Raw genomic sequence first — 57,671 nt, 5'->3', positions numbered from 1 at the left:
GGCCATGAAGCGTTCCTTTTCCTCCTGGCGCTCGGTGCCGACCTCGCCGGACGGGAGGTAGAGACTGGCGACCGTCAGGCCCGGCAGATCGATTTCGAGGTATCTGCCCGAATTGTCGAATTCGGGCGATTCGAAGCCGATGGTCGTGCGTTCAGGTTCCGACCGCGAGAGCACGGCCACCCCGGCCCGGCCCTTCGCCGCCGCAGGTGCCCAGGCCGCGTGCCAGCCGGGTAGATCCCTCAGCTCGGGCGGCAGCTGGTCGGCCTCCGCCCGCACCTCCTGAAGGCAGACGACGTCCGCCTCGGTGGCGCTCAGCCACTCGACGAAGCCCTTCTTGGCAGCGGCCCGGATCCCGTTCACATTCACACTCGTCACCACGATCACCCGGGCAGCCTACCGAGGGTCGGGGGCGCCCGGTGGTACCGGCCGGGGCGGCGGTGTCGGCCCTGTCATGCGCGTTCACTTCATGAACACGGCATGAATCCACGATTCGTCCTGTGCAAGCCCGTGCATTGGTCTTGACCATCTCCGGACAGACCCCCTAGTGTCACTTACTGCAAAGACCTTTAATAAAGAAGGACGGATAAAGCCCGCTCTCCTACCTGCCGCAACACCGGGCACGGGCTGGCCGACCTTCCTTCGGGCCGGGTGGAGGACATGGTGGCCACGACAGGACAGCTTGAGGCGGTGCCGGAGCCGAAGTACTGGCACCTGCGCACCGTGCTTCTTCGCACCATTGACGCGGAGTTCTCGACCGGTCAGGTACTCCCGAACGAGCGGGAGCTCTCGGCCCGCTTCGGGGTCGCCCGTGCCACCCTGCGCCAGGCCCTCGACCAGCTGGAGCTGGAGGGCCGCCTGGTCCGCCGCCGCGGCATCGGCACCCTGATCGCCGCCCCCCGGGTCGGCGTCCCGGTCAGCCGCCGCGAGGAGGGCTGGCCCGGCACCGCCCGCAGCCAGGCCTGGCGCACGGTCGACTGCACCAGCGCCCCGGCCGGCGCGCAGCTCGCGCAGAGCCTCGGCATCCCGGAGAGCGAGATCGTCCACACCGTCCGCCGGGTCCGGATGGTGCAGGGCCAGAACGTGGCCGGCGAGTCGCTGCACGTCCCCTCGTCCGCGCTGCCGCACCTGCCCGGCTTCCGGGCCGAGAACGACCGCGCCCGCTCGGTGCTGCGCCACCTGGAGCGGCTGGAGGTCGACGGCGAGTCCCGCTCGGTCGAGCTCGGCGTCGCGGAGGCGAAGGAGGCCGCCCTGCTGGAGCGTCCGCCGGGCACCCCGGTCCTCGTGGTCACCAGCCAGTACGCGGCCGGTGGCCGACTGGTCGCGCTGGCCGTCTCCACCTACCGGGCCGACACCTGCAAGCTCACCTTCGGCGAGACCGGCCTGGTCGAGGTCACCCCGGTCGCCGCCGGCGCCGTGGTCGCCACCGCCTCCTGAGCCCGAGGACGGCGTACGGCGGACATACCTGGCGCCGACCCGACCCGCGAAGGCCCGTTCACCGGATCCGGTGAACGGGCCCTTCGTGTTGTCAGCGGCGCTTCGCTGGGGCCGGGTTCGGGCGAAGGCGGACGGACCGGTGCGTGCTGCCGCCGCTTGCAGCTGTCGGGCCGTGGTAAGGCAGCGAGGGGTGGCGGGGAGCATCCCCGCCACCCCTCGCGGACAGATCAGGCCCGGACGCCGCCGCTGCCGTTCGTCGGCGGGTCGACTGCGAAGAGCTGCTCCTCGACGTGGTCCAGGGCCACCCGCAGCGCCCCCATCGCCACCACCTCGGAGCCCAGGGCGGCGAGCGCCACCTCCGGCGCCCGCAGGGTGTAGAGCGCCAGCTGCTTGCGCAGCGGCTCCAGCACACCGTCGAGACCGGCCGCCCAGCCGCCGACCACCACCAGCTGCGGGTCTATCGCCAGCACCAGCGCGGCGACGTCGTGCACCAGCCGGCCGAGGAAGCGGTCCATCGCGACCTGCGCGACCTCGTCGCCCTCGCGGGCCAGCCGCAGCACCCGGGCCACCGCCGCCTCGTCCAGCGGGTCCAGCGGCTTGCCGGAGGTGGAGAGCAGCCGCTCGGGGGTGGCCTCCCGACCGAGCAGGTGCAGGGCGCCGATCTCGCCGGCCGCGCCGCCGAAGCCGCGGTGCAGCTTCCCGTTGATCAGCGAGCCGGCGCCCGGGCTGAGCCCGGCCATCACGAACACCACGTCGCCCATGCCGACCGCGGAGCCCTGCCAGTGTTCGGCGATGGCGGCCAGGTTGGCGTCGTTCTCGATCAGCACCGGACAGCGGAACGAGCGGCGCAGCCGGCCGCCGAGGTCGAGCCCGGTCCAGCCGGGCATCGCGGTGCCGAGCTGCACGGTGCCGTCCCGGTCGACGATGCCGGGGCTGCCGACGCCGACCGCCCACAGGTTGTCCCGGGAGATGCCCGCCTTGCGCAGCACCTCGGCGACGGTGGTGCGGACGGCGCTGAGCCGCTCCTCGGCGTCCAACGCCTCGTCCACCGGCTTGAAGTGGCTGCCGACCACCTCGCCGGCCAGGTCGGCCAGGATCACCCGGATGTCATGGACGCCGATCTCGATCCCGAGGATGTGCCCGGCCTCGGCCCGGAACCGGAACCAGCGGGCGGGGCGACCGCGCTGGCGGCCGCCGCCGGGCTGTGCCGCGCCGGCGTCGTGCTCGACCTCGGCGACCAGGCCCGACTCCACCAGGCTCTCGATGACGCCTTCGACGGTGGGGCGGGACAGGCCGGTGTCTCCGACCAGCTGAGTGAGGGTCACCGACTGACCGGATCGCAGTGCGCGCAGCGTGACGGCGGCGTTGATCCGCCGCAGCAGCGAGGAGTCTCCTCCGGTGAGCCGATCCGACAAAGCGCTACCCTTCCGCGTTCGCGCGACAACTCTGGCGCGCGGTGCCGAGTTCGAGTGCGCGGTGGCTTCTGACGCACCGCGGGACACACCCGCCCGGAGCGCGTGCGACAGTGCGGCGGTGACCGGAGGGCGTGAGCCGGATGCTACCGGTGACCCCTGTCGGCGGGCGAGCATTTCCGCAGCTCATAACGGCTTCGGTATCTAAATGGTACGGATCTGTGGGTACCTGCCCCGGGTGTTCGGACGGCCGCCGGCCGGCCGCCGCGGTGGCGCTGGCGGCCGCCTGCCGCTCGCGGTGCCCGCCGGTGGTGCCCGCCGGTGGCGCCCACCGCCGTGCGGACGGTGGCTCCGGCGGGGGCGCGGCCCGGCGCTCCTGCGGCGGTCCGTCGTGGACGGGACGGGCGGGACAGGGCCGGGAGGGGCTGAAACGTCCGGCCGCGTCCGGCCGCGTCCGGCCCCGCGTCCGGCCCCGCGTCCGGCCTCGAGCCCGGTCGCCGGTCGCCGGTCGCCGGTCGCCGTGGCAGCGACGGGCCGGGCCCGGCGGGGTTCAGCGGGTGGTGCCGGTGAAGGCGCCGGACGGGTGCGGGTGCGGGTGCGGGTGCGGGGCCTGGTCCGGCGGGGGCCCGGCGGTCCGGCGGTCCCAGAACGGGTGGCCGGCCCAACGGTCCTCCTGCCGGTGGACGCTGCGGTGCTCGCGCAGGTAGCCCGCCCAGACGGCCCGCACCCCGTGCCCGTACTCCTCGAGGGCCGAGCGGTGGCCGCGCAGCCGGGCGTCGAGTGCCTCACCGGCATTCAGACCGGTGACCAGGGCGGTGAGGACGCCCTGGGCGGAGAGCGGGTCGAAGGCGGCGGCCGCGTCACCGGCGGCGACCCAGCCGTCGCCCCAGGGCCGGTCGAGATGTGCGCTGTGCGCCGGCGCGCGGCGCGGGGCGAGGCCCGGGTCGGCGGGGTGCGGCTCGACCCGGGCACGGATGTGACGGGTCCGCAGTATCCGCTGCCGGAACCGCCCGGCGTCCGACGGCGCCGCGGCGGGCAGGTCGGCGTCGGTGAACCAGGCGACCAGGCGGTGCCGGGAGGGCAGCAGTGCGGTGTACCACCAGCCGTCCGGGTCGGACTCGACCAGCGAGCAGCCGTCGACGGCGTCCGGGGCGGGTCCCAGGGTGAGGTGGGTGGCCGTCAGGCGGTCGAGGGTGCGGCGCCGGGCGCCGCAGCGGGTCGCGAGGGCGGCGGCGCGTCCGGTGGCGTCGACCAGCCAGTCGCACCGGACGGTCCGGCGGCCGGCGGGCCCGCGCAGCTCCACGCTCCAGCCGCCCGCCGGGGCGCGCAGCGGCGGCCGGACGGCGGTGTGTTCGGCGAGGTCCGCCCCGGCGGCTCCGGCGGCGGCGCGCAGCCGGCGGTCGAACAGGGCCCGGTCGAGGAGCCGGCCGGGGCCGTACGGGTCGCGGATCGAGTGCACCGAGCGGAGTTCGGGCGAGCCCCAGGCGGAGAGTCTGCCGTAGCAGGGCAGGTGCCCGGAGCCGAGCACCTGCTGCCCGATCCCGAGGTCGTCCAGCAGCACCGCGGCGACCGAGGCCAGCGACTCGCCGGTCTTGGCGGGGCCGGTCCCGGCGTCCGCCAGCAGGACGCTCCGGCCGGCCCGGGCCAGGGTCAGCGCGGCGGCGCAGCCGGCCGGCCCGCCGCCGGCGACCAGCACCTCGTAGCGTGCGGCGGGCCCCGAGGGCTCGGTCGGGTCCGCGGGCGGTGCGGGCATGGGGATCCTCCGTGGTCGCACTGTCCTTCGGCTGCGAAGGTAGCGGGCCCGCCGCCGGCGGTGGCGCCGACGCCCCGGCTTTTCACACGGACGGGTCGCACCGGTCGGCGGCCGGTGCCAATGGCGGTGCCGGTGCCGGTGCCGGTGGCGGTGGCGGTGGCGGTGGCGGTGGCCGCAACCGGCATCGGCGGGTACCCGGGCCGTCGGGCCGTCCGTCGGGCGGTCGCGGACGGTCGCGGACGGTCGTCGGGCGGTCATCGGGAGTGCCGGGCGGCCTCTATGCTGCGGGCATGCCGAACGAGCTCCGTACGCTTCATCCTGGCACCACCACGCTGTCGGATCCGGCCTTCGTCCGGGAGAAGACCCGGCTGACGCTCGTTCCCTTCGTTCCCGAGGTCCGCCTGCACATGGCGGACGACGCCATCACGCTCTGGGAGTCGACCGAGGAGGCCCGCGGCGAGATCGGACTGCCGCCCCCGTTCTGGGCGTTCGCCTGGGCCGGCGGCGTGGCCGTCGCCCGGTACGTGCTCGACCACCCGGACCTGGTGGCCGGGCGCACGGTGCTCGATCTCGCGGCCGGCTCGGGGCTGGTCGGGATCGCGGCCGCGCTGCGCGGCGCGGCCTCCGTCCGGGCGGCGGAGATCGACGCCTACGCCGTCGCCGCGATCGAGATCAACGCCGAGGCGAACGGAGCCCGGGTCGAGGCGGCGGTCGAGGACCTGCTCGACGGCGACGGCGCCCCGGCCGAGGTGGTGCTCGCCGGGGACGTGTTCTACGAGCGGACGATGGCCGCCCGGTTCCTGCCGTTCCTGGAGCGTGCGCAGGCCCGGGGCGCCGTGGTGCTGGTCGGCGACCCGGGCCGGGCCTACCTGCCCCGGGAGCGGTTCACCGCGCTGGCCTCCTACGAGGTGCCGGTGGTCGCCGACCTGGAGGACGCCGCCCTGAAGCGGACCACCGTCTGGCGTCTCAGCGCGGCCTCCCCACCGGCCTAGAGCGCGTCTTCAAAGGCGATGGGCTGATGAGCGATCATGTTGGTCGTGATTCGTCGTCATGAGCTGTCGGACGTGGAGTGGGAGGTGCTGTCCCGTCTCCTGCCGCGAGCGGGGACGGGACGGCCTCGGGCGGACGACCGGATGGTGCTGAACGGGATCGTGTGGAAGCTGCGGACCGGCTCGGCGTGGCGGGACGTGCCGGAGCGGTACGGCTCGTGGCAGAGCCTGTACACGCGTTTCCGCAGGTGGGCCTTGGACGGGACCTTCACCCGGATGCTGCGCTCGATCCAGGCGGAGAAGGACGCGGCCGGAGACATCGACTGGCTGGTGTCGGTCGACTCCACGATCGCCCGTGCCCACCAGCACGCGGCCGGCGGCCGCAAAGGGGGGCTCCCGACTGGGACAAAGCGGATGATCACGCCCTCGGTCGATCCCGGGGCGGACTGACCACGAAGCTCCACCTCGCCTGCGACGGGCGGGGACGCCCACTGGGCCTGGTGGTCACCGGCGGGAACGTCAACGACTGCACGCGCTTCGAACAGGTCATGGCCGACATCCGCGTGCCCCGCCTCGGGGCGGGCCGCCCGCGCACCCGCCCCGACCACGTCCTGGGCGACAAGGGCTACAGCTCCCGCGCCATCCGTACCTACCTCCGTCGGCGCGGCATCGCCCACACCATCCCGGAACGCGCTGACCAGGCAGCCGGCCGCCGCCGAAGGGGACGACACGGCGGACGGCCGCCCGGTTTCGACAGGGAGAAGTACACCCACCGGAACACAGTCGAACGCTGCTTCAACCGGCTCAAGCAGTACCGCGGCATAGCAACCCGCTACGACCAGACCCGCGAGTCCTACCAGGCCGCCGTCACTCTCGCCTCAACCCTGCTCTGGATCAACCTTTGAAGACGTGCTCTAGGCCTACCGCCGTTCCCGCTGGTCCCGTCACCTCGTGCGGCCGGTCCAACCGCACCGGAGTACAGCTCCAACTGGGTTGCGGGGATGGTTGGTTCTGCGAGAAAGGCAGAGTGCCCGAACCGCTCCCCCCGCTTCCAGGCACCTTGCTCCCACGTTCGGCACCGGCCGCGACGGGGATGTCGTCCCGTTCGATCGCCGCGCTGCTGGACCGGCTCGAGCTCGATCCGTCGTCATCACCACCCCGCACCGGGTCCGGCTGGTCGTCGACGCCGAGGCGGGGAGCGCGGCGGCGACATGGAGCACCCTGCCGCTGACCGGCCCCAGCCTGGAGCTGCCTGTGCGGTCACCGCTGATGACCCGACCCGACGCCGCCCAGCGGGGCCGTACAGCCGGGCCGTCTTCGACGCCGCGGGCCGATCCGACGCGAACGGTCGGGCCCGCCCCGGCGGCAGCGGCCTGGGGCCGCCGCCGGGGAAATCCCTTCGTGGCGCCCCGGGAGGACTGCTAGACAGTCGGCATGACCGATCTGATCATTCGTACCGCCGGTGTCCACGAGGTGCCGGACCTGCTGGAGTTCTGGACCCGGGCGGCCGAGGGCACCAGCATCACCGACGACGCCGACGGCCTGGCCCGGTTGATCGCGAGGGACCCGGAGGCCCTGATCGTCGCCGAACTCGACGGCACGGTGGCGGGCACGGTGATCGCGGGCTGGGACGGCTGGCGCTGCCACCTCTACCGGCTCGCGGTCGACCCGGAGCGCCGCCGGCGGGGGATCGGCGCGGCCCTGCTCGCCGCCGCCGAGCAGCGCTTCGAGGCGCTCGGCGGTCGCCGGGCGGACGCCATGGTGCTCAACCACAACGAGCTGGGGCAGCGCACCTGGGAGCGCGCCGGCTACGGCCCCCAGCCGCAGTGGACCCGTTGGGTCAAGCCGCTCGGCGGCTGAACGTTCCACCGCCGGCCCGGCGGCCCGGCCCCTGGGGGTGTCGGGTGCCCGCCGGCGGTCACGCCCCCGCCGGGGTCGCGAAGGCGTCGAGCAGCGCGTCGACCTCGCGGGTCACGCCGGCCAGCGCGGCCGAGGGGTCGGCGGCCCGGGCGAGCAGCATGCCCGCCTCGCAGAGGGCGCCCAGCAGCAGATGGGTGCGGATGTCGAGATCGCCCGGGCGCAGCCGTCCCTCGGCGACGGCCGCCCCGAGGCCTCGGCGCAGCAGGGCGACGCTGTGCTCCGCCTCGATCGCCCGCACCGCCTCCCAGCCGAGCACGGCCGGCCCGTCCAGCAGCAGGATCCGCCGGACCGCCGGGTCCAGGCAGCTGCGCAGGAAGGCCGCGCACCCGGCCCTCACCGCGGCCAGCGCGTCCGGCGAGCCGGCCGCGGCCTCGCCGAGCAGCCGGGCCCGGCGCTGCTCCTGGTCCAGGAAGGCGGCGCGCAGGAGGGCGGTCTTGCCGTCGAAGTGGTGGTAGACGGCGCCCTTGGTGACGCCGGCCGCCCGGGCGATCCCGTCGATCGACACGGCCGGGTAGCCGTCCCGGCCGAAGAGCGTGATCGCGGCGTCCACGATCTCACCGGTGGTGCTCTCCGAGCGGTCCGCCTGGGTCCTTCTGGCCATGACTGCCTCCTCTTGACATCACATACTAACGGTACGTAAGTTCCATACCGCAAGTACGTACTGTCGGTACGTAACATTGGCAGGCACCTGGCTTCCCTTGGGGAGAGGACAGCTCATGACGGACACCCGACCCGGCACCCGGCCGGACACCCAGGACACCCCGCACCGGGCCCACCACGCGGGCGACTTCGCCGACCGGTGGGCCGCCTTCTGGGCAGCGCCCGACCCGGCCCGCCTCGGCACCCTGAGCCACCCGGAGATCGTGCTGCACTGGCCGGGGCGCCCCGAGCCGATCGTCGGCCTGGACCGGTGGACGGCCCAGGTGGCCGGCACCCTGCAGCGGTTCCCGGACCTGCGGCTGGCCGTGCTCGCCCATGCCCTCAACGAGGACGTCGCCTTCATCGGCTGGCGGGCCACCGCCACGGTCGACGGCACCGCCGCCGCCTGGGAGGGGGCCGACCGGATGCGGCTGGTGGACGGCCTGGTGGTGGAGTCCACCGTGGTCTTCGACACCGCGGGACTGCGCGGCCGCTCCGCCTGAGCACGCCCGCCGGGCACGGCTGACCCACGGCTGACCCACGGTTGACCCACCGCTGCACCCGACCACCGCTCGGCGGCCCGACCACGGGGCGGGCCGCCGAGCCGGTGAGGCCGAGGTGGGTCCGTCGCGTCAGCAGGTCAGCAGGTCACGCAGGTCACGTAAGTCACGCAGGTCACGCAGGTCAGCAGGTGAGGCACGTCATCGGACCGTCAGGCCGTCAGGGAAGCGGCAGCGGGAGCGGCGGCACCTGGTGCGCGGCCGTGAACGCGGCCGCGTCCCAGTGCCCGCCCAGTCGGGGGGCCAGCGCCGCCAGCGCCAGCCCGGCGAAGCCGTCGGGCTCCCGCCCCGCGCCCTCGGGCAGGACACCGAGCAGCGGGGCCCCGGCCGCGACGGGCAGATCGGCCAGGTTGCAGCGCTCGGCCAGACCGGCCTGCCGCGGCCAGGCACCGACCAGCACACCCAGCGGTGCCAGGCCCCGGGCGTCCAGCGCCTCGGCCGTCAGCGTGGTGATGTTGAGCGTGCCGAGGGCCGCCGCCGCGACCACCAGCACCTCGGGGGCCAGCCCGAGATCGGCGCTCGCCCGGGCCATGTCGGCCAGGGTGCGGCCCTGTTCGTCGTAGCGCACCAGCAGCCCGCCGGCGCCCTCGACCAGGACCAGGTCGTGCCCGTCGGCGAGTTCGGCCACCGCCTCGGCCACCTGCTCCGGACCGATGGTCGGCAGCCCGCACCGCCGGGCGGCCGTGTCGGGGGCCAACGGCTCCGGGTAGCGCGCGAGTTCACGGGTGGTCAGCGGCCCGGCGAGGCGGACCACCTCGGCGGCGTCCCCGGGCTCGCCCGGCGCGACGCCGGTCTGCCCCGGCTTGAGCACGGCCACCCGGCGTCCGGCGGTCAGCGCGGCCGCGGCGATCGCCGCCGTCGCCACGGTCTTGCCGACGTCCGTGTTGGTGCCGGTGACGAAGAGGACCTCGGCGGTCATCCGGCCACCGCCGCCGCCGTGACCGCCGCGGCGATCCGGGCCAGGTCCTCGTCGTCGGTGACGTACGGCGGCATGGTGTAGATCAGGTCCCGGAACGGCCGGAGCCAGACGCCCTCGCGGGCGGCCGCGTCGGTGGCGGCGGCCATGTCCACCGGGTGGTCGAGCTGGACGACGCCGATCCCGCCGAGCACCCGGACGTCCGCGACGCCCGGCACCTCGGCGGCGGCCGCCAGGCCCGCGGTCAGGGCGGCCTCCACCCGCTTCACCCCGACCTGCCAGTCCTGGTCGAGCAGCAGCCCGATCGAGGCGTTGGCGACCGCGGCCGCGAGCGGGTTGCCCATGAAGGTCGGGCCGTGCGCCAGCACCGGCACCTCGCCCTTGCTGATCCCGTCCGCGATCTCGCTCGTGCAGAGCGTGGCGGCCATCGTCAGGTAGCCGCCGGTCAGCGCCTTGCCCAGGCACATCACGTCCGGCGAGACGCCGGCGTGGTCGGCGGCGAACAGTTCGCCGGTCCGGCCGAAGCCGGTGGCGATCTCGTCGAAGACCAGCAGGACGCCGTGCTCGTCGCAGAGTTGGTGCAGCAGCCGCAGGTAGTCGGGGGAGTGGAAGCGCATCCCGCCCGCGCCCTGGACGACCGGCTCGACGACGACCGCCGCCAGCTCGTCGGCGTGCCGCTCGATCAGGCCGGCCAGCTCGGCCGCGTACGCCTCGTCCACCGGCGCGTCGAAGCCGGCCGGAGGCTCGCCCGCGAACAGCTGGCGCGGCAGCACGCCGCCCCAGAGCTGGTGCATCCCGCCCTCGGGGTCGCAGACCGACATCGGGTGGAAGGTGTCACCGTGGTAGCCGCCGCGCCAGGTCAGCAGGCGCTGCTTGGCCGGGCGCCCCACCGACTGCCAGTACTGCAGGCACATCTTCATCGCGACCTCGACGGCCACCGAGCCGGAGTCGGCCAGGAAGACGTGCCGCAGCGGCTCCGGCGTGATCTCCACCAGCGTGGCCGCCAGCCGGACGGCGGGCTCGTGGGTGAGCCCGCCGAACATCACATGGCTCATCCGCCCGAGCTGGTCGCGCACCGCCTCGTCCAGCACCGGGTGGCGGTAGCCGTGGATCGCGGCCCACCAGGACGACATCCCGTCGACCAGTTCCCGGTGCCCGGCGACCGGCTCGGCCAGCCGGAGCCGGACCCCGGACGCGGACTCCACCACGTACGGGGTCGCGGTGCCGGGCATCGGCCCGTACGGGTGCCAGACGTGCGCCCGGTCGAGCGCCAGCAGGGACTGCGGGGACAGCTGTGCCACGGTGGTGAGTTCCTCGGTCGTCACGGTGTTCCGGCGCCGGGCCCTTGTGGGGCGGCCGGCGCCGGTTCGGTCCGGGTCGTGCGGTGGGGCCGGGTCAGGCGTTCGGGGCCAGCTCGGTCCCGGCGCCGCGCCGGCGCACCCGGACCAGGTCGCTGCGCACCTCGTCGTCGGCGGAGCCCGCGGCGGCGTCCTGGCCGGCCGCCGCGACGATGGCCGGCTCGCCGGCCGGGGCCGCCTCGCCGTGGCCGCCGCAGGGGCCGCAGCCACCGCCCGAACCGCACGCGCCGCCGGCCGGGGCGCAGGCGTGCCCGGCCGCCTCGGCGGCGTCCACGCGGTGGCGCGGGAGGGTCACCTGGCCGGCGCCCTCGACCTCGAAGCCGGCGTCCGCGATCATGTCCAGGTCGGTCTGGCCGGCCTGGCCCTCGCTGGTCAGGTAGTCGCCGAGGAAGATCGAGTTGGCGATGTGCAGGCCCAGCGGCTGCATCGAGCGCAGGTGCACCTCGCGGCCGCCGGCGATCCGTACCTCGACGTCCGGGCAGACGAACCGGACCATCGCCAGGATCCGCAGGCAGCGCTGCGGGGTGAGGTTCCACTCCTTGGCGAGCGGGGTGCCCTCGAACGGGATCAGGAAGTTGACCGGCACCGAGTCCGAGTCCAGCTCGCGCAGCGCGAAGACCACGTCGACCAGGTCCTCGTCGCTCTCGCCCATGCCCGCGATCAGGCCGGAGCAGGCGGACAGGCCCGCGCCGTGCGCCTTGTTCACGGTGTCCACCCGGTCCGCGTACGTGTGGGTGGTGGTGATGTCCCCGTAGGTGCCCTCGGAGGTGTTCAGGTTGTGGTTGTAGGCGTCGGCGCCGGCCGCCTTCAGCCGCTCGGCCTGGTTGTCGGAGAGCAGGCCGAGGCAGGCGCACACCTCGACGGCCTCGTTGGCGTCCTTGATCGCGGCGATGGTGTCCGCGACCCGGTCGATGTCACGGTCCGTCGGACCGCGCCCGCTGGCGACCAGGCAGACGCGCTTCGCACCGCCGGCGAGGCCCGCGGCGGCCGCCTCGGCGGCCTGCTCCGGCTTCAGCCAGGTGTACTTGAGGATCTCCGCCTTGGAGCCGAGCCGCTGCGAACAGTACGAGCAGTCCTCAGGGCAGAGCCCGCTCTTGAGGTTCACCAGATAGTTGAGCTTGACCCGGCGGCCGAACCACTGCCGGCGCACCCGTCCGGCGGCCGCGACCACGTCGAGGAGTTCGTCGTCGGTGGTGGCGAGGACGGCAAGGGCTTCCTCGCGGGTGGGAATTTCCCGGCGCAGGCCCTTGGCGGTGAGGGTGTCGAGCAGATCCATGCGCCTGATCCTGCCCGCTCGCCGGGCGCCCGCGCCAGAGGGAACCCGCCAGAAGATCCCCCGGCGGATGTGCGAGTTGTCACAGTGTCGCCGCTCACAGTAGTGGCGCAGGTCACCCGTGCTCCGCCGGCCACCCCTCGGACGACGGGTCGGGGTCGCGCCCGGCCCCGGGGGCCCACCCCTTGATCAGCGGCGCGGACCCACCACCTAGAATCTGCGCCATGACCACGCAGGGGCAACGCGACCCGCAACCGGCAGACCGGACACCTGAAGGGCGCGCCGCGCGGGCGCGCCACGCGACCCGCGGCCTCCCGGCCAGGGCGCTGGGGTGGTGCGTCGTCGTCGCGGTGGTCGCGAGTGGCGGATGGATAGTCAGCCGGCCGCACCCGGGGGACTGGATACCCGGGCTCGGCCCGTCCAGCGCGGACGCCGCGAAGACCCCGCCGGTGGTCGGCAACCCGCTGCCGCCGAGCGGCACGGACCCTGAAGGCCTCACCGCGGACCGGTACTTCCCCGCCCAGCGCGCCGTCGAGATGGGCGTCTACAAGGGCCGGCGCAACGGCGCCCGGCAGGGCCAGGACTGCGCCGAGACCCTGCAGACCCGCGAGCCGGACCTGCTGCAGGGCAGCGGCTGCCAGGGCTATGTGACCGTCAGCTTCAGCGCCGTCGACCAGCCCGCCCTGCTGAGCAGCGTGACGGTGCTGCGCTTCCCCGACGACGCCTCCGCGGCGAAGGCCGCACAGGCCCTGCGGTCCGGGCACGGGCCGGCCGAGACGCTGGTCTTCATCCTGCCGGACGCCTCCGCGGCGGCCGCGCCGCTCACGGCCGGGGGCAAGCCCGCCGATCCCGCGAAGCCCGCCGACCCCGGCCGGGTGGAGGCCGTCGGCCACTTCCTGACCGTCACCGTCTCGCGGTTCACGGAGCCCCGGGCCGCCTCGTCGAGCCCCACGGCGACCGGCACCGCCCCCACGCCGGAGACGCCGTCCGCCGCCGCCTCGGTGAGTGCCACGCCGCCCACCGCCCCGACCACCCCGGCCGGGCCGAGCCAGGCGCAGCTGCTGGACGCGGCGACCCGGGCGGTCTCCTACGCGGCCGGCGCGCAGTTCATCTGGACCTGAGCCGGGCCGTGCCGACCTGACGCCGCGTCGGGGGGAGAGCCCGGGCGGCACACGGTGAGCGGCCCGTCCATGCCCGCTCCCGGCCGGCAGCGGAGTCCCGCCTACTTGCTCCGCAGCTTCCCGAGCGGGTCGGGGTCGCCCTCCAGGGCGGCGACCGCCGCCGGCCAGCCGGTGTCATCGGGGCGGAGGGCGCTGTGCAGGAAGGCGGTGCTGAGCCGCTGGATCAGGGCGACGCGCGCGGGGCTCTCGTCGGTGGTCTCGGCGACCTCGTACCCGGGGATGCCGCCGAGTGAGTGCTGTGCGCCGAACAGGGTGAGCAGGCTCTTGGGTCCCGGGCTGTGGGTGTAGGGGTCGGTGAACCAGTCCGGGCCGCGGGTCGACAGGTGGGAGCGGTCGTCGTCGCCGGCGACGATCAGTGCCGGGGTGGTCATGGCGCCGAAGGAGGGCCTCAGGAAGGGCAGGTGCTCGGCGGCGAACGGGGTCAGGTCGTCGCCCAGGCCGGTCAGGGCGAGCAGTACGCCGGCCTTGACGCGCGGGTCGGACATGTCCTCGCCGGGACCTCCGTCGGCGTCCAGGACGCGCGCGCCCAGCAGCACGCTCGCGCTCTGGGCGCCCCAGGAGTGGCCGGCCACCGCGACGCGGTCGCGGTCGACGCGTCCGGCGAGGCCCGGCACGGCCTGCGCCAGGACGTCGAGGCTGTCAAGGACGAGCGTGAGGTCCTCGATCCGGTGGCGCCAGATCCGCGGCGTGCGGGGGTCCTCGGCCGGGACGGCGAGGGTGCGGGAGTCGAGGTGGGTGGGCTGCACGACCACGAAACCGTGGGCGGCCCAGTGGTCCGCCAGCGGGGCGTAGCCGTTCATCGACCAACCGAAGCCGTGGGAGAAGACGACGACGGGCAGGCCGGTGCCCCTCGCGGGGGCGGACACCCGGACCTGGAGGTCCGCAGCGCGGTCGGCCGGGGCGGGCAGGACGACGGGCTTCGCGGAGATCACCGTGCGGGGCGCGTCCGCGGGCTGGTGCGTGTCGGTGGTGTTCAAGTCAGGCATGGCAGGGCTTTCCGTTCGGTCCGCGCCACGCGCCGGGCCCGGCGGTTCGGGCGGAACCGCCTGCCGGGGCGCGTGGGGGCATGGGGAGGCGACGGCGCGCGGCTTGGTCGCGTCGTCCCCGTTCTGGCATCATGGCCAAAACGGAACCTCGTTCCGCCAACGATATGGAACCTTGTTCCGGTTTGTAAACCCGCAAGGGGAGGAGTGTCGGACGTGAGCGACAGCAGCCAGGGCGCGGAGGGCGCGGCCGGGGCCAGGCGCAAGGACGTCCGCCGTAACCAGCAGGCCCTGCTGGACGCGGCCGCCGAGGTCTTCGTCGCCGCCGGAGTGGAGGCGCCGGTGCGCGACATCGCGGCCAGAGCCGGCGTCGGGACGGGCACGGTCTACCGTCACTTCCCCACCCGGGCCGACCTCGTCGTCGCCGTCTACCGCCACCAGGTCGACGCCTGCGCCGACGCCGGCCCGGCCCTGCTGGCGAGCAGCCCCACGCCCGGCGCGGCGTTCGGGCGGTGGGTCGACCTCTTCGTGGACTTCCTGGTCACCAAGCACGGCCTGGCCGCCGCGATGCAGGCCGACAACGCCGGCTTCGAGACGCTGCACGCCTACTTCCTCGACCGCCTGCTGCCGGTCTGCTCCCAGCTCCTCGACGAAGCCGCGGCATCCGGTGAGATCCGCTCGGACATCACCGCGTACCACCTCATGCGCGGCATCGGAAACCTCTGCATCGGCGCCGAGAGCGACCCCCGCTACGACGCGCGCCGCCTGGTCGCGCTCCTCGTCGCGGGGCTGCGACGGTCGCCCTGACCGTCCCGGGCCGCTGCATCTCCACCAGGCCCGCCGCTCGACGGGCGGTCCGGCCCGGCCCTGTTCGTGCTCGGCGGCCGCGCGCCGGCCCGAGCTCGCCCGACCGCGGCCCGGCCGGGAAGCGGGAGCCGGCTCCGAGCTCGGTCGGGTAGCTGCCGTACGTCCAGCTCGGCGGGGGCGGCGGTTCGTTCGGGGCGCGCGAGCGAGCGGCGCGGTGGCGGCCGGTCCGGGGCCACCCCTGCGCAGTCGTGAGCGCCTCGCTGCGGGCGGCCGCACCGCCGGTCCCGGCGATCCCGGGCCCCGGTTCGCCCGACCACCGGGCGGAGAACCTCGCGGTGGACGAACTCGTGCTCGGCGAAAAGGATTTGTCCTACCTGCGGGGCTGACGGGCCGGCCCCGCAGGCCGGGTCGGCCGGGCCCGGCAGTGAGCGCGCCGAGCCGTCCGGCGGCCCGCCGTCGCGCCGGCAGCCCCGTAGGGCTCCCGGCGCGGCCCGCTCGGGGTCAGCCGCCCATCCGGTCGACGGCGGTGACGCGCAGCACCGCGCGGCCCTCCTCGTTCGAGCCGTGCAGGTCGACCTCGGCGCTGATGCCCCAGTCGTGGTGGCCCGCCGGGTCGTCGAAGATCTGCCGGACCTGCCAGGCGTCCTCCTCCTGCTCGATCAGCAGCATCTTCGGGCCGCGCGCGTCCGGGCCGGTGGAGAGGTCGTCGTGCTCCTCCCAGTACAGGTCCATCGCGTCCGCCCAGCGGTCGGCGTCCCAGCCGTACTCGCCGTCCAGCTCGCCGAGCGCGTGGTAGTTCTCCAGCGCGGCCAGCTCCACCCGGCGGAACATCTCGTTGCGGACCAGCACCCGGAACGCCCGCTCGTTCGCGGTGACCGGCGCGGGCCGGTCGTCCAGCGTCACCTCGGGGGCCAACGGGTCAGTGGGGTTGGCCAGTTGCTCCCACTCATCGAGCAGGCTGGAGTCGACCTGGCGGACCAGCTCGCCCAGCCAGGCGATCACGTCCTTGAGGTCGTCGGTCTTGATGTCCTCCGGGACGGTCTGCTCCAGCGCCTTGAACGCGCCCGCCAGGTAGCGCAGCACGATGCCCTCGGTACGGGCCAGGTCGTAGTGGCCGACGTAGTCGCTGAAGGTCATCGCCCGCTCGTACAGGTCACGGACGACCGACTTGGGCTGCAGCGGGTGGTCGCCGATCCACGGGTGCGCGCGCCGGTAGACGTCGTAGGCGTGGCTGAGCAGTTCCTCCAGCGGCTTCGGGTACGTGATGTCCTGGAGCCGCTCCATCCGCTCCTCGTACTCGACGCCGTCGCGCTTCATCTCGCCGATGGCCTCGCCGCGCGCCTTGTTCTGCTGCGAGGCGAGGATCTGGCGCGGGTCGTCGAGGGTCGCCTCGACCACCGAGACCACGTCCATCGCGTACGAGGGCGAGGCCGGGTCGAGCAGCTCGAAGGCGGCCAGCGCGAAGGTGGAGAGCGGCTGGTTGAGCGCGAAGTTCTCCTGGAGGTCGACGGTCAGGCGCACGATCCGGCCCTCGGCGTCCGGCTCCGGCAGCCGCTCGACCACGCCGCCGTCCAGCAGCGAGCGGTAGATGGCGATGGCGTTGCGGATGTGCCGGCGCTGGGCGGAGCGCTCCTCGTGGTTGTCGGTGAGCAGGTGCCGCATCGCCTCGAAGGCGTTGCCGGGCCGGCCGATCACCGAGAGCAGCATCGCGTGGGTGACCTTGAAGCGGGAGACCAGCGGCTCCGGGTCGGCGGCGATGAGCTTCTCGAAGCCCTCCTCCGTCCAGCCGACGAAGCCCTCGGGGGCCTTCTTGCGGACCACCTTGCGGCGCTTCTTCGGGTCGTCACCGGCCTTGGAGAGCGCCTTGTCGTTCTCCACCACGTGCTCCGGCGCCTGCGCCGCCACCTGCCCGACGGTGTCGAAGCCGGCCCGCCCGGCCCGGCCCGCGATCTGGTGGAACTCCCGGGCCCGCAGGGTGCGCACCCGGATGCCGTCGTACTTGGAGAGCGCGGTGAACAGCACCGTACGGATCGGCACGTTGACGCCGACGCCCAGCGTGTCCGTGCCGCAGATGACCTTCAACAGGCCCGCCTGGGCGAGGCGTTCGACCAGTCGGCGGTACTTGGGCAGCATGCCGGCGTGGTGCACGCCGATGCCGTGCCGGACGAACCGGGAGAGGTTGCGGCCGAACTTGGTGGTGAAGCGGAAGTTGCCGATCAGGTCGGCGATCGCGTCCTTCTCCGCCTTCGAGCACATGTTGATGCTCATCAGCGACTGCGCCCGCTCCACCGCCTCCTTCTGGGTGAAGTGCACGACGTACACCGGTGCCTGACCGGTCGTCAGCAGCTCCTCCAGGGTGTCGTGCATGGTGGTGCGGCGGTACTCGTAGAACAGCGGGACGGGCCGGGTCGCCGACCGGACCACGGTGGTCGGGCGGCCGGTGCGGCGGGCCAGGTCCTCCTCGAAGCGGCGGACGTCGCCGAGGGTGGCCGACATCAGCAGGAACTGCGCGTGCGGCAGCTCCAGGATCGGGATCTGCCAGGCCCAGCCGCGGTCCGGCTCGGCGTAGAAGTGGAACTCGTCCATCACGACCTGGCCGACGTCGGCCTGGGCCCCGTCCCGCAGTGCGATGTTCGCCAGCACCTCGGCCGTGCAGCAGATGATCGGCGCGGTCGGGTTCACGCTCGCGTCGCCGGTCATCATGCCGACCTGCTCGGTGCCGAACATCTTGCACAGGTCGAAGAACTTCTCCGACACCAGCGCCTTGATCGGCGCGGTGTAGAAGGTCCGCTTGCCCTCGGCCAGCGCCGCGAAGTGCGCACCCGCCGCGACCAGGCTCTTTCCCGAGCCGGTCGGGGTCGCCAGGATCACGTTGTTCCCGGAGACCAGCTCGATCAGCGCCTCCTCCTGGGCGGGGTACAGCGTGATGCCGCGCTCCTCCGCCCAGGCGGCGAAGGTCTCGTACAGCGCGTCGGGGGTGGCGGGGCTCGGCATCAGGTCAAGGAGGGTCACCCGGCTATCTTGCCTGCTCGCGGCGCCCGCGGGCAAAGGCCGGGACACCGGGGCCGTCCGGGGCGGCGTCCGGCTCCGCGGCGGTCGCCCCGCCGGGCCGGTCGGACGCCTCCAGGGAGAGCAGCAGCCGCAGCGCCTCCTCGCTCGGGCTGCCCGGCTCCACGGTGTACGCGACCAGCGCCTGGTCCGGGTCGTCGGGCAGCCGCAGCGTCTCGAAGGCCAGCTCCAGCGGGCCGACCACCGGGTGCCGGAACCGGTACGAGCCCCGGGTCTTGTCGCGGACCTCCTGGTCGGCCCAGAGCCGGGCGAAGTCGCGGCTGCCCATGCAGAGTTCACCGATCAGGGCGGACAGTCCCGGGTCGTGCGGGTGGCGGCCCGCACCGAGGCGCAGGTACGCGACCACGTCGGCGGCCTTCTGCTCCCAGTCGGCGTACAGCTCGCGGGAGGTATCGTCCAGGAAGATCATCCGGGCCTTCTGCCGCCGCCCGGGCTCCTGCGTCCCGAAGTCGGTGATCAGCGCCGCCGCCGGGCGGTTCCAGGCCAGCACCTCGGTGTCCGGCCCCAGCACGTACGCGGGGACGTCGGTCATCGCGTCCAGCAGCCGCCGCAGGCCCGGCAGCACCCGCTGCGCCGGCCGGGGCTCCCGGGCCTGTGGCCGGGGGCGGGCCAGATTGCCCAGGTGTCGGCGCTCGTCCGGGCCGAGTCGCAGCGCCCGCGCCACCGCGTCCAGCACCGCCTGCGAGACGTGGTCGCTCCGGCCCTGCTCCAGCCGTACGTAGTAGTCGACGCTCACCCCGGCCAGCTGGGCCAGCTCCTCGCGCCGCAACCCCGGCACCCGCCGCCGCCCGCCGTACACGGGCAGCCCGGTCTCCTCGGGCTTAAGGCGCGCACGGCGCGACCGGAGGAACTGCCCCAGCTCGCTTCGTCTGTCCATACCGCAGATCATCGCGCACCGGCCGCCGCCGAACCTGGTCCTGCCGGACCCAGGGTAGGACGGAGCCCTGCCGGGGGCAGCGCGGCCGGCGAATGATCGTGTCCGGCAGCAACCGCACCCCTTCGGAAGGCACCGACATGACCGACGTACCCACCGTGCCGCTCGGCGGCACCGACCTGATGATCAGCCGGATCGGCTTCGGCGCCTGGGCGATCGGCGGCGCCGGCTGGCGCTACAGCTGGGGCGCCCAGGACGACCGCGACTCGATCGCCGCCGTCCACCGCGCCGTCGAGCTGGGCGTCAACTGGATCGACACCGCCGCCGTCTACGGCCTCGGCCACTCCGAGGAGGTCGTCGGGCAGGCCCTGGCCCGGCTGCCGGCCTCCCGGCGCCCGTACGTCTTCACCAAGTGCGGCCTGGTCTGGGACGACCGCGACCCGCTCGGCGCACCGCGCAAGGTGATGGAGCCCGCCAGTGTCCGCCGCGAGCTGGAGGCCTCGCTGCGCCGGCTCGGGGTCGACCGGATCGACCTCTACCAGGTGCACTGGCCCGGCGACGGCCGGCCGCTGGAGTGGGGCACCGAAGAGCCGGCCGAGGCGGCCCAGGGCACCCCGCTGGAGGAGTACTGGCAGGTGATGGCCGACCTGCGGACCGAGGGCAAGGTCAGGGCGATCGGCCTCTCCAACCACGGCCCCGAGCAGCTGGCGACGGCCGCGAAGGTCGCCCGGGTGGACGCGATCCAGCCGCAGTTCTCGCTGCTCAGCAGGTCCGCCGCGGGGGAGCTGGCCTGGGCCGCGGCCAACGACGCGGCCGCCGTGGTCTACCAGCCGCTCGCCTCCGGCCTGCTCACCGGCGCCTTCACGGCCGAACGGGTGGCCGCACTGGACCCGGAGGACTGGCGGCGCGGATTCCCGGACTTCACCACCGAACTCCCGCGCAACCTCGCCCTGGTGCACGCCCTGCGCCCGGTGGCCGAACGCCACGGCAGCACCGTCGCGGCGGTGGCCGTCGCCTGGACCCTCGCCTGGCCGGGAGTGAGCGGCGCCATCGTGGGCGCCCGCCGGCCCGAACAGATCGAGGACTGGGCCGGCGCCGTCCGGCTGGAGCTCGGCGCCGCCGATCTCGGCGAGATCGCCGAGGCACTGGCCCGCACCGGGGCGGGCTCGGGACCGCTGCGCCCGTGAGCGGTCGCCGGCGCCCTCCTGACCGGGGACCCGCCACAGGGCCCCGGCCCGCCCGCCCGCCGGTCCCGCGGAGGATCCCGTCCGTCGCAATTCCCCACCGTCGACATTCCCAGCGTCGAAACATCCCACCGTCGAAGAAGGAGTGACCCCGTGATCGTGATCGCGACCTTGGTGGCCGCCGCCGGCCGGAGCGACCGGCTGCGCACCGCGCTGGAGGCGATGATCGAGCCCTCCCTGGAGGAGCCCGGCTGCCTCGCCTACCAGCTCTACGCCGACCCGAACCGGCCCGAGCAGATGGCCATCGTCGAGGAGTGGACGGACGAGGCGGCTCTCCAGTTCCACTTCGGCACCGACCACTTCAGGCAGGTGGCCGAAACCCTGGCCGAAGTGCTGGCCGAACCACTGCAGTTGCGCCGGCTGACCGACATCGCCTCCTGATCGACCGCGCTTCCTGACCGGCGTCGCTTCCTGACCGGCGTCGCTTCCTGACCGGCGTCGATGCCCGACCGACGTCGATGCCCGACCGACCGTGCCGCCTGAGTACCCGTACTCAGGCGGCATGATCGACAACGCGCTAGGGTGATCGCCGCCACGGGGCGGGAGCGCTCCGGGCACCGACTCGGGGGAGCTCATGAACCACACACCTGTGCACGTCACCGGCCCGCGGGGCGGGTGCTGAGCGGATGGACATCGCCGCCCTGCGCGACGCGAGGCCGGGCGACCTGTACGGCGCCGCCGACGCCTACGACCGGCTGCACACGGCTTTCCAGGAGCACACCTCCACCTGGAAGCGCGGCACCGCCGACCGGGTGCACCAGTCGCAGTGGACCGGGCAGGCCGCCACCGGCGCCATGGCCTCCATCGACGGCACCACCGGCAAACTGCAGGCCGCCGGCATCGAACTCGCCCTGATCGGCGCCGTGCTGCGCGACGGCGCCGAGGCCTTCGAGCTCGCCCGGGCCAAACTGCTGCAGGCCCTCGCCGACGCGCACGCCAAGGATCTCGGCGTCAGCGAGCGCGGCGACGTCAGCTGGGAGCCGCTGGACCCGCGCAGCAGGCACGACCCCGACGCCGCCGACTACGAGCGCACGCAGCAGGCGGCCGCCCGGGACATCGGCGACCGCATCGGCCTCGCCCTGCGGGAGGCCGCCGAGGCCGACCGGACGACCGCCGAGCGGCTGCGGCGCTACACCGCCAACGCGACCTCGCAGGCCGGGCTCGACCTCGCCACGGCGAGCGGCGACAGCGCGGCGGCCGCCCTCGCCGGCCCGGGCCGGCTCTACGCCAAGGGCCTGCCGCCCGAGGGCGCCACCCCGACCCAGGTGAACTCCTGGTGGCGGGGCCTGACCCCCGACGAGCAGCAGCGTCTGATCGCCGCGCACCCGGAGCAGCTCGGCAACCGCGACGGCATCCCGGCGGCCGTCCGCGACCGGGTGAACCAGCAGGCCCTGGGGAAGCTGATCGAGCAGCTGCAGGCCCAGCCGCACCCCAGTGACGAGGAGCGGGCCCGGCTGCGCCGCTACGAGTCCGTCAGGGACCGGCTGGCAGCCGACGACAAGCTGGCGGCCGACCCCGCGGCCGACCATCCCCGGGACTACCTGCTGGGGATCGGTACCGAGGGGCAGGGCCGTGCCATCATCTCCTTCGGCAATCCCGACACGGCGACGGACGTCTCGGCCTACGTACCCGGGATGACCACGACGCTGGGCTCCCTGGGCACCTTCGGCCGCAACGACGTCGGCGCCAACGAGGGCGACAACGCGCTGAACGTCTGGCGCGCCACCCGCGCCCAGCAGGGCCCCGGCGGCTCGGCCGCCTCGATCGTCTGGCTGGGCTACGACGCCCCGCCGGGCATGTCGGACGCGGCCTCCGGGGACCGCGGCAAGGCCGGCGCACCCGCGTACGCGAACTTCCTGACCGGAATCCGGGCCAGCCACGAGGGCGGCCGGCCGCCGCACATCACCTCGATCGGCCACAGCTACGGCTCCTACCTGGTGGGCCAGGCCACCATGCTCGCCACCCGGCACCGCGACACCTACCTCCCGCCGGACGACGTGATCATCGTCGGCAGTCCCGGCACCGGCGCCGCCAAGGCCGCCGACCTCGGGCTGCCCGGCCGGGTCTGGGTGGGCGCCGCGGCCTACGACGGCGTCACCAACCTGCCGTCCAAGAACGAGGTTGCGGGCGGCCTCGTCGGCAGCATCTTCGGCCCGGTCGGCACCGTGGTCGGCGCCGGCATCGGCCACGCCACCGACTCGGACGAGCTCTGGCTGGGCAGCGACCCCGCCGACGCGGACTTCGGCGGCAAGCGCTTCTCGGTCGCCGACGGCAGCGTCGCCCACCCGCAGGACACCCACCTGGAGTACCTGACGCCGCAGAACGGCGGGCCCTCCCTCGACAACATCGGTGCCGTCGTGGCCGGCCACGGCGACCGCGCCCAGCTGGTGGCGGGCCGGTGAACCGGCGTGCGCTGCGGTCCTGCGCGGCGGTGGCCGCTGGCGTCCTCGTGCTGCTCCTCGCCCTCGGCGGGTACATGTGGGCGACCGGCGGGTGGTTGCCCCGCTTCGACCGGCCGGTGATGACCGCGGAGCAGGCCCGCGACCGGATCGACCACACGCTGCACGGGAGCCTGGACGGCGTGGCCCCGGCCGTCCCGTACCTGGACGGCTGGTACGACGTCGGCCGGTACGAGGACCACTGGGACGGCGAGGCGAGCCGCTACTCGGTGGTGCGCCGCAGCTGGCGGGTGCGGGTGCGGCTGGCGCCCGGTCGGCGGGACGAGTTCCTGGCGGCGGTGACCGCCTCCTGGCGGCAGCGGGGCTACCAGGTCGGCCCGCCCTTCGGCCCGGCCGGGCAGCCCTACGACGGGAGCCAGGACTACGTCACCCGGTCGGCGACCACATCGGACGGCGTGTTCGTCACGGCCACGCTGGACGGCCGCCGCTCCGACCTCAAGGCGGGGCAGAGCGGCGCGGCCCCGTACGTCACGGTGGTCGTCGACGCGACGGTGTCCGACGTCGAGTACGGCGGGGCGTCGGTGTACGGGAAGCCCCCGGCGGCGCCCGCGGACGTACCGCGGCGGGCGGACGGCTCCCCGGACCGCACGCCGTCCGTCGACGATCCGTACTGGTCGCGCTGAGGGATCCGCTCGTGGCGAGGGAGCTGACGGGGCGACGGGCCGCCGGCCCGGGCCGTGTGCGCAGGCGCACATTGCCCGGGCCGCGTCCCTCGTGCCAGAGTGCGGCCCATGGCCCACCCCACCGCGCCCGAGCAGCAGACCCTCACCCCGGCCGCAGTCTTCGACTGGCTCGACGAGGCCGCCGAGCTGCGGGCCAGGGCCGGCCTCACCCGGACCCTGCGCAGCCGCCCCGCCGACGACCCGGTGCTGGACCTGGCGAGCAACGACTACCTCGGGCTGGTCCACCACCCCGCCGTGACCGGCGCCGCAGCCGAGGCCGCCCTGCGCTGGGGCGGCGGCTCCACCGGCTCCCGGCTGGTCACCGGCACCACCGCGCTGCACACCGAGCTGGAGGAGGAGCTGGCCGCGTTCTGCGGGGTCGAGGCGGCGCTGGTGTTCTCCTCCGGCTACACCGCCAACCTGGCCGCGCTCACCGCGCTCACCGACCCGGACACCCTGATCGTCTCGGACGCCAACAACCACGCCTCGCTGATCGACGGGTGCCGGCTGTCGCGCAGCGACGTCCACCGGGCGCCGCACAGCGATCCCGCGGCCGTCGCCGCCGCCCTGGCGGCGCGCACGCACCGGCGCGCCCTGGTGGTCACCGACTCGGTCTTCTCGGTGGACGGCAACGCCGCCCGCCTCCCGGAGCTGTCCGCCGCCGCCCGCGCCCACGGCGCCGCCCTGCTGGTGGACGACGCGCACGGGCTCGGCGTGCTGGGCCCCGGCGGCGCGGGCGCGCTGGCCGCGGCCGGCCTGGCCGGGCAGCCGGACACCGTCGCCACCGTGACGCTCTCCAAGTCGCTCGGCTCGCAGGGCGGCGCCGTCCTCGGCCCGCGCCGGGTGGTCTGGCACCTCACCGAGACCGCCCGCACCTTCATCTTCGACACCGGCCTGGCCCCGGCCGCGGCGGGCGCCGCCCTGGGCGCGCTGCGCCTGCTGCGGGCCGAGCCGCACCGCGCCGAGCGCGCCCGCGAGGTGGCCCGGACGCTGGCCGCGCAGCTCACCGCCGCGGGCCTGTCGGCGAGTGCGCCGGACGCCGCCGTGGTCTCGGTCCGCGCGCCCGGCCCCGAGGCCGCGGTGGCCTGGGCGGCGGACTGCCGGACGGCCGGCCTCGCGGTGGGCTGCTTCCGCCCGCCGTCCGTGCCGGACGGCGTCTCCCGGCTCCGGCTGACCGCCCGCGGGGACCTGACCGACCGGCAGATCGCCGACGCCGTCCGCATCATCGGCCGGACCGCGCCGGCGGGCGCCAGGGTCTGACGGCCTGAGACCTGAGGCCTGCCTGCCTGGTCCGGCCGGGCCCTGGGACGGACAGCGGGACCGACAGCGGGACGGACCGCAGGGCGGGCGTCCGGCGAGGTGCTGCCGGCCGGGCTCAGGGCCGCCCGAGCACCAGCTGCGTCTCCGCCCCCACCGGCCTACGGGCACCCCGCCGGTCCGGTCGGGTCACTCGTACGCGGTGGCGGCGTCCAGGGCCCGGGCGAAGAACGTCCAGTCGCCGTCGGCCGGGAGCGTTTCGCCGAAGCGCCGGTACCGGCCGCCGGAGTCCTCGATCCAGGAGGCCAGGGCGGTCAGGAAGTCCTCCAGGGTTGCGTTCTCCCAGGGCTGCTCCGGCCGGCCGAGGTCCTGACGAAGGGCCCGGACGAACGTGGCAAGTTCGGCGCGGGAGCGGACGTCGTCGGGGGAGCCTGGAGTCATGGGAGCAAGGTAGCGCGGGTCGCCCGGGGCCGGCGGTGCTTTTCCGGGCGCGGCCGGGACCGGGGCCCGTCAGTGCTTGCGGGCCCGGCTGGGCTGGACCCGGGTCGGCTCGCCGGCCACCTTGGGGTGGTCCGGCGGGTACGGCAGCTCGCCGAGCCCCTCGTCCTTCGCCTGCCGCTCGTACAGCTCCAGCAGCGGCTCCAGCCCGAAGGCCTGGCCGTCCATCCCGGCCTGCAGGTCGCCGACCTCGGCGAACCGGGCCGGCACCGTCCGCAGGTCGAAGTCCTCGGGCGAGGCGTCGTCCAGCTCCTCCCAGTGCAGCGGTATGGAGGCGGTGGCGCCCGGGCGGGCGCGCAGCGAGTACGCCGAGGCGATGGTGCGGTCGCGCGCCATCTGGTTGTAGTCGACGAAGATCTTCTCGCCGCGTTCCTCCTTCCACCAGGCGGTGGTGACCTGCCCGGGCATCCGCTGCTCCAGCGCCCGGCCGAGCGCGATCACGGCGTGCCGGCAGTCGGTGAAGGTCCAACGCGGCTCCACCGGGACGTAGACGTGCAGGCCGCGCCCGCCGGAGGTCTTCGGCCAGCCCTGGAGCCCGTGCTCGGCCAGCAGTCCGCGCAGCTCGTGGGCGGCCCGAACGGCGTCGTGGAAGTCGGTGCCGGGCTGCGGGTCGAGGTCGATCCGCAGCTCGTCGGGGTGCTCGGTGTCGGCCCGCCGCACCGGCCAGGGGTGGAAGGTCAGGCAGCCCAGGTTGGCGGCCCAGAGCACGGCGGCCGGCTCGGTGGGGCAGATCTCGTCCGCCGAACGGCCGCTGGGGAAGTTGATCGTCGCGGTCGGCAGCCACTCGGGCAGGCCCTTGGGCGCGCGCTTCTGGTAGAAGAACTCGCCGTCCACCCCGTCCGGGAACCGCTGCAGCGTGGTCGGCCGCTCCCGCAGGCCCCGCAGCACCCCTTCGGCGACCGCGACGTAGTACTGCGCCACGTCCAGCTTGGTGTACCCGCGCTCGGGGAAGTACACCTTGTCCGGGTTCGACAGCCGTACGGTGCGCCCGGCGACGTCCAGCTCCACAGCTCCAGCCATACCGTCCACGCTAGGCGGAGGGGCCGGGGCGCGCGCCCGGAGCGCGGCCGTCCCCGTGCGGGCCGGGCCGGGCGGCGGCACCATCGAAGACATGGACCTGCCTGTGATGCCGCCGGTCGCGCCGATGCTCGCCAAGGCGGTGCCCGAGATCCCGCCGGGGATGAGTTACGAGGCCAAGTGGGACGGCTTCCGCGCGATCGTCTTCCGGGACGGCGACGAGGTGGAGATCGGCAGCCGCACCGGCAAGCCGCTGACCCGGTACTTCCCCGAGCTGGTGGCCGCCTTCCGGGAGGCGCTGCCGCCGCGCTGCGTGGTGGACGGCGAGATCGTGATCGCGCGCGAGGGGCGGCTGCGGTTCGAGGAACTGCTGGAGCGGATCCACCCGGCGGCCTCCCGGGTACGCACCCTCGCGGAGCGCACCCCGGCCTCCTTCGTCGGCTTCGACCTGCTGGCGCTGGGGGACCGCTCGTTGCTGGACGAGCCGCTGTCGTCGCGCCGTCCGGCCCTGGAGGAGGCGCTGCGGCCGGCCGCCGACCCGGTCTTCACCGCCCCGGCCACCACCGATCGCGAGCTGGCCGGCATCTGGTTCGCGCAGTTCGAGGGCGCGGGGCTGGACGGCGTGGTGGCCAAGCCGCTGGACCAGCCCTACCGGCCCGGTGACCGGACGATGTTCAAGGTCAAGCACGGGCGGACCGCCGACTGCGTGGTGGCGGGCTACCGCGAGCACAAGAGCGGTCCGGTGGTCGGCTCGCTGCTGCTCGGCCTGCACGACGCCGACGGGCGGCTGCAGCACGTGGGTGTCTGCGCCGCCTTCACCGCGGCCCGCCGCCGCGAGCTGGTGGAGGAGCTGGCCCCGCTGCGGATGGACGCCTCGGCCGGCCACCCCTGGGGCGCCTGGGCCGACGAGGAGGCCCAGGCGAGCGGGCGGCTGCCCGGCGCGCAGAGCCGCTGGACGGGCGGCAAGGACCTCTCCTGGGTGGCGCTGCGCCCCGAGCGGGTCTGCGAGGTGGCGTACGACCACATGGAGGGCACCCGGTTCCGGCACACCGCGCAGTTCCGCCGCTGGCGCCCGGACCGGACCCCGGAGAGCTGTACGTACGAGCAGCTGGAGGAGCCGGTCTCGTACGACCTGGCGCGGGTGCTGGGGGCGTAGCCGGGATCGTCGCGGGTGGACGGGCAGTGGGCGGTCGGTGGACGCCTCGTGTGCGGTCCGTGGGTACGCCGTGGCGGGGCCGGAGCCGACCGGGGCCGGGCCCGCGCGGGGCGGTTTCCGCAACCGCGCTGCCGGCCGGTCCGACGCCGCGTCACGGTGCTTTCCGGCCAAGGGTGTTCGGGGGCGATCCATCGGTGGGTCCGGCGGCGCGGTGGCCTGGAGTCATTGTTGCTGTACAGCAAAGTGAATGACGTGTCGTCAAGAGATGGCGGACGGTCCTTGACGAGCCATTTGGTCTATGCCAATCTCTCGGAAGGTCTGGACCAGAGGTCTTCCGCAGAAGGTGCCCGGGTCCGTCGGGGGCTCAGCAGGGGGGTGCGCCGCCACGGCGCTGCCCCGGGCCGCCGGGCCAACGGCCACCCCTGTGGGCCGGGCGGACTTCGTCCGATCGCCCCCTTCAACGCCCAGGACCCCGGCCCGAACCGTCATCGGGCACGCGCTCCCGCAGCCCGACCGTCAAAGTGAGTCGCTCATGCCCGAACAGCTCCCTGACCGCAGCGCGATCCCGGCCGGCCCGGCCCAGCAGGGCGTCTGGTTGACCGAGCGGCTGCTCGTCACCCACGAGGCCTACCACCTGCCGGTGCGGATCGCCTTCGCCGCGGTCGACCCGGACGCCCTGGAGCACGCCGTCGACGCACTGGTCGCCCGGCATCCGCTGCTCGCCACGGCCCTGGTGGAGCGGGAGGGCGACGTACTGCTGGTGCCCGCCGGGCAGCGGCCGGCGCTGCAGCGGGTCGACGCCGAGCAGGACTCCGCGGCCGACTTCGAGAAGCGGGTGGGACAGGACGCCGCGCGTCCGTTCACCCTCGGCACCGGCCCGGCGGCCCGGTTCACGCTCTACCGGCGGCCCGACGGGCAGGCCGAACTCCTCGCCGTGGCCCACCACGCGGTGTTCGACGGTGCCTCGAAGGAGGTCCTGGTCAACGACCTGGCCGCCGGCTACGCCGCCGCACTGCCGGGCGCGGCCCGCGCCCAGGCCCAGGCCGAGGCCCCGGCCGTCCGGCCGGCCGCCCCGGGCCCCGACCCCGAGACGGTCCGCCGGGCGGCGCAGTGGTTCGGGCCGCGCTGGGCGGCCGCCACCGAGCCGGTGCTGCCCGGCGGCGCCCGCGCCACCACCGGTGCCGGACCGGGCGAGAGTGTCGGCTGGACGCTGGACGCGCCCGCCCGCGAGGCCCTGGCCGGCGCGGCCGCGCAGAGCGGTGTGACGGTCTTCGAGTTCCTGCTCGCCGCCCTGCACGGGCTGCTGCACCGCTACGGCGGCGAGGCCGTCCCCGTCTCCGTCCCGCTGTCGACCCGGACGGCCGGGCAGGCCGGCGAGATCGGCCTGTTCGTCAACGAGCTGCCCGTCCACGCCCCCACCATCGCCGATGTCGACGGCGTCGCCGACCCCGTCGGCAGTACCGGGTTCGACCGCTGGGCCCAGGCCGTCCGGGCCGAGCTGCGCGGCGGATACCCCTTCCGTACCGTGCCGTTCGGTGCGGCGGTGGCCGCGCTCGGCCCGCGGGTCGGGCTGGCCCCGGTCTCCTTCGGCTACCGCCTGCGCGGCCCGCAGCCCGAGTTCGCGGGGACCTCGGCCCGGGTGGACTGGGCGGTGTTCAACGGCACCGCCCGCAACACCCTGAACCTCCAGGTCGTCGACGCGCCCGACGGCACCGGCTTCGCCCTCCAGCACGACCCGGCGGTGCTCGCCCCGGACGCCGCCCGCCGGATCGCCCGCCACTACGCCACCCTGCTGGCCGGCGCCGTCGCCGCCCCGCGCACCCCGCTCGGCGACCTGCCCCTGCTGGACGCCGAGGAACACCGCCTGGTCACCGAGGCCTTCAACGCCACCGAGCGGGCCTACCCCGCCGATCGCACCGTGCTGGACCTGGTCCGCGAACAGGCCGCCGCCACCCCCGACGCCGTCGCCGTCAGCGCCGGCCCCGACCGGGTCGGCTACCGCGAACTCATCCGCCGCGCCGATCAGCTGGCCGCGGGCCTGCGCGCCGCCGGGGCCGGCCCCGGCACTCTGGTCGCGCTGCACCTGCACCGCACCGCCGACCTGCCCGCCGCTCTGCTCGCCGTGCTCGCCACCGGCGCCGCCTACCTGCCGCTCGACCCGGGCTACCCGCAGCCGCGGCTGGCCGCGATCCTGGCGGACTCCGGCGCCGCACTGCTGCTCGCCGACCGCGACCCGGCGCCCGCCCTGGTGGCCGTCGCCCCCGCCGTGCTCCGCCTGGACGCCTGCCCGGCCGCCGGCGCCGGCACGGCGACCGCCGACCCGGCCGCCCCGGCGGCGACGGACACCGCGTACGTGCTGTACACCTCCGGCTCCACCGGCCGGCCCAAGGGCGTCGCGGTCGGGCACCGGGCGCTGGCCAACCTGCTCCACTCCTTCGCGGGCCGGCTGGAATCCGGCCCGCAGGACGTCTGGCTCGGCCTGACCTCGCTCTCCTTCGACATCTCCGCGCTGGAGATCTACCTCCCGCTGATCACCGGCGGCCGGCTCGTGCTGGCCCCCGACGGCCTGGCGGTGGACGGCGCCGGGCTGCTCGACCTGATCCGGCGCGAGGGGGTCACCCACGTGCAGGCCACCCCGTCCGGCTGGCGGGTCCTGCTGTCGGCCGGCCCGGGGCGCACCCGACTGGTCGCCCTGGCGGGCGGCGAGGCGCTGCCGCTGCCGCTGGCCAGGGAGCTGCGGTCGGCGGTCGGCCGGCTGTTCAACGTCTACGGCCCGACCGAGACCACCATCTGGTCCACCTGCGCGGAGATCCCGGCCGGCCCGACCGCCGTCACCATCGGTCGTCCGATCGCCAACACCCGCGCCCAGGTGGTGGATTCCGCCCTGCGGCCGGTACCCATCGGGGTGCCCGGCGAGCTGCTGCTCGGCGGGGACGGCGTCGCCGAGGGCTACCTGGGCCGCCCGGAGCTGACCGCCGAGCGTTTCGTCGAGGACCCGTACGGCCCGCCCGGCGCCCGCCGCTACCGCACCGGCGACCTCGCGGCCTGGACGGTCGACGGCGAGCTGGACTTCCTCGGCCGCGCCGACAACCAGGTCAAGATCCGCGGTCACCGGATCGAACTCGGCGAGATCGAAGCCCGGTTGCTGGAGCACCCGGCCGTCGCCGAGGCAGCCGTCGCCGTCCACCAGGACGCGGTGGGCGAACCCCGGCTGGCCGGCTACCTGGTGACCACCGCCACCCCCGGCCCGAGCGCCGCCGAACTGCGCGAGCACCTGCTGGGCACCCTGCCGGCCGCCATGGTGCCGCAGGTGTACGTGCCGCTGCCCGCCATGCCGCTCACCCCGAACGGCAAGCTCGACCGCCGGGCGCTGCCCGAACCACCCGCCGAGGTGGCCGCCCCGCAGGGCCGGCCGGCCCCGGCGGACGAGCTCCAGGAGCAGCTGTGCGGGATCTGGGCCGAGGTCCTGGGCCTGCCCGAAGTCGGCCTGGAGGACGACCTGTTCGACCTCGGCGGGCACTCGCTGACGATCATTCAGATCAGCGCCCGGATCCGGCAGGCCCTCGGGGTCGAGGTCGACTTCGACGTCTTCTTCGACAGCCCGACGGTGGCCGGGATCGCCGACGCCGTCCGCGAGCGGCGCTGACCCACCCGCCGGCCGCAGCCGGGCCCGGCCCCTCGGCGGCCGGCCCCGGCGGCCCCGGCTCCACGTGGCCCGGGCCGCCGCCCCCCGGCCCGCGAGCGCCCGGCGACCGTCCCGCCGCCCGCACCCCGGCCTCCCCGCACCCCGGCCTCCCCGCACCCACCAGCCCCCGAGCGCCCTTCTCCGCGCACCCCGCCAGCTTCCCCCTCCGCGCGTCCCGAACAGGAAACCGATGAGTGATACGCAGGACCTTCCGGCAGACTGGTCCGCCACCAAGCGGGCCCTGCTCGCCCAGCGACTGAAGGGCGCGGCCGCCCCGGCGCGGACCGTCGGGCGCCGCCCGGTCGGCGCCACGCCGCCGCTCTCCAGCGGCCAGGAACGGCTCTGGTTCATGGAGCAGTTCGCGCCCGGCAGCACGGCGTACGCGCTGGCCCCGGCCCGCCGGCTGCGCGGTCCGCTGGACCGGGCCGCGCTGGACGCCGCGCTGGCCGACCTGGTGGCCCGGCACGAGGGTCTGCGGATGGCCTTCCCCACCGACGACGACGGCATCGCCCAGGTCACCGTCGCCGAGCCGGGGCCGTTCCCGGCCCGCTTCGTCGACGTCTCCCGGGCCGAGGCCGGCGAGCCGGAACCGGACCCGGAGCGCCGGGCCGCCGCCGCCGTCCAGCGCGCCGTCGCCGAGCCCTTCGACCTCGCCACCGGCCCGCTGCTGCGCGCCCTGCTGGTCCGGATCGCCGACGAGGACCACGTACTCGCCCTGGTGATGCACCACATCGCCTGCGACGGCTGGTCGGTGGACATCCTCAACCGCGAGCTGTCCGCGCTCTACGCCCGCCATGCGGACGGCACGGGCGAGGCCCTCGCCGAGCCCGAGGTCCAGTTCGGCGACTACGCCCGCTGGCAGCGGGCCCGGCTGGCGGACGGCTCGCTGACCGCCTCCCGCGAGTACTGGCGCGGCGAGCTGGATGCCGTCCCGGCGCTGGAGCTGCCCGCCGACCGGCCGCGCCCGCCGGTGCTGACCTTCGAGGGCGCCGTGCACCGCTTCCGCTGGAGCGCGGAACTCTCCGACCGAATAGGGGAGTTGTCGCGCGCCTATGGCGCCTCCCGGTACATGGTGGTGATGGCGGCCTTCCAGGCACTGCTGTCCCGGCACAGCGGGCAGTCGGACTTCGCGATCGGCTCGCCGGTGGCCGGCCGGCTGCACCGCGAACTCGAGGACGTGGTCGGCCCGTTCGTCAACATGCTGCCGATCCGCGCCAAGCTCGACCCGGACCTGACCTTCGGCCGGCTGGTCAGCCGGGTCCGCGAGACCACCCTGGACGCGTACTCCCACCAGGAAGTGCCGTTCGAGCAGATGGTCACCGACCTGGCCGTCGAGCGGGACGTCAGCCGCTCCGCCGTCTTCCAGACCACCTTCGCCTTCCAGAACTACGGCGACCGCGCCGCCCCCGGCAGCCCCGCCATGGCGCTCGGCAACGAGGGCTTCGGCTACGAGAGCACCACCACCCACTTCGACCTCGCGCTCTACATGAACGAGCTGGAGGACGGCCTGCTCGGCGTCCTCACCTACCGCACGGACCTCTTCGACGCGGACACCGTCGCGCGGCTCGCCGACCGCTTCGAGGTACTGCTCACGGCGGCGCTGGCCGATCCCGACCGGCCGGTCTCCCGCCTGCCGCTGCTCACCGAGGAGGAGTCGGCCGCCGTCCTGGGCACCTGGGCCACCGGCCCGGAGCTGCCCGCCGACGGCCCCGCCACCCTCACCGAACTGATCGCCCGCAGCGTGGCGGCCACCCCGGACGCCCCCGCGCTGGACTTCGACGGCCGCACCCTCTCCTACGGCGAACTCGACCTGCGCGCCAACCGGCTGGCCCGCCGGCTGCGCCGGCTCGGCGTCGGGCCGGACACCCGGGTGGCGGTCTGCCTGGAGCAGTCGCCGGAGCTGGCGGTCGCCCTGGTGGCGGCGCTCAAGGCCGGCGGGTGCTACCTGCCGCTGGACCCGGAGGCCCCGTCCGCCCGGTTGGACGCCCTGGTGGCCGACGCGGGCGCGCCGGTACTCATCACCGACAGCGGCCTGCGCGGCAGGCTGCCGCGCTTCGCGGGCGCCGCGGTGCTGGTGGACGTCGAACCCGAGGAGAGCGACGGCTCACCGCTGCCGGAGCTCTCCGGACCGGACGACCTCGCGTACGTGATCTACACCTCCGGCTCGACCGGCACCCCGAAGGGTGTCGCCGTCCAGCACCGCGAGATCCTCAACTACCTCGCGGGCGCCGGCGAGCGGCTCGGCATCGTGCCCGGCGCGAGCTACGGGCTGCTGCAGTCGCTCTCCTTCGACTTCAGCATCACCATGCTCTACCTGGCGCTGGCCTCCGGCGGACGGGTACACCTGCTGCCGCGCCGGATCGCCGGGGTCGAACTCGCCGAGCGGATCGAGACGCTCGGCATCGACTACCTCAAGATGACCCCCTCGCACCTGGCCGCGCTGACGGCCGACGTCGAGCCGAGGCAGCTGCTGCCGCGCCGCGCCCTGGTGCTGGGCGGCGAGGCCAGCGCGTACGCCTGGGCCCGCGAACTGGCCGCGCTGGGCCGCTGCGCCGTGTTCAACCACTACGGGCCCACCGAGGCCACCGTCGGGGTGACCGTGCACGAGGTGCCGCCCGCCGACGGCACCGAGGTCACCGGCAGCACCCCGATCGGGCGCCCGCTGGCCGGCGCGCGCTGCTACGTGCTGGACGACCACCGCAGACCCGTCCCGCCCGGCGTGACGGGTGAGCTGTACCTCGGCGGCGAGCGGCTGGCCCGGGGCTACCTCGGCCGGGCCGACCTCACCGCCGAGCGCTTCCTGGAGGACCCGTTCGCCGCCCCCGGCGCCCGGATGTACCGCACCGGCGACCTGGCCCGCTGGCGCGCCGACGGAACGCTGGACTTCCTCGGCCGCAGCGACCACCAGATCAAGGTCCGCGGGTACCGGGTCGAACCCGGCGAGATCGAGGCGGCGCTGACCGCGCTGCCCGGCGTCACCCAGGCCGTGGTGGTCGCCCGGGGCGAGGGCGTCAAGCAGACCCTCGTCGCCTACCTGGAGCACCCGGGGCCGAGCGGCGCGCCCAGCACCGGCGAACTGCGCTCCGGACTGCTGGACGTCCTGCCGGACTACATGATCCCGGCCCGGTTCGTCGTCCTGGAGCGCCTGCCCCTGCAGGCCCACGGCAAGGTCGACCGCAAGGCGCTGCCCGCGCCCGAGGAGGGGGCCGGCGCCTCCTCCGCCGCGTGGCAGGAGCCCGCCGGGGAGGTCGAGGAGTTCGTCGCCGCGATGTGGGCGGAGCTGCTCGAAGCCCCCCGGGTCGGCGCCCTGGACGACTTCTTCGAACTCGGCGGCCACTCGCTGCTGGCCACCCAGGTGGTCGCCCGGATGCGCCGCGCCTACCCCGAACTCCCCACCCCGATCGGGGTGATGGACCTCTTCCAGCACTCCACCGTACGGGCCCTGGCCGCCCTGGTCTCCTCCCCGCAGACCGACCGCGGCCCGCGCAGGATGCTGCACCGCCTCACCCCGCAGCGCCGCACCACCGCCAGCATCGTCTGCGCCCCCTACGGCGGCGGCAGCGCGCTGATCTACAAGCCGCTCGCCGACGCGCTGCCCGAGGACTGGGCGCTGCACTCCATCGCGGTACCCGGCCACGAACTGGGCGAGGAGGCGATGCCGATCGAGGAGGTCGCCGAGCACACCGCCCAGGAGATCCTGGACGGCGTCGAGGGCCGGATCGTGCTCTACGGGCACTGCGGCCTCGGAGTGATGCTCACCGTCGAGATCGCCCGCCGGCTGGAGGCGGCCGGCCGCGAGGTGGAGGCCGTGCACCTGGGCGGCATCTACCCGTTCGCCCGCCCCAAGGGCCGCGGCTCCGCGCTCGCCGAGCGCTTCGCCGAGGTGGCCGAGAAGCTGCGCAGCGACCAGGGCATGGTCAATGCGCTCGCCGCCGCCGGCCTCGACGTGGACGAGGTGGACCCCGAGCAGCTGCGGCTGATCGTCCGCAACCGCCGGGTCGGCACCAAGGAGGCCGAGCGGTACTTCACCCGGCTCTTCGCCGAGGAGGGCGGCGGCAGGCTGCGCGCCCCGGTGATCTCCGTGGTCGGTGAGCGGGACCCGGCCACCGAGTTCTACCAGGAGCGGTTCCGCGAGTGGCACCGGATCACCGGCACCACCGCCGTGGTGGTGCTGGACGAGGCCGGGCACTTCTACCTCAAGTACCGGGCCGAGGAGCTGGCCACCGTCCTGACCGCCGTGCACCGCTCGATCGCGGCCGGCACCGAGGACGAGCACCGCCGCGGCGAGGACGACACCTGGTGGCTGCAGGACGTCTCCCGCTCGCCGCACTCCGCCCCGCAGCAGAGCGCCGAGGTGATCCGCCCCAGCATGCGGCGCTTCCTCACGGTCGCCACCGGCCAGCAGATCTCGATGATCGGCTCGGCGCTCACCGAGTTCGCCCTGCCGGTCTGGATCTACCTGCAGACCGGCTCGCTGGTCCAGTTCGGACTCCTCGCCGCCTGCGGACTCGTCCCCGGCATCCTGGCCGCACCCGTGGCCGGCGCCGTGATCGACCGGGGCGACCGCCGCCGGATCATGATCGGCGGTGACATCGCGGCCGGCCTCACCCAGGCCCTGATGCTCGTCCTGTACCTGGCCGGGAGCCTGGAGGTCTGGCACGCCTACGTCCTGATCGGCGTACTCTCCACCGCCCTCACCTTCCAGCGCCTCGCCTGGGGCTCCGCTGTCCCGCAGCTGGTGCCCAAGCGCTTCCTCGGGCGGGCCAACGGCGTGGTCCAGATGGCCTTCGGCTTCGCGCAGTTCCTGGTACCCCTGTTCGCCGTCGGCCTGCTCGCCGGCATCGGCCTCGGCGGCATCCTCAGCATCGACGTGCTCAGCTACACCGCCGCCACCGCCGTCACCCTCGCCGTCCGCTTCCCCAAGGCGATGGCCTGGACCCGCCGCGAGTCGGTGACGGCCGAGATCCGGGCCGGCTTCCGACGCTCCCTCGGCAGCCGCCACTTCCGTTCGATGCTGCTCTACTTCGCCGTCCTCAACATCTTCCTCTCCCCGCTGTTCCTGCTCACCACTCCGCTGGTGCTCTCCTTCGGCGAACTGCACGACACCGGCTGGGTCGCCACCGGCGGCGGCCTCGGCGCCGTGCTCGGCGGCCTCACCCTGCTCGTCTGGGGCGGCCCCCGGCACCACCGGCTGCGCGGCGTGCTGCTCGCCACCCTCGGCCTGGCGGCGGCTTGCTTCGTCACCGGCCTCGGCCCGAGCCTGCCGGTGGTCGCGATCGGCGCCTTCGGCATGGCCTTCGGACTGGCCCTGGTGAACGGCGTCTACGCCACCATCATCCAGACCAAGGTGCCGCTGCGGTTCCACGGCCGGGTGATCGCCGTCAACACCATGGTCGCCTGGTCGACCCTGCCGATCGGCTTCGCCGTGGTCGCGCCCTTCGGCCCCCGGCTCGCCCAGCCGCTGATGGACGACGGCGGCGCCCTCGCCTCCACCGTCGGCCGGGTGATCGGCACCGGCGAGGGCCGTGGCATCGGCCTGATCTACCTGCTGTTCGGCCTCGCCATGGCCGTGCTCGTGCTGGTCTGCCTCTGCATCCCCGTCCTGGCGCGGTTCGACCGCGAGGTGCCCGACGCCCAGTCCGACGACCTGGTCGGCCTGGAGACCCTGCAAGCCCGCGCCAAGCGTGACGCCGCGACCGCCGCCGTGACCGCCGACACGGCCGCCACCGTGACCGCCGACGCGGTGGCCCGCGTGACCGCCGCCGTGACCGCCGACCCGAAGAACGAGGTGACCCGTGACCGGTCCTGACCCGGCCTCCGGCCCCGCCGCGATCCACCCGCTGACCGCCGAACAGCGCCGGCTCTGGTTCCTCCTGCAACTGGACCCGGACGACGCCGGCTTCAACATGTACCTGGCGCACCGCTGGAGCGGGCCGCTCGACCAGGACGCCCTGCGCGCCGCGCTGGCCCGGCTCACCGCCCGGCACGACATCCTGCGCACCCGGTTCGAACTGCGCGGTGAGGAGCCCGTCCAGGTGGTCGGCCCGCCCGCCACCGTGGACCTCGCCGTCCTCGAACTGCCCACCGTGCCGGGGGAGTCCGCCGAGGACCGCGAACGCCGCTTCACCGCGGCCGCCGCCCCGCACGTCAACACGCCCTTCGACCTGGCCGCCGCCCCGCCGCTGCGCGCCCTCCTGTTCACCGACCAGGACAGTCGCGAGCACGCCGTGGTCGTCGTCCTGCACCACATCGTCTCGGACGGCTGGTCGGCCGGCACGATGTGGCGCGAACTGCTCGCCCTCTACCGCGACCAGCTCGACGAGGCGCCGGCCGACCTGCCGGAACTCACCCTCCAGTACGGCGACTTCGCACGCGCCGAGCAGGCCAGGGCGGCCGCCGCCGACCCCGACGAGGCCTACCGCTACTGGTACGAGCGGCTGAACGGCATCTCCGCGCTCACCCTGCCCACCGACCGACCCCGGCCCGCCGACGGCACCCACGCCGCCGCCTTCCACGACGTCGACCTCGGGCCGGAACTCACCGCCGGCCTGGACCGGCTCGCCCGCGAACAGCGCTGCACCCCGTTCATGGTGCTGCTCGCCGTCCACCAGAGCGTGCTGGCCCGCTGGACCGGCCAGGAGGACTTCGCCGTCGGCACCCCGCTGGCCGGCCGCAACGAGGTCGCCCACGAGGCTTTGCTCGGCTACTTCAGCCGCACCGCCGTCGTCCGCGCCGACCTCACCGGCGAGCCCGACTTCCGGACGGTGCTGCGCCGGGTCCGCTCCGCCACCATGGCGGCCCTCAGCCACCAGGACATCCCCGAGGAGCGGCTCGCCACCGCGCTCGAACTGCCCGGTCTGCCCGGCCACTCGGCGCTCTACCAGACCATGTTCGTGCACCAGAGCCAGCACGACCTGGCCGCCGCCGGCGCCGGCCCCGAGCCCGACGGCGTCCGGCTGGCCCCGATGAACTCCGGCTTCGCCCGCGCCAAGACCGAACTCCTGCTGGACAGCTGGCGCACCGCGGGCGGCGGCCTGACCCTCTCCTTCTGCTACGACCTGGACGTCTTCGAGCACTCCACCGTCCAGGCCCTGGCCGACCGCTTCACCTCCCTGCTGGCCAAGGTCGTCGACGACCCCGAACTCCCCTTGCACAGCGACTGGTTCATCGGACCGGACGAGCGGGCGGCGCTGCTCGCCCAGGGCGCCGGCCCCGCCGCGGCCCCCGCCCGCCCGATCCTGGAACGCTTCGCCGCCCAGGTCGCCGCCCGGCCCGGCGCACCCGCCCTGGAGTACGACGGGGAGACCCTCGACTACGCCGAACTCGACCGCCGCTCCACCCTGCTGGCCCACCGGCTCGGCAATCAACAGGGGCGCGCGATCGCCGTCCGGATCGAGCCTTCCTTCGCCCTGGTGATCGCCCTGCTGGCGATCTGGAAGGCCGGCGCCGGCTACCTCCCGCTCGACCCGGCGCACCCCGAGGAGCGCCAGCGGCTGATGACCACGGAGGCCGACGCGAGCCTGCTGCTCACCGGCGGCGGTGCCCCCGACCTCGGCCTGCCCGTCCTCACCGTCCCCACCGAGTGGCCGGCGGACGGACCCACGCCCGCCGCCCACCCCGGCACCGGGCCGGACGGCGTCGCGTACATCCTCTACACCTCCGGCTCCACCGGCACCCCCAAGGGCGTCGTGGTCGAGCACGGCGCACTCGCCGAGCGGGTCGCGTGGATGGCCGGCGACGGCTACCACCTCCAACCCACCGACCGGGTCGTCCAGTTCGCCTCCATCGGCTTCGACACCCACGCCGAGGAGATCTGGCCCGCGCTGACCGCCGGCGCGTGCTGCGTCCTGCTGCCGGGCGGCGGCCGGATGCTCCCCGACCTGCTGCGCTCACCGCGCGGCAGCACCGTCACCGTGCTGGACCTGCCCACCGCCTACTGGCACGAACTGGTCTCCCTCGGTGAGCAGACGCCCTGGCCGGCCGCCCTGCGGCTGGTGATCCTCGGCGGCTCGGAGGCCTCCGCGCAGGCCGTCGCCCGCTGGCGCGAGCGGCACGGCGACCGGGTGCGTCTGGTCAACACCTACGGCCCCACCGAGGCCACCGTCATCGTCACCAGCGCCGACCTGGGCGCCGCCGACACCGTCGGCCGACCGCCGCTGGGCCGCCCGCTGCCCGGCGTCCGCTGCTACGTCCTGGACCGGCGCGGGAACCTGCTCGCCCCTGGCTCGGAGGGCGAACTCCATCTCGGCGGCAGCGGGTTGGCACGCGGCTACCTGGCCCGCCCGGAGCTGACCGCCGAGCACTTCCGGCCCGACCCGTTCGCCGGCCCCGGCGCCCGGATGTACCGCACCGGCGACCGGGCCCGCTGGCGCACCGACGGCCGCCTGGACTACCTCGGCCGCGCCGACGACCAGGTGAAGATCCGCGGCTACCGGATCGAGCCCGCCGAGATCGAGAACGCCCTGACCACCCACCCGGCGGTGGCCCGTGCGGTGGTCGTGGTCCGCGACGGGCGCCGGCTGATCGGCTACGCCGTGCCCCGGCAGGGCGCCGATCCCGCCCCGGCGGCGCTGCGCGAGCACCTGGCCGCCCGGCTGCCCGTCTTCATGGTCCCGGACTCGCTGGTCCTGGTCGACGCGCTGCCGCTGACCGCGAACGGCAAGCCCGACCTGGCCGCCCTGCCGGAGCCCGACCCGGCGGCCGGCTTCGGCGGCGAGTACCTGGCGCCGCGGACCGACGCCGAGGTCCTGGTCGCGGAGCTCTGGCAGGAGGTGCTGGGGGTCGCCAAGGTCGGCGCCCTCGACGACTTCTTCCAACTCGGCGGCGACTCCCTGCTGGTGACCAGGGTGGTGGCCCGGATCCGCGCCACCATCGGCCTGGACGTCCCGATCCGCGACGTCTTCGAGAGCGCCACCCCGGCCACCCTGGCCGCCCGGATCGAGGCGCTGCTGATCGCCGAGATCGACGCCCTGTCCGAGGACGAGGCCGCCGGTCGGCTCACCGACTGACCGGCCCTGCGCAGCCTCGACGCCGTCCGGGACCGTTCCCGGCCGGCGTCGACGCCGTCCGGCCGCCGGTCCGGGGTGCCGGACGGCGGCCCGCCGCCGAGGCGATGACGAATAAAATGAGTCGCCCCGGGCCGCGGGAGCCATGGCATCCTGTGGCCGTGCTGTTGAGTGATCACGCGAGCAGTGTCGGGCTCCGTCCGCTGCGCTAGCAGTTCTCCACGGTCAGAGGCGACTCCTACGACGACAACTGGCTGGTCATCGGTGGATCGGTGGCCACCAACCGGGGCAGTTGGTCCTTCGCCGATCCATGTCTGCTGGTCCATGAAGCCCGGCAGGTGTCCGCCTGGCTGCGGGCGGTGGCCGCCGGGAGAATGGCTGCGACCGGGCCCGATGCCGAAGGCTGGTTCTCCCCGGACACGTGGTTCGTCGAACCGGTCCTGGCCGTAAGCCTCGTTGATCGGAACGACACCGAGGCAGTGATTCGTGTCCACCTCTCGCTCGAGGCGACGCCCCCGTGGCAGAAGGGCGATGACAGGGCGGACATCTACCAGTACTTCGTGGAGCTGCGGGTGGACGCCGCAACGCCGCTTCGCGAGGCCGACCAGTGGGATCTTGCCCTGGACTCCTTCCCGGCCCGCTGATCACCCGTGGGAGGATCCCAAAGCTGCCGGTGGATCTGCCGTAGGCCTCCACCGCGGCTGCGTAGCCTGACGGTCGACGCGCAAGAATGTTTGACGCGTCGTCATACAAGCGACCTTACAAGGTCACTGTCACCGGAAGGATCCGACGCCCACCCATGTCAAGCATCCGCTCACGGGCCGCCGCGCTGGCTGTCGTCGCCGCGATCGGGCTCGGTGCCCTCAGTACCGGCACCGCGTACGCCGCCCCCGTGCCTTCGGTCGCCTCGGTCGCCGAGGCCACCCCTGCCGTGTCAGCCGCGCCGTCCGCGCCCACCCGCATCCCGATGAACAGCGTGCTCGCCAGGAACCAGGCCTGGTACTCGCCGAACGGCCACGTCCAGCTGGCCATGCAGGGCGACGGCAATGTCGTCCTGTACCGCGACACCACCCCGATCTGGGTGGCCCGCGGCGCCATGCCCAACGGCAACATCCTCGCCATGCAGGGCGACGGGAACCTCGTCGTGTACGCCGCCGACAGCACCCCGCTGTGGTGGAGCGGGACCGGCGGCCACCCCGGCGCCGAACTGACCGTCTACAACGAGGGCGCCATCGCGGTCGAGCTGAACGGCAAGATCCTCTGGACCTCCGCCCCGCCCGCCCCGAACCCGAACCCCTACCCGTGCCCGCCGTGGGGCCCGCCCTACCCCGGCCAGTACATCCCGCCGTGGTGCCCGGTCTGGCCGTTCCCCAGCTAGGGTCCGTTCAAGAAGTGGATCAAGGTCTGTCATGATCCACCTGTGGGGCGTGGAGATCTGACGAGCGAGCAATGGGCCAGGCTGGAACCGTTGTTGCCGATGGGCAAGAAGTCGGGGCGGCCTCCGGTCTGGCCCAAGCGGCAGGCGATCAACGGCATACGCCGGCGGACGCGGACCGGTGCGCCCTGGCGAGACGTGCCGCTCAGGCATGGCGAGTGGGAGAGCGTCTGAAGGCCGACTACCGCGAACGCCATGTCGTCGAGTGCGGGATCAACCGCCTCAAACGGCACCGGGCCGTTGTGACCCGCTACGACAAACTTGCTGTCCGCTACGAGGCCACCGTCACCAACGCCGTCATCAACGAGTGGCTGTGACTCCTACGACGACCCGCGAATCTCTCGGCCGGCGTGTGACCCTCCTATCCAGAAGGTCAGCGCCTTCCGTCTACCTCCCAGCGACCGCCGCATCGCGTTGACCAGGCTCATCTGTGACTGAGCCACCTCTGCGCCGACCTCCCGGAACTCCTCTTCGCTGAGTGGCGTACGGGCCGGATCGACGTTTCGGGCGACGCGGTCCAAGAAGCGGTCGACTGACTGACCGAACCGGTCGACCTCGGCCGCAACCTCGGCGGGAGCGATCAAGCTGACCCGCGTCAGAACGGCGCTCCACTCGGCCCAGTCGTAGTCCCAGCCGCAACGGTCGGCGTGTGCGCGCTTGATCACCATCGTGAACTTGGCGTAGTGACTGAGTAGTTCCTGGTAAGCAACCAGCTGTTGGTCCCGCGACCACTGATGATCTTGGCCTCGTCTGGTGACGATCCCGCCTACCAGCACTCCGACGGTCGCCGAGGCCGCTCCCGTAGCGGTCGTGATCAGCGCTTCCAGCAAAGCCACTCCAGCCCCCGTGCCCAGCAACTACCGTGCGATCCGCGATCGGAACATAGCACTGGTGCATATCGGCGCGGCAGGGCACGCGGTGGCCTCCTGGCGGACGGCAACACCGGTGACTGGCAAGCGCTTTTGAAACGCGCCCTGGTCCTACCCGATGGTGATCCGAACGCTCCGTGTCCGTGGCGCTGACACGGACACGGAACGGGAGGGCCCGCCCCTGCTGGTCCGGGTCAGCAGCGTCGGAACCGCCGAACCGTGAGCCCGGACGCCCGCCGATCGACGGAGCCTCCCTGAACCCCGGCCCGGCCGCTCGGCGTGTCCATCGCCGGGTCTGCGTCACCCCCCACTCCGACACCGCGGCCGAGCGGCGGCGCCGGCGCCCGTACGCTTCGTCAGTCCCGCCCCTGCCAGGTGGTGACGCAGGCCTCGTTGCCCTCGGCGTCGGCGAGCACCCAGAAGGCCGGGGCCCGGGTGGCGGAGAGCAGTCGGCCGCCGGCAGCCAGGGCGGCCTCGATCCGCCGGGGTGCCTCGTCGTGCGGGACGCAGATGTCGAGGTGGAGGCGGTTGCGCTGCGGGCGGGCCCGGTCCATCTGCTGGAACCAGATCGCCGGGCCCTGGCCGAGCGGGTCGACCAGCGGGGCGGCCGGACCGCTCGCCCCGGCCTCGTCGGCGTATCCCAGGACGGCCTTCCAGAACGGCCGGAGCGCCGCCGGGTCCAACGCGTCGATCGCGAGCTCCAGGAGCTGGACCGTCCGCGGAGCCTCAGGACCGCCGCCGGGTTCGGTGCGCGAGCCGGCCGCCCGGACGGCGGCGGAGATCCGGTGCGCGAGATCGACGTCCCGGGTGGTGACCGCCGCCCGGTCCGGTGACCGCAGGGTGAGCAGCACCAGCCCGCGCCGGACATCGGCCTGGAGGTGCCCGTCGGCATGCTCGCCGCAGGCCGCCACGGCGCGCGTGGCCAGCTCGATCCCCTCGGCCAGCGACCCGGCCGGGACGCTCGTCCGCAGGCTCTCCAGCAGGTAGCACCAGCCGGTGTCGTTCAGCGCGTCCGAGGCTTCCGGTCCGCTCAGCGTCCGCTTCATGGGGACATCCTGGCAGGCCCGTGGCCGCCAGGTCCGGCGCACGGCTGAGGCAGGGTGGGGGAGTTGGCCCGGCGCCGGCCCTCGCCTCAGCCGCCCGTCACGGCGGCCAGCCCGGCCTCGAAGGCCTCGCGGAGCGTGCTGACCGTCTCGGGGGCGAAGGCGTGGGTGTTGTAGCGGAGCCAGCAGCGGAGGCTGCCGTCGGGCTGTTCGGCTGCCATCAGCTCGGGCACGTGCAGGTCGCCCTCGGGCATCGGCAGCGGGACGGTGTTGCTGCGCGGCAGGTCCCAGGGGGCGCAGGGAAGGCCGGGGAGCTGGGCGGGGGCGTTCCAGCTCTCGTAGCGGACCCAGGCGGCGAACGGGGCCTGTGGGCTGAACTCGGCGAAGGGGTGCAGCTGGTGGTCGAGGGCGGCGCTGTACGTGCGACGCAGCCGGTCGATCAGTTCGGCGTGGCCGGGGGCGCCGGAGGTGTCCACCCGGAGTAGCAGGGACTGGACGAAGCAGCCGACGGTGTGTTCGGACTCGGGGGTGGTGCGGCCGGGGACGGGGGTCATCAGCACCAGGTCGGGGCGGTCGCCGTGCTCGGCGAGGACGGCGCTCCAGACGGCGGCGACGGCGAGGAAGGGGGTGGCGCCCAGCTCGGCAGCACGCTCGCGCAGCGCCTGGGCCCGGGCCGCCGGGACGGTGAACTCCTGGGCGTCGGTGAGGACGGTGCGGGCAGGAAGGCGGCCGGGGAAGGGATCCAGGGCGGCGGGTGCGCCGGCCAGCGCGCGGGCGAAGTGCGCCCGGCTCGCGGGCCAGCGGGCGTTGGCGTCCTCGACGAGTTCCCGGTAGCCCGCCCTGGGGCGGGGGGCCGATACGGGCCGTTCGCGGCGGAGGGCGGAGTAGGCGACGCCCAGGTCCTGCAGGACGACGCCGAGCGACCAGCCGTCGCTGACCATGTGGTGCACACCCAGCATGACGACGTGGTCGGATGGGCCCCGGCTGGCCACCAGCAGCCGGGTCAGCGGCTCGTGGGCGAGGTCGGTGAGCCGGTCCCGTTCGGCGATCAGCCGGGTGCTGAGCCGGGCGTCGTCCTCGCCGTCCAGGTCGACGAGGGTGATGTCCGCGCGGGGTTCCGGGTGCAGGACGGCGCGGACGATGCCGGGCCGGCCGGCCACCGGTTCGAAGGAGGTGCGCAGCGCGGGGTGGCGGCGGACCACCTCCAGGAGGGCGCGGCCGAGCAGGTCGGGCCGCAGGGCGGAGGTGACCCGGAACTGGACGGTGACGGTGCCGGCGTCCCGGCCGGGGGCCTCGGCCGACCAGCGGAGAAAGTTCTCCTGCTGGGAGGTGAGCGGCAGGTCGTGGGCCTGGGCGCGCAGTTCGGCGAGGAAGGGGGAGACCTCGGTGTCCGGGCCGGCCGCCGGCTGCCCCGCCGTCCCGCTGCTCGTCCCGCTGCTCGTCCCGGCTGCGCGGCCGGGGGCGTCGAGCCAGGCGGCCTGGGCGCGCAGCGAGGGGCGTTCGAAGACCAGCGCCGTACCGGCGGCGGCGCCGAACTCGGCGGAGATGGCGGCGGCCAGCTGGACGGCGCGGAAGGAGTCCCCGCCGGCGGCGAAGAACTCCTCCTCCACGGTGCGCACCGGACGGCCGAGCACCCGGCGCCAGAGGGCGGCCAGGGCCAGCTCGGTGGGGGTGGCGGGGGCGGGGCCGGCGGCGGCGGGAGCCTCCTGCGGGGTGTCGAACCGGGCGCGGAGCAGGTGCTTGACGACCTTGCCGCTGGGGTTGCGCGGCAGGGTGTCGGCGAGCAGGATCCGCACCGGCAGTTCGGGGCGGCTGAGCCGGGCGGCCAGGAAGAGCCGCAGGTCGTCCAGGTCGAGGCCGTCGGTGGCGGGGACGACGGCGGCGACCGGCACGCTGCCCATCACGGGGTGCGGGACGCCGAGGGCGGCAGCGTCGGCGACCTGCGGGTGTTCGTGCAGCACCTCCTCGATCCGCAGGGTGGAGACCTTGAGGGCGCCGGACTTGATGACGTCGCTCTCCCGGTCGACCAGGTACAGGTGGCCCTCCGGGTCGAGGCGCCCGAGGTCGCCCATCCGCACCCAGCCGTCCTGGAACACCGCGCCGCCGGGGGCGCCGGCGCCGATGTAGCGGCGCGGCGGGCCGGGCTGGCGCAGCCAGATGTCACCCGTCCCGCCGGGCGGCACGGGGTGGCCGTCGGGGTCGAGGATCCGCAGGTCGGCGGGGTCGGCGGGGCGGCCGACCGAGCCGGGCCTGGTGGCGTCGACGATGGTGGAGATCTGTGCGGGGGAGGCCTCGGCGGAGGTGTAGGTGTTGACCACGGTGGCCTTGGGCAGGGCGCCTGCCAGGGCGGCGGCGACCGGGGCGGGCAGGGCCGCGGCGGAGCAGCTGACCAGCAGGATCCCGGTGAGGTCGTACCGCTCGGCGACCTTGCTGTTGACCAGTTCGACGGCCATCGAGGGCACCAGGAAGACGGTGCCGACGGCGAGTTCCTCGACGGTACGGGCGAAGTTCTCGGCGTCGAAGCGAGGCAGGCAGACGGTGGTGGGGTGGCCGGTCAGGGCGCTGACCAGGACGACCTGGGCGGCGTTGGTGCCGATGGGGAAGGCGTGCAGGGCGTGGCCGGAGTGGGCGTAGGGGCGTGGGCGGGGGTTCAGTGCCAGGCCGGCAGTGAGGCTGGCATGGGCGGCGAGGACGCCCTTGGGTGTGCCGGTGGTGCCGGAGGTGCCGATGATCTGTGCCGGGTCCTCGGGAGCGGGCCGGTGCGGCGGCTCCGCCGGGACGTCCCCGCCGGCCGCCCCGGCGGCGTCGGTCAGGTGGTCGAGCAGCAGGTCGGCGATGCCGGGGACGGCCGGGCGGGCCGCGCCGCGCAGCGCCGTCCGGGCGTCGGCGAGCTCGACCAGGCGGGCGGTGTCGGTGGCGGAGTGGTCCTCCCGGACGGCCAGCGCGACGGCGCCCGCGTACTGGACGGCCATGAAGGCGATCGCGTACCGCTCCCACTCCTGGTTGGTGAAGAGCAGGGCCACCCGGTCGCCGGGACGCACGCCGGCGCGGGCCAGCCCGTGTGCCGCGCGGACTGCGCTCGCCCGCCACTGCCCGTACGTCACGCTGCCACCGCCCCGGACCAGCAGCGCGATCCGCTCGGGGTGGGTGCCGGCGCGGTGGTCCAGCAGGTCGGGCAGGGTCAGCGGGCTCTGGGCGGGATCGATGACGACTCCAGGTGTGGTGACGGTCCGGCGGCGGACGGACGGGCTCGTCCGGGGTGCCGTCCCGCTGGGGCCGGCCGACGAACCCCGCCGCGCGCTCCTGCGGCGCGACGGGTCGGACCAGCCCTACGGAACTCCCGCCCGGTGCGGGCGGTCTGACGACATGTGGCGCCGGTCGGCCCGACTCGGATATGGTCTGGACCAATACGTGCCGGGGGGATGATAGCGCGCCTGTGTCGCGGTTCTGTCGCACGATTTCCACACATCATGTACCTGTCGTGCATTCCATTCGGGCACATCTTCCGCACGTCTGCCGTGACACGTCTGCCGTGAAGGGGGACGACCGACCTTGCCGACCAGCCCCGCCCTCGCGTCCACCGCCGGCCCCGACGCCGTCACCGCCACCGGCCCCGTCCTGCGCGCCGCCACCGGCTCCGGACCCGCCACCGGCCCCGTCCTGCGCGCCGCCACCGGCTCCGGACCCGCCACCGGCCCCGTCCTGCGCGCCGCCACCGGCTCCGGACCCGCCACCGACGGCCCGGGCGGCGAGCAGGGCGGACCGTCCGCGGCCGGCCGCCAGCTGGCCGCGCTGCTCGCCGCGCCCGGCCGCTACCGCACCCGCTGGCTCCGGCACGTCGCCCGGGCCACGCCGGGCCGGATCAACCAGGCGGCCGTCACCCGGGTGCTCGCCGAGTGGCTCTGGCTGGGCGGCGAGGCCTCCGAGGGCGACGTGCTGCCGCGCGCCCTGCGGGACCGGGTCTCCCGCGCGCTCGGCGGCCGGGCGCTCTCCGCAGCGACGCTGCGCCTGTTCGTCGCGGCCTTCGACATGACCGGCGCCGACGAGGACCGGCTCTGGGCCCTGCTGGACGGCCCGGCCGGCGTGGTCGCCCCTGCGGCGCCCGTCGCTCCTGCCACTCCCGCCGCCGCGGCCCCGGCGGCCCGCTGAGGGCGCCGGCGGCCTCGCCCGGGGACGGGCGACGCACCGCACCGCATCCTCCGTACGGGTGGCGCGCGGCACGGCGCCGGGTCGGCCGGGTGCCGCTCGGGCACCATCGTGAAGCCCAGCTGTGGCGGCCCTTAAGAATTCCTCGATGGACCGGACCGGCCCCCACCAGGCAGATTGCACATTGCCCGGTGCGGTGCCCAGCAGCAGTACGCGCAGCCGCCGCCCGCCGGGCCCCGCCGGCCTGCCCACACCAGGCCGCCCCATCGTGCGTCAGGAGCCGCCGCAGTGAAGGCACTCGTCAAGCAGAAGGCCGAGCCGGGACTCTGGCTGATGGACGTCCCGAAGCCCGCCATCGGCCCCGGCGAGGTGCTGATCAAGGTGCTCCGCACCGGTATCTGCGGCACCGACCTGCACATCCGCAACTGGGACGGCTGGGCGCAGCAGACCATCCGCACGCCGCTGACGCTCGGTCACGAGTTCGTCGGCGAGGTCGCCGAGACCGGCGCGGCCGTCACCGATGTCAGCGTCGGCGACCTGGTCAGCGGCGAGGGCCACCTGGTCTGCGGCAAGTGCCGCAACTGTCTGGCCGGCCGCCGCCACCTGTGCCGCAACACGATCGGCCTGGGTGTCGGCCGCGACGGTGCCTTCGCCGAGTACGTGGCGCTGCCCGCCTCCAACGTCTGGGTGCACCGGGTGCCGGTCGACCTGGACGTGGCCGCGATCTTCGACCCGTTCGGCAACGCCGTGCACACCGCGCTGTCCTTCCCGCTGGTCGGTGAGGACGTGCTGATCACCGGCGCCGGCCCGATCGGCATCATGGCGGCCGCCGTCGCCAAGCACGCCGGCGCCCGCAACGTGATGATCACCGACGTCAGCCCGTACCGCCTGGACCTGGCCCGCAAGGTCGGTGTGACGCTGGCGCTGAACGTCGCCGAGCACACCATCGAGGAGGGCCAGCAGCAGCTGGGCCTGCGCGAGGGCTTCGACGTGGGTCTGGAGATGTCCGGCCGCCCCGAGGCGATGCAGCAGATGATCGCCAACCTGACGCACGGCGGCAAGATCGCCATGCTGGGCCTGCCGGCCGAGGACTTCCCGGTCGACTGGGCGCGGATCGTCACCTCGATGATCACCATCAAGGGCATCTACGGCCGGGAGATGTTCGAGACCTGGTACGCGATGTCGGTGCTGCTGGAGGGCGGCCTGGACCTCAGCCCCGTGATCACCGGCCGCTACCCCGCCGCCGACTTCGAGGCCGCCTTCGACGACGCCGCGAGCGGACGCTGCGGCAAGATCATCCTCGACTGGACCGTCTAGGAGCGACCGGCACCCGGGGGCGCGCGCCACGCGCCCCCGCGCCGGTCGGGAGGCCACCCGCCCCCGCCCGCCGGACCCGGCCCGGACGCCGCGCCCGCGCCCGTCCCCCGAGTCCCGGCCGCTCCGCGCCCCGCACCGTCCGAACCCACTCCCGGGAGCCTGTCACCATGTTCGACTCCGTGCGCGACGACATCGCCACCACCCTCGACGAGATCCGCGAGGCCGGCCTCTTCAAGCCCGAGCGGGTGATCGGCACCCCGCAGAGCGCGGCCGTCACCGTCACCGGCGGCGGCCGTCCCGGAGAGGTGCTGAACTTCTGCGCCAACAACTACCTGGGCCTCGCCGACCACCCCGAGATCCTCGCCGCCGCCAAGGACGCGCTGGACCGCTGGGGCTACGGCATGGCCTCGGTGCGCTTCATCTGCGGCACCCAGGACGTCCACAAGCAGCTGGAGGACCGGCTCTCCGCCTTCCTCGGCCAGGAGGACACCATCCTGTACTCCTCCTGCTTCGACGCCAACGGCGGTGTCTTCGAGACCCTGCTGGACGACCGCGACGCCGTCATCTCCGACGCGCTCAACCACGCGAGCATCATCGACGGCATCCGCCTCAGCAAGGCCCGCCGCCACCGCTACGCCAACCGCGACCTGGCCGACCTGGAGAAGCAGCTCCAGGACACCCAGGACGCCCGCCGCCGCCTGATCGTCACCGACGGCGTCTTCTCGATGGACGGCTACGTCGCCCCGCTGCGCGAGATCTGCGACCTGGCCGACCGCTACGACGCCATGGTCATGGTCGACGACTCGCACGCGGTCGGCTTCGTCGGTGCCGGCGGCCGCGGCACGCCCGAGCTGCACGGCGTGATGGACCGGGTCGACATCATCACCGGCACCCTCGGCAAGGCCCTCGGCGGCGCCTCCGGCGGCTACGTCGCGGCCCGCCGGGAGATCGTCGCCCTGCTGCGCCAGCGCTCGCGCCCCTACCTGTTCTCCAACTCGCTCGCGCCGGTGATCGCCGCCGCCTCGCTCAAGGTGCTGGACCTGGTCGAGGAGTCGAACGAGCTGCGCGAGCGGCTGGCCGCCAACACCGCGCTGTTCCGCTCGAAGATGACCGAGGCCGGCTTCGAGATCCTGCCGGGCGACCACCCGATCGCCCCGGTCATGATCGGCGACGCCGCCAAGGCCGGCCGCCTCGCCGAGCTGCTGCTGGAGCGCGGTGTGTACGTGATCGGGTTCTCGTTCCCCGTCGTCCCGCACGGCGCCGCCCGGATCCGCGTCCAGCTCTCCGCCGCGCACTCCACCGAGGACGTCGAGCGCGCCGTCGCGGCGTTCGTCGACGCCCGCGCGGCCCTGGGGGAGTAGGCCCGCCCGGCGGGAGCAGGCTGGTCCCGCACCCTGAACCGCCTCGTGGCCCGCCCGGAACCGGCCGGGCCACGAGGCACTCCACCCGGCCCGTACCGTCCGCACGACCGGACCGGCCGGCCGGGCCAGGCCGTGGGCCCGGCCCGGCGCGCCTGTCAGGCCGGGTGTTCCACGGCGGCGGCCCGGGCCCCGGGCACCGACCCGGCCGGGTCCCCGCCGTCCAGCGGGCCGCTCCCGGCCACGAAGGCCCGGGCGGTGGCCAGCTCGGCCGCGGCCCCCTCCGCGAGCATGCCGAGGTAGCCGAAGGCGTCCTCGCCGACCGGCAGCCGCAGCGGCGCGGAGGCGTCCGACACGACCCGCCGCACCAGCGCCGCGAACTCCGCCGGCCGTCCGAGCTCCGCGTTGCCCGCCATCCCGCGCAGCCCGTCCAGCATCGGGTCGGTCACCGGCCGGTAGGCCGGGACGGCCGCGGCCGCCGGGACGACGGAGGTCCCGTAGCGGGTGTCGTAGCCACCGGGCTCCAGCACCGTCACCCTGACCCCGAAGGCCGCCGCCTCGGCGGCGAGCGCCTGGCTCATCGCCTCCAGGGCGTACTTGCCGGCGCTGTAGGCCCCCAGCCCGGGGAAGACCGTCCGGCCGGCGAGCGAGGAGACGTTGACGACGTGCCCGGCGCCCTGGGCCCGCATCAGCGGCAGGACCTCGCGGGTGAGCCGCCAGGGGCCCACCACCAGCACCTCCAGCTGGTCGCGCAGCTCCTCGTCGGAGATCTCCTCGACCGCGCCGAACACCCCGCAGCCGGCGTTGTTCACCAGCACGTCGATCCCGCCCATGCGCTGCACGGCGAGCTCCACCGCGGCCCGGCACTGCTCGGCGTCCCGGACGTCCAGCACCGCCTCGACGATCCGGCCGGGAAAGGCCTTCGCCAGCTGGTCCAGCGCACCGGGCCGCCGGGTGGTCGCCAGCACCGTGTCCCCGGCCCGCGCCACCGCCTCGGCGAGTGCCAGTCCCAGTCCGGACGAGCAGCCCGTCACCAGCCAACGTCTCGTCATGTCCAGCCCTTCGCCGAGGAGTAAGGGCCCCACGATAGGGAGGCGGTGACCCGCCCGGCGCGGGAGCGGACGGCGGCGCGCGGGGTGCGACCGGCGCACAGGGGGCGCACTGCCGGGACGCCGTGCAGGTCGGAGCGGGTGGCGGGAGCGGTACGCCGTGCTCCGGTTCGTGTGCCGAGGGCCGGCGGGCAGGGATGCGGCGGGGCAGGACCCCGCGCACGATGGGGGAGGGACTTCTCGACCCCCGGCGCCCCTCCGACCGAGACGGCGCCCCGCCCGCACGGTGCTACCCGCCGCGGAGGTGTCCGATGACGAGCCCGTACTCCGACGATCCGCTCCCGCAAGCCCCGCCGGGCGGCCCGCCCGCGCACAACGTGAACGGCAGCCGGCCGAACGCGGGCCGCCCCGCCGCGGGCGGCGGCCTCACGAGCGGCGGCGAGGTCGCGAGCGGCGGTCCGGCGACCGGCGGCGCCTGGCAGCCGGCCCGTGCCCCGTCCGCCTCCTCCCTGGGGCCGGCCGGCGGCAATGTGCTCTGGGCCTTCGCGCCCTGGATCGTCTTCGCCGCGGTGGCCGGCCCGAGCACCTGGAAGCTCGCCGCCGTCGCCGGTCTGGTCACCTCGCTGCTGCTGAACGGACCGGACGTGCTGCGAGGCCGCCCGAAGCTCCTGGAGATCGTCGGCATCCTGTTCTTCGCCGTCATCTGCCTGCTCGCGCTGGTGCTGGACCGGGACGATCTGATCTGGCTGGAGACCTACGCCCAGGTGATCGCCAACGGGGTGGTGGCGGTGGCCGCGCTCGGATCGCTGGCCTTCGTCCCGTTCACCGAGCAGTACGCCCGCGAGTCCACCCCGCCGGAGATCTGGCGGACCGCGGCCTTCAAACGGACCAACCGGGTGCTGACCGCGATGTGGGGCGGGATCTTCGCGGTGATCGCCCTGCTCGGGCTGCTGGCCCTGCACGTCTCCTCGGGGACGGACTGGCTCAACTGGGTCCTGCCGGTCGTGCTGCTGGTGGTCGGGGTCAAGGTCACCCGCTGGTACCCGGAGCAGGTCCGGGCCCGCGCGGTCCGGGAGCGGCTGCGCTGACCCGCCGGCGGGCCGCCTCCGGGTACGCCGTCCTGACCCGCCGGCGGGCCGCCTCCGGGTACGCCGTCCTGGCCCGCCGTCGGCACGCCACCTCCGGTCGCCCGGCCGGCCCGGACGGCACCGGCCCGGTCCGCACCGCCCGGTCCGTACCTCCAGGCCCGCCGGCCCGGCCCGGCCGTGACCGGGCCGGCCGCGGCGCTGGCAGAATTGCGGTGTGATCGACGCCCGACGGCTGCGGACCCTGCGGGCCGTGGCCGACCACCGCACCGTGACGGCAGCCGCCGCCGCCCTCTACCTGACCCCCTCGGCGGTCTCCCAGCAGCTGGCCGCGCTCGAACAGGAGACCGGCCACCACCTGCTGGCCAGGGACGGACGGGGCGTGCGGCTGACCGCCGCGGGGGAGATCCTGCTCCGGCACGCCGACGCCGTGCTCGCCCAGCTGGAGCGCGCCGAGGCCGACCTCGCGGCCTACAGCGGCGGCGTCGCGGGCGAGATCACCGTCGCCTCCTTCGCCACCGGGATCGCGCTCGTCCTGGTGCCGGCGATCCGCGCCCTCGCCACCGATGCCCCCGGCCTGCGGCTGAAGGTGCTGGACACCGAGGGCGACGCCAGCCTGCCGATGCTGCTGGACGGCCGCGCCGACCTCGCGGTCGCGGTCGAGTACCGCGGCGCGCCCCGGGCGGACGACGCCCGGCTGACCCGCGTCCCGCTGTACGCCGAGCCCTTCGAAGCGGTCCTGCCGCTCGGCCACCGGCTCGCCGCGCCCGACCGCGCGAGCGAGGTGGTCGACCTCGCGGACCTCGCCGCCGAGCCCTGGATCGGCCCCTACCCCGGCAACCCCTGCCACGACGTGGTGCTGCTCGCCTGCGAGCACGCCGGGTTCCAGCCCCGCCTGGTGCACTCCTCGGACGACTTCAACGCCGTGGTCGCGCTCGCCTCGGCCGGCGCCGGGGTTGCCCTGGTACCCCGCTCCGCGCTGCGCGGCGCCGACCTCGCCCGGGTGGCCGTCCGCCCGGTGGACAGCGCCCTGGCGACCCGCAAGGTGTTCGCCGCCGTCCGCACCGGGGCGGAGAGCCACCCGCTGCTGCGGCCGGTGCTGCGGGCGCTCGCCACGGCGGCGGCCGAGGCCGGCTGAGCCGCGGGCCGCACCGGCCGGCGGCATCGAGAGGGGCCCGGGCCGCGCGGTGCTCCGCCCGCCCGGGCGGCCCGGGGAGGACACTGGGGGTGCCGGGCCTGCCGTCGGGCCGGCGGCCCGGGCGAGGAGTGCGACTGTGACGGACCGCGAGAGGGACAGCCGGCGGATGCTGGTCGGGCTGCTCGACGCCAGCCATCTGATGCCGCTGGAACAGGTGCCGGACCGGGTGGCGGAGCACGCGGCGCCCGCGGGGCTGCGCAACACCGCGATCTACCTGTGCGACCTGCGGGAGAGCGTGCTGCGGCTGCTGACCGGGATCGGCCCGGACGCCCACCGGGGACAGGCCCCGGGCACCGGGGCGGCGGCCGACGAGGCCGATCTGAGGGTCGAGGGCACGCTGCCCGGCCGGGCCTTCCAGGAGGGGCGGACGGTCGCCGCCGGACGAGCCGACGGGAGCGGCCACCGCTGGTGGGTGCCGCTGCTCGACGGCACCGAGCGACTGGGCGTACTGCGGGTGGACACCGCGTACGACGACCCGCAGACCCGCCACGACCTGCTGGGCCTCGCCGCGCTGATCGGGCTGCTGATCGTCAGCAAGCGTGGCACCAGCGACGCCTACGCCCGGCTGCGCCGCACCGAGCGGATGAACGTGGCCGCCGAGATGCAGTGGAACCTCATGCCGCCGCGCATCTACGCCGACGAGCGGGTGGTGATCGGCGGTGTCATGGAGCCCGCCTACCTGGTCGGCGGCGACGCGTTCGACTTCGCGACCGCCGGTGACACCGTGTACCTGTCGGTGTTCGACGCGATGGGCCACGACACCGCCGCCGCCCTGACGGCCAACCTCGCGGTGGCGGCCTGCCGCAACCACCGCCGCAAGGGCCGGGGCCTGGCCGAGATCGGTGAGGCCATCGAGGAGGCGGTGCTGGAACAGTTCGGCCGGAGCCGGTTCGTCACCGGCATCCTGGGCGAACTTGATCTGCGGACGGGCGTGCTGTCCTGGGTCAACCGCGGACATCACCCGCCGGTCGTGATCCGCGCCGGGCGCTGGGAGACCCAGCTGCACTGCCCGCCGGCCCACCCCATGGGCACTGCGCTGGGCCTGCCGAGCCAGGTGTGCCACGAGCAGCTGGAGCCGGGGGACCGGCTGGTCCTGTACACCGACGGCATCACCGAGGCCCACCGCCCAGGCGTCCCGGAGTTCGGCCTGGCCCGCTTCATCGACGTCCTCATCCGCGCCCACGCCGACCACCGCCCCGTGCCGGAGACCTTGCGCCGCCTGGTCCGAAGCATCCTGGAGCACCATCAGGGCCGCCTCAACGACGACGCCACCGTCCTGCTCCTGCAGTGGCACGGCTCCAGCCCGTTCCCCTCGTCGGAGGTCAGGGCGCTCGCCGGGGTGCCGTCCTGACGGCGCTCTCTGCGGCCCAGGCGGTTTGAATCGGACAATCCGGGCACACGCCTGACGTGGGATCCCGCCGAACCCGAGAAGGCAGTCGAACGGTGACTGTCGCGCCACGGGAGCCCGCGCCGGCCGGCCGGGACAGTCCGGAACGGCACAGCCGTACCGGGGGCATCGTAGGGAGACGTCAATGATCGTGCTCGGAGTGATTCTCCTCGTCATCGGCCTCGTCGCCGGGATCGGAATCCTGTGGACCATCGGGGTCATCCTGGTGGCCATCGGCCTGGTCCTGTGGGTGATGGGAGCGCTGGGCCACGCCGTCGCCGGCCGGAAGCACTACTACTGAGGCCGGAGGCACTACTTGCTGAAGCGCCCCGCAACCGGACCGTGACCGCGGATCAGGACCGCCCCGCAGCAGGACCGCCCGGCAGGCAGGGCCGGGAGGGCCCGGGAGGGCCGGCCGGGGCAGTGCCGCCCACCGCCCCGGCCGGGCTCGCCCGGTCCCCGGGGGCGGCCGATCCGGGCGTTCCGACTGCTCACGGGGCGTTCTGGCATATGCTGCCGGAGGCTCGGCGCCCGTGACGGAGCGGGCGGCCACCACCACCCTCGCAGGAGCAGCCCCCCGATGACCGACACCGAATTCGACGACCTCGACCTCCCGGTGACCGACGATCAGAAGCTCCCCGTGGCCGTGATCGGCCTCGGCGACATCGCGCAGAAGGCCTACCTCCCGGTCCTCGCCACGCAGCCCGGTCTGGACCTCCGGCTGATGACGCGTGACCGCGCCAAGCTCGACCGGATCGGCGACGCCTACCGGATCGACCACCGGTACACCGACCTGGACGCCCTGATCGACAGTGGCGTACGGGCCGCCTTCGTGCACGCCGTCACCGAGCAGCACGTGCCGATCACCGAGAAGCTGCTGAACGCGGGCGTCGACGTGTACGTCGACAAGCCGCTCGACCACCACCTGGCCGGCGCCCGCCGACTGGTCGACCTGGCCGAGCAGACCGGCCGGTCCCTGATGGTCGGCTTCAACCGTCGCCACGCCCCCGGCTACGTGCAGGCCAAGGAGCGTCCGCGCGACCTGATCGTCCTGCAGAAGAACCGCGAGGGCCTGCCCGAGGCGGCCCGCAGCGCGATCTTCGACGACTTCATCCACGTCGTCGACACCCTGCGCTTCCTCGTCCCCGGCGAGATCGAGCACGTCGACGTGCGCTCCCGCAGCCGGGCCGGGCTGATGGAGCACCTGGTCCTGACGCTGGCGGGTGACGGGTTCACGGCGCTCGGCATCATGAACCGGGTCAGCGGCTCCACCGAGGAGGTGCTGCAGGTCTCCGGCGGCGACTCCAAGCGCGAGGTGATCAACCTCGCCGAGGTGATCGACCACCGCGGTCAGCCGACCGTCCGCCGCCGGGGCGACTGGGTCTCCGTGGCCCGCCAGCGCGGCATCGAGCAGGTGGTCCTCACCTTCCTGGAGGCCGTCCGGACCGGCAAGACGATCTCGGGCCGGGACGCACTGCGCACCCACGAACTGTGCGAGCGGATCGTCCTCGACATCGAGGCGCAGGCCCAGGCCCGCTGAGACCGCGCCCGGGGGCCGGCCCGCCCCACCGCCGGACCGCCGGTGGGGCGGGCCCCCGGGGCACGCCCCGGCCTACGCGTCGGACGTACCTGCCGGCCTCACCCCGTCGGGCCGTCCACGGCGTCCGGACCGCCCTCCGCTCGGACCCGCCCGCTCAGGCCCGCGCTCTGCGCCGCCTTGTGCAGCGACCGCAGGGCCACCAGCAGGAAGCCGATGTCGTCCAGCAGTACCGGGTCGGGCAGCAGGTCGACCGGGCTGACCAGATAGACGATGGACGCCCAGAACAGCACCTTGCTCGACATCGGGATCCCCGACGCCCCGAGCAGCCGTCGCGCCCGCACCAATTTGACCAGCAGCGTGACCGCCACCGCGAGGGTGGCCGCGATGACCACCCCGGCGGCCACCAGCCAGAACACGTCCCAACCGTCCACGTGGGCCTCCTCTCGTCCGATCCGCTCCGCGGTCCCCCGACCGGCCAGTATCCGTCACAGCGGGCCGCCGGCGCGTCGGCCGCGACGGTCGCCCGCTCCGGGTGTGCCCCGGATCACGCCCCGTGCACCCCGTCGCGGCCGGATTTCCGCCGCGCGGCCGGGCCGGCACGGCCGGGAGCTCCCGGCCCGGACCGTACGGCCCGGACCGCGCGGGGGCCGGCCGTGCAGGGCAGACCGGGGGCGTGGCACGGCCGAGCGCGGGTAGACGGCCGGTCCTGGAGCGGGGTGACCGGAGGGGTGTCATGATCAAGCAGGTGGCCGGGGCGGAATCGGGCAGAGCACGGACGGACGCGGGCCGGCCGGCCCCGGCGGGGCGGACGCGGTGGCGCCGGCGCTCCACCGCACCCGAGCGGTCGGCCGAGGCACCGGGGCAGGCGGCCGAGGCACCCGGGCAGGCGGCCGAAGCCGCCGGGCGGACAGCTGAAGGACGGGGCCGGGGACGGGGAGGGGCGGCCAAAGCGCCCGGGCGGTCCTGGCGGGCGGTCCTGGTCAAGGCGCTCGCGCTGCTGACGGCCTTCGTGGGCATGGTGGCCTTCGCCGTGGTGCTGGCCCGCCTCACCCTGGTCTCGGTCCCCGGCGCGGTCGGCCAGGTGCACAGCAAC

46 protein-coding genes and 1 pseudogene (2 of these 47 cut by a window edge) are annotated in these 57,671 nt (G+C 74.6%); 30 read left to right on the top strand and 17 right to left on the bottom strand.

Going from position 1 to position 57,671, the window contains the following annotated elements:
- A protein-coding gene (locus OG689_RS05505) for an exodeoxyribonuclease III (RefSeq protein WP_266318237.1) crosses the window boundary here: on the bottom strand, positions 1 to 384 show its start. The gene continues 420 nt to the left of window position 1, outside the view; the window shows 384 of its 804 coding nt (coding positions 1–384); it begins with the start codon at positions 382 to 384; its stop codon lies beyond the left edge, outside the window.
- Between the two features lie 273 nt (positions 385 to 657).
- Here OG689_RS05505 and OG689_RS05500 point away from each other — a divergent pair, with 273 nt between their 5' ends.
- Complete coding sequence (locus OG689_RS05500) at positions 658 to 1,434, top strand: GntR family transcriptional regulator (protein ID WP_266318236.1); 777 nt, start codon at positions 658 to 660, stop codon at positions 1,432 to 1,434.
- Between the two features lie 227 nt (positions 1,435 to 1,661).
- Here OG689_RS05500 and OG689_RS05495 read toward each other — a convergent pair whose 3' ends face one another.
- Positions 1,662 to 2,849: an ROK family transcriptional regulator gene (locus tag OG689_RS05495; protein ID WP_266318234.1), complete on the bottom strand. Its 1,188-nt coding sequence runs from the start codon at positions 2,847 to 2,849 to the stop codon at positions 1,662 to 1,664.
- A 547-nt stretch (positions 2,850 to 3,396) separates the two neighbouring features.
- Positions 3,397 to 4,599 (bottom strand): FAD-dependent monooxygenase, encoded by a 1,203-nt coding sequence (locus OG689_RS05490; protein WP_266318232.1) that lies wholly within the window; start codon positions 4,597 to 4,599, stop codon positions 3,397 to 3,399.
- Between the two features lie 290 nt (positions 4,600 to 4,889).
- Here OG689_RS05490 and OG689_RS05485 point away from each other — a divergent pair, with 290 nt between their 5' ends.
- From OG689_RS05485 to OG689_RS05475, 3 genes and pseudogenes are all read left to right on the top strand, one after another.
- The gene (locus OG689_RS05485; RefSeq protein ID WP_266318230.1) at positions 4,890 to 5,591 is read left to right on the top strand and encodes a methyltransferase; all 702 of its coding nucleotides are present in this window, start codon (positions 4,890 to 4,892) and stop codon (positions 5,589 to 5,591) included.
- Positions 5,592 to 5,639: 48 nt separating this feature from the next.
- A pseudogene (locus tag OG689_RS05480) lies at positions 5,640 to 6,493 on the top strand (IS5 family transposase).
- Positions 6,494 to 7,022: 529 nt separating this feature from the next.
- Positions 7,023 to 7,448 carry a GNAT family N-acetyltransferase gene (locus OG689_RS05475; RefSeq protein ID WP_266318228.1) on the top strand — a complete coding sequence of 142 codons (426 nt, stop codon included), beginning with the start codon at positions 7,023 to 7,025 and terminating at the stop codon, positions 7,446 to 7,448.
- Between the two features lie 58 nt (positions 7,449 to 7,506).
- Here the strand turns inward: OG689_RS05475 and OG689_RS05470 are convergent, their stop codons facing one another.
- Positions 7,507 to 8,109 carry a TetR/AcrR family transcriptional regulator gene (locus tag OG689_RS05470; protein WP_266318226.1) on the bottom strand — a complete coding sequence of 201 codons (603 nt, stop codon included), beginning with the start codon at positions 8,107 to 8,109 and terminating at the stop codon, positions 7,507 to 7,509.
- 115 nt (positions 8,110 to 8,224) lie between these two features.
- Between OG689_RS05470 and OG689_RS05465 the strand changes: the two genes are divergently transcribed.
- On the top strand, positions 8,225 to 8,650 hold the full coding sequence (locus OG689_RS05465; protein ID WP_266318224.1) for a nuclear transport factor 2 family protein: 426 nt from the start codon (positions 8,225 to 8,227) through the stop codon (positions 8,648 to 8,650).
- A gap of 217 nt (positions 8,651 to 8,867) precedes the next feature.
- Here the strand turns inward: OG689_RS05465 and bioD are convergent, their stop codons facing one another.
- The 3 genes from bioD to bioB form a co-directional block, all read right to left on the bottom strand.
- Positions 8,868 to 9,626 (bottom strand): dethiobiotin synthase, encoded by a 759-nt coding sequence (gene bioD / locus OG689_RS05460; protein ID WP_266318222.1) that lies wholly within the window; start codon positions 9,624 to 9,626, stop codon positions 8,868 to 8,870.
- Positions 9,623 to 10,855, bottom strand: a complete 1,233-nt coding sequence (locus OG689_RS05455; RefSeq protein WP_266326882.1) for an adenosylmethionine--8-amino-7-oxononanoate transaminase — start codon at positions 10,853 to 10,855, stop codon at positions 9,623 to 9,625. Before OG689_RS05455 ends, bioD begins: the two co-directional genes overlap by 4 nt.
- A gap of 163 nt (positions 10,856 to 11,018) precedes the next feature.
- On the bottom strand, positions 11,019 to 12,257 hold the full coding sequence (gene bioB / locus OG689_RS05450; protein ID WP_266318220.1) for a biotin synthase BioB: 1,239 nt from the start codon (positions 12,255 to 12,257) through the stop codon (positions 11,019 to 11,021).
- A 221-nt stretch (positions 12,258 to 12,478) separates the two neighbouring features.
- Between bioB and OG689_RS05445 the strand changes: the two genes are divergently transcribed.
- Entirely contained in the window at positions 12,479 to 13,375 is an 897-nt protein-coding gene (locus OG689_RS05445; RefSeq protein ID WP_266318218.1) for a hypothetical protein, read from the top strand.
- 101 nt (positions 13,376 to 13,476) lie between these two features.
- Here OG689_RS05445 and OG689_RS05440 read toward each other — a convergent pair whose 3' ends face one another.
- Positions 13,477 to 14,421, bottom strand: a complete 945-nt coding sequence (locus OG689_RS05440) for a chlorophyllase (RefSeq protein ID WP_266318216.1) — start codon at positions 14,419 to 14,421, stop codon at positions 13,477 to 13,479.
- 213 nt (positions 14,422 to 14,634) lie between these two features.
- Between OG689_RS05440 and OG689_RS05435 the strand changes: the two genes are divergently transcribed.
- Complete coding sequence (locus tag OG689_RS05435; RefSeq protein ID WP_266318214.1) at positions 14,635 to 15,225, top strand: TetR/AcrR family transcriptional regulator; 591 nt, start codon at positions 14,635 to 14,637, stop codon at positions 15,223 to 15,225.
- A 248-nt stretch (positions 15,226 to 15,473) separates the two neighbouring features.
- Complete coding sequence (locus tag OG689_RS05430) at positions 15,474 to 15,611, top strand: hypothetical protein (protein ID WP_266318213.1); 138 nt, start codon at positions 15,474 to 15,476, stop codon at positions 15,609 to 15,611.
- Between the two features lie 115 nt (positions 15,612 to 15,726).
- On the opposite strand, the gene OG689_RS05425 is transcribed toward OG689_RS05430, so the two are convergent.
- Together OG689_RS05425 and OG689_RS05420 are read right to left on the bottom strand one after the other, a co-directional pair.
- A complete protein-coding gene (locus OG689_RS05425) occupies positions 15,727 to 18,237 on the bottom strand; it encodes a DEAD/DEAH box helicase (protein ID WP_266318212.1) in 2,511 nt (836 codons plus the stop codon).
- A 4-nt stretch (positions 18,238 to 18,241) separates the two neighbouring features.
- Positions 18,242 to 19,171, bottom strand: a complete 930-nt coding sequence (locus OG689_RS05420) for a helix-turn-helix transcriptional regulator (RefSeq protein ID WP_266318210.1) — start codon at positions 19,169 to 19,171, stop codon at positions 18,242 to 18,244.
- 137 nt (positions 19,172 to 19,308) lie between these two features.
- Between OG689_RS05420 and OG689_RS05415 the strand changes: the two genes are divergently transcribed.
- The 5 genes from OG689_RS05415 to OG689_RS05395 all read left to right on the top strand — a co-directional run bounded on the left by OG689_RS05415 (position 19,309) and on the right by OG689_RS05395 (position 24,793).
- Positions 19,309 to 20,355, top strand: coding sequence for an aldo/keto reductase (locus OG689_RS05415; protein ID WP_266318209.1), 1,047 nt, complete (start codon positions 19,309 to 19,311; stop codon positions 20,353 to 20,355).
- 150 nt (positions 20,356 to 20,505) lie between these two features.
- Positions 20,506 to 20,793 carry a putative quinol monooxygenase gene (locus tag OG689_RS05410; protein ID WP_266318208.1) on the top strand — a complete coding sequence of 96 codons (288 nt, stop codon included), beginning with the start codon at positions 20,506 to 20,508 and terminating at the stop codon, positions 20,791 to 20,793.
- A gap of 245 nt (positions 20,794 to 21,038) precedes the next feature.
- Positions 21,039 to 22,814, top strand: a complete 1,776-nt coding sequence (locus OG689_RS05405) for an alpha/beta hydrolase (RefSeq protein ID WP_266318207.1) — start codon at positions 21,039 to 21,041, stop codon at positions 22,812 to 22,814.
- Positions 22,811 to 23,494, top strand: a complete 684-nt coding sequence (locus tag OG689_RS05400) for a hypothetical protein (protein ID WP_266318205.1) — start codon at positions 22,811 to 22,813, stop codon at positions 23,492 to 23,494. The genes OG689_RS05405 and OG689_RS05400 overlap by 4 nt, the downstream gene beginning before the upstream one ends.
- A gap of 108 nt (positions 23,495 to 23,602) precedes the next feature.
- Positions 23,603 to 24,793 (top strand): 8-amino-7-oxononanoate synthase, encoded by a 1,191-nt coding sequence (locus OG689_RS05395; RefSeq protein WP_266318204.1) that lies wholly within the window; start codon positions 23,603 to 23,605, stop codon positions 24,791 to 24,793.
- Positions 24,794 to 24,979: 186 nt separating this feature from the next.
- Here the strand turns inward: OG689_RS05395 and OG689_RS05390 are convergent, their stop codons facing one another.
- Together OG689_RS05390 and ligD are read right to left on the bottom strand one after the other, a co-directional pair.
- On the bottom strand, positions 24,980 to 25,231 hold the full coding sequence (locus OG689_RS05390) for a hypothetical protein (protein ID WP_266318202.1): 252 nt from the start codon (positions 25,229 to 25,231) through the stop codon (positions 24,980 to 24,982).
- A gap of 69 nt (positions 25,232 to 25,300) precedes the next feature.
- Complete coding sequence (gene ligD / locus OG689_RS05385) at positions 25,301 to 26,308, bottom strand: non-homologous end-joining DNA ligase (RefSeq protein WP_266318200.1); 1,008 nt, start codon at positions 26,306 to 26,308, stop codon at positions 25,301 to 25,303.
- 91 nt (positions 26,309 to 26,399) lie between these two features.
- Between ligD and OG689_RS05380 the strand changes: the two genes are divergently transcribed.
- From OG689_RS05380 to OG689_RS05345, 8 genes are all read left to right on the top strand, one after another.
- Positions 26,400 to 27,461, top strand: a complete 1,062-nt coding sequence (locus OG689_RS05380) for an ATP-dependent DNA ligase (RefSeq protein WP_266318198.1) — start codon at positions 26,400 to 26,402, stop codon at positions 27,459 to 27,461.
- Between the two features lie 532 nt (positions 27,462 to 27,993).
- Positions 27,994 to 31,107 carry an amino acid adenylation domain-containing protein gene (locus OG689_RS05375; protein ID WP_266318197.1) on the top strand — a complete coding sequence of 1,038 codons (3,114 nt, stop codon included), beginning with the start codon at positions 27,994 to 27,996 and terminating at the stop codon, positions 31,105 to 31,107.
- Between the two features lie 229 nt (positions 31,108 to 31,336).
- Positions 31,337 to 36,955: a non-ribosomal peptide synthetase/MFS transporter gene (locus OG689_RS05370; RefSeq protein WP_266318196.1), complete on the top strand. Its 5,619-nt coding sequence runs from the start codon at positions 31,337 to 31,339 to the stop codon at positions 36,953 to 36,955.
- Positions 36,942 to 40,154: an amino acid adenylation domain-containing protein gene (locus OG689_RS05365; protein ID WP_266318194.1), complete on the top strand. Its 3,213-nt coding sequence runs from the start codon at positions 36,942 to 36,944 to the stop codon at positions 40,152 to 40,154. Before OG689_RS05370 ends, OG689_RS05365 begins: the two co-directional genes overlap by 14 nt.
- 269 nt (positions 40,155 to 40,423) lie before the next feature.
- The gene (locus tag OG689_RS05360; RefSeq protein WP_266318193.1) at positions 40,424 to 40,795 is read left to right on the top strand and encodes a hypothetical protein; all 372 of its coding nucleotides are present in this window, start codon (positions 40,424 to 40,426) and stop codon (positions 40,793 to 40,795) included.
- A gap of 155 nt (positions 40,796 to 40,950) precedes the next feature.
- Positions 40,951 to 41,529, top strand: coding sequence for a hypothetical protein (locus OG689_RS05355; protein WP_266318191.1), 579 nt, complete (start codon positions 40,951 to 40,953; stop codon positions 41,527 to 41,529).
- Between the two features lie 99 nt (positions 41,530 to 41,628).
- Entirely contained in the window at positions 41,629 to 41,760 is a 132-nt protein-coding gene (locus tag OG689_RS05350; protein ID WP_266318190.1) for a transposase, read from the top strand.
- Positions 41,745 to 41,903 (top strand): hypothetical protein, encoded by a 159-nt coding sequence (locus tag OG689_RS05345; RefSeq protein ID WP_266318188.1) that lies wholly within the window; start codon positions 41,745 to 41,747, stop codon positions 41,901 to 41,903. The genes OG689_RS05350 and OG689_RS05345 overlap by 16 nt, the downstream gene beginning before the upstream one ends.
- Before the next feature lie 3 nt (positions 41,904 to 41,906).
- On the opposite strand, the gene OG689_RS05340 is transcribed toward OG689_RS05345, so the two are convergent.
- The 3 genes from OG689_RS05340 to OG689_RS05330 all read right to left on the bottom strand — a co-directional run bounded on the left by OG689_RS05340 (position 41,907) and on the right by OG689_RS05330 (position 46,665).
- Positions 41,907 to 42,422 carry a hypothetical protein gene (locus tag OG689_RS05340; protein WP_266318186.1) on the bottom strand — a complete coding sequence of 172 codons (516 nt, stop codon included), beginning with the start codon at positions 42,420 to 42,422 and terminating at the stop codon, positions 41,907 to 41,909.
- A 389-nt stretch (positions 42,423 to 42,811) separates the two neighbouring features.
- On the bottom strand, positions 42,812 to 43,501 hold the full coding sequence (locus tag OG689_RS05335) for a VOC family protein (RefSeq protein WP_266318185.1): 690 nt from the start codon (positions 43,499 to 43,501) through the stop codon (positions 42,812 to 42,814).
- A gap of 86 nt (positions 43,502 to 43,587) precedes the next feature.
- Positions 43,588 to 46,665 carry an AMP-binding protein gene (locus OG689_RS05330; protein WP_323189376.1) on the bottom strand — a complete coding sequence of 1,026 codons (3,078 nt, stop codon included), beginning with the start codon at positions 46,663 to 46,665 and terminating at the stop codon, positions 43,588 to 43,590.
- 385 nt (positions 46,666 to 47,050) lie between these two features.
- Here OG689_RS05330 and OG689_RS05325 point away from each other — a divergent pair, with 385 nt between their 5' ends.
- The 3 genes from OG689_RS05325 to OG689_RS05315 all read left to right on the top strand — a co-directional run bounded on the left by OG689_RS05325 (position 47,051) and on the right by OG689_RS05315 (position 50,322).
- A complete protein-coding gene (locus tag OG689_RS05325) occupies positions 47,051 to 47,647 on the top strand; it encodes a hypothetical protein (protein ID WP_266318183.1) in 597 nt (198 codons plus the stop codon).
- A gap of 285 nt (positions 47,648 to 47,932) precedes the next feature.
- Entirely contained in the window at positions 47,933 to 48,961 is a 1,029-nt protein-coding gene (gene tdh / locus OG689_RS05320; RefSeq protein WP_073923393.1) for an L-threonine 3-dehydrogenase, read from the top strand.
- Between the two features lie 167 nt (positions 48,962 to 49,128).
- Complete coding sequence (locus OG689_RS05315) at positions 49,129 to 50,322, top strand: glycine C-acetyltransferase (protein ID WP_266318181.1); 1,194 nt, start codon at positions 49,129 to 49,131, stop codon at positions 50,320 to 50,322.
- A 155-nt stretch (positions 50,323 to 50,477) separates the two neighbouring features.
- On the opposite strand, the gene OG689_RS05310 is transcribed toward OG689_RS05315, so the two are convergent.
- Positions 50,478 to 51,371, bottom strand: coding sequence for an SDR family oxidoreductase (locus OG689_RS05310; protein ID WP_266318180.1), 894 nt, complete (start codon positions 51,369 to 51,371; stop codon positions 50,478 to 50,480).
- Positions 51,372 to 51,679: 308 nt separating this feature from the next.
- On the opposite strand from OG689_RS05310, the gene OG689_RS05305 reads away from it, so the two are divergent.
- From OG689_RS05305 to OG689_RS05285, 5 genes are all read left to right on the top strand, one after another.
- Complete coding sequence (locus tag OG689_RS05305) at positions 51,680 to 52,456, top strand: hypothetical protein (protein WP_266318179.1); 777 nt, start codon at positions 51,680 to 51,682, stop codon at positions 52,454 to 52,456.
- A gap of 214 nt (positions 52,457 to 52,670) precedes the next feature.
- Entirely contained in the window at positions 52,671 to 53,591 is a 921-nt protein-coding gene (locus OG689_RS05300; protein WP_266318178.1) for a LysR family transcriptional regulator, read from the top strand.
- A 136-nt stretch (positions 53,592 to 53,727) separates the two neighbouring features.
- Positions 53,728 to 55,002: a PP2C family protein-serine/threonine phosphatase gene (locus OG689_RS05295; protein ID WP_323189251.1), complete on the top strand. Its 1,275-nt coding sequence runs from the start codon at positions 53,728 to 53,730 to the stop codon at positions 55,000 to 55,002.
- 181 nt (positions 55,003 to 55,183) lie between these two features.
- Positions 55,184 to 55,339, top strand: a complete 156-nt coding sequence (locus tag OG689_RS05290; protein WP_266318177.1) for a DUF6131 family protein — start codon at positions 55,184 to 55,186, stop codon at positions 55,337 to 55,339.
- Positions 55,340 to 55,618: 279 nt separating this feature from the next.
- Positions 55,619 to 56,578: a Gfo/Idh/MocA family protein gene (locus OG689_RS05285; protein ID WP_266318176.1), complete on the top strand. Its 960-nt coding sequence runs from the start codon at positions 55,619 to 55,621 to the stop codon at positions 56,576 to 56,578.
- A gap of 98 nt (positions 56,579 to 56,676) precedes the next feature.
- Here OG689_RS05285 and OG689_RS05280 read toward each other — a convergent pair whose 3' ends face one another.
- Positions 56,677 to 57,009, bottom strand: a complete 333-nt coding sequence (locus OG689_RS05280; protein WP_266318175.1) for a DUF1232 domain-containing protein — start codon at positions 57,007 to 57,009, stop codon at positions 56,677 to 56,679.
- A gap of 302 nt (positions 57,010 to 57,311) precedes the next feature.
- Between OG689_RS05280 and OG689_RS05275 the strand changes: the two genes are divergently transcribed.
- A protein-coding gene (locus OG689_RS05275) for a VanZ family protein (protein WP_266318174.1) crosses the window boundary here: on the top strand, positions 57,312 to 57,671 show its start. Its footprint extends 363 nt past the window's final position; only the first 360 of its 723 coding nucleotides appear in the window; its start codon is at positions 57,312 to 57,314; its stop codon lies beyond the right edge, outside the window.

Source organism: Kitasatospora sp. NBC_00240, assembly GCF_026342405.1.
GTDB lineage: Bacteria > Actinomycetota > Actinomycetes > Streptomycetales > Streptomycetaceae > Kitasatospora.
This window is presented reverse-complemented; position numbering and strand designations above follow the sequence as displayed.

Coding starts and splice junctions, on each gene's coding strand:
- OG689_RS05500 (WP_266318236.1), top strand. CDS start 658: ATGGTGGCCACGACAGGACAGCTTGAGGCGGTGCCGGAGCCGAAGTAC.
- OG689_RS05490 (WP_266318232.1), bottom strand. CDS start 4,599: ATGCCCGCACCGCCCGCGGACCCGACCGAGCCCTCGGGGCCCGCCGCA.
- OG689_RS05485 (WP_266318230.1), top strand. CDS start 4,890: ATGCCGAACGAGCTCCGTACGCTTCATCCTGGCACCACCACGCTGTCG.
- OG689_RS05475 (WP_266318228.1), top strand. CDS start 7,023: ATGACCGATCTGATCATTCGTACCGCCGGTGTCCACGAGGTGCCGGAC.
- OG689_RS05470 (WP_266318226.1), bottom strand. CDS start 8,109: ATGGCCAGAAGGACCCAGGCGGACCGCTCGGAGAGCACCACCGGTGAG.
- OG689_RS05465 (WP_266318224.1), top strand. CDS start 8,225: ATGACGGACACCCGACCCGGCACCCGGCCGGACACCCAGGACACCCCG.
- bioD (WP_266318222.1), bottom strand. CDS start 9,626: ATGACCGCCGAGGTCCTCTTCGTCACCGGCACCAACACGGACGTCGGC.
- OG689_RS05455 (WP_266326882.1), bottom strand. CDS start 10,855: ATGCCCGGCACCGCGACCCCGTACGTGGTGGAGTCCGCGTCCGGGGTC.
- bioB (WP_266318220.1), bottom strand. CDS start 12,257: ATGGATCTGCTCGACACCCTCACCGCCAAGGGCCTGCGCCGGGAAATT.
- OG689_RS05445 (WP_266318218.1), top strand. CDS start 12,479: ATGACCACGCAGGGGCAACGCGACCCGCAACCGGCAGACCGGACACCT.
- OG689_RS05440 (WP_266318216.1), bottom strand. CDS start 14,421: ATGCCTGACTTGAACACCACCGACACGCACCAGCCCGCGGACGCGCCC.
- OG689_RS05420 (WP_266318210.1), bottom strand. CDS start 19,171: ATGGACAGACGAAGCGAGCTGGGGCAGTTCCTCCGGTCGCGCCGTGCG.
- OG689_RS05415 (WP_266318209.1), top strand. CDS start 19,309: ATGACCGACGTACCCACCGTGCCGCTCGGCGGCACCGACCTGATGATC.
- OG689_RS05405 (WP_266318207.1), top strand. CDS start 21,039: ATGGACATCGCCGCCCTGCGCGACGCGAGGCCGGGCGACCTGTACGGC.
- OG689_RS05395 (WP_266318204.1), top strand. CDS start 23,603: ATGGCCCACCCCACCGCGCCCGAGCAGCAGACCCTCACCCCGGCCGCA.
- OG689_RS05390 (WP_266318202.1), bottom strand. CDS start 25,231: ATGACTCCAGGCTCCCCCGACGACGTCCGCTCCCGCGCCGAACTTGCC.
- ligD (WP_266318200.1), bottom strand. CDS start 26,308: ATGGCTGGAGCTGTGGAGCTGGACGTCGCCGGGCGCACCGTACGGCTG.
- OG689_RS05380 (WP_266318198.1), top strand. CDS start 26,400: ATGGACCTGCCTGTGATGCCGCCGGTCGCGCCGATGCTCGCCAAGGCG.
- OG689_RS05375 (WP_266318197.1), top strand. CDS start 27,994: ATGCCCGAACAGCTCCCTGACCGCAGCGCGATCCCGGCCGGCCCGGCC.
- OG689_RS05370 (WP_266318196.1), top strand. CDS start 31,337: ATGAGTGATACGCAGGACCTTCCGGCAGACTGGTCCGCCACCAAGCGG.
- OG689_RS05355 (WP_266318191.1), top strand. CDS start 40,951: ATGTCAAGCATCCGCTCACGGGCCGCCGCGCTGGCTGTCGTCGCCGCG.
- OG689_RS05350 (WP_266318190.1), top strand. CDS start 41,629: ATGGGCAAGAAGTCGGGGCGGCCTCCGGTCTGGCCCAAGCGGCAGGCG.
- OG689_RS05335 (WP_266318185.1), bottom strand. CDS start 43,501: ATGAAGCGGACGCTGAGCGGACCGGAAGCCTCGGACGCGCTGAACGAC.
- OG689_RS05315 (WP_266318181.1), top strand. CDS start 49,129: ATGTTCGACTCCGTGCGCGACGACATCGCCACCACCCTCGACGAGATC.
- OG689_RS05310 (WP_266318180.1), bottom strand. CDS start 51,371: ATGACGAGACGTTGGCTGGTGACGGGCTGCTCGTCCGGACTGGGACTG.
- OG689_RS05305 (WP_266318179.1), top strand. CDS start 51,680: ATGACGAGCCCGTACTCCGACGATCCGCTCCCGCAAGCCCCGCCGGGC.
- OG689_RS05290 (WP_266318177.1), top strand. CDS start 55,184: ATGATCGTGCTCGGAGTGATTCTCCTCGTCATCGGCCTCGTCGCCGGG.
- OG689_RS05285 (WP_266318176.1), top strand. CDS start 55,619: ATGACCGACACCGAATTCGACGACCTCGACCTCCCGGTGACCGACGAT.